At 73.8% G+C, this 56,520-nt stretch carries 51 protein-coding genes and 1 pseudogene (1 of these 52 only partly in view); 37 read left to right on the top strand and 15 right to left on the bottom strand.

From position 1 onward, the window contains the following. The 5 genes from ACWGKU_RS15080 to ACWGKU_RS15060 form a co-directional block, all read right to left on the bottom strand. Positions 1–39, bottom strand: partial view of a winged helix-turn-helix domain-containing protein gene (locus ACWGKU_RS15080; RefSeq protein ID WP_401053050.1) — the 5' portion only. The gene continues 312 nt to the left of window position 1, outside the view; the window shows 39 of its 351 coding nt (coding positions 1–39); it begins with the start codon at positions 37–39; the stop codon falls past the left edge of the window. Beyond that, the gene (locus tag ACWGKU_RS15075; RefSeq protein WP_452177287.1) at positions 36–830 is read right to left on the bottom strand and encodes a hypothetical protein; all 795 of its coding nucleotides are present in this window, start codon (positions 828–830) and stop codon (positions 36–38) included. The genes ACWGKU_RS15080 and ACWGKU_RS15075 overlap by 4 nt, the downstream gene beginning before the upstream one ends. Before the next feature lie 155 nt (positions 831–985). Beyond that, complete coding sequence (locus tag ACWGKU_RS15070) at positions 986–1,888, bottom strand: 5'-3' exonuclease (RefSeq protein WP_452177307.1); 903 nt, start codon at positions 1,886–1,888, stop codon at positions 986–988. A 59-nt stretch (positions 1,889–1,947) separates the two neighbouring features. Next, positions 1,948–3,060: a cation diffusion facilitator family transporter gene (locus tag ACWGKU_RS15065; protein WP_452177288.1), complete on the bottom strand. Its 1,113-nt coding sequence runs from the start codon at positions 3,058–3,060 to the stop codon at positions 1,948–1,950. A 194-nt stretch (positions 3,061–3,254) separates the two neighbouring features. Further along, on the bottom strand, positions 3,255–3,983 hold the full coding sequence (locus ACWGKU_RS15060; RefSeq protein ID WP_452177289.1) for a gamma-glutamyl-gamma-aminobutyrate hydrolase family protein: 729 nt from the start codon (positions 3,981–3,983) through the stop codon (positions 3,255–3,257). 165 nt (positions 3,984–4,148) lie between these two features. On the opposite strand from ACWGKU_RS15060, the gene ACWGKU_RS15055 reads away from it, so the two are divergent. The 4 genes from ACWGKU_RS15055 (at position 4,149) to ACWGKU_RS15040 (ending at position 8,993) form a co-directional block, all read left to right on the top strand. Continuing rightward, a complete protein-coding gene (locus ACWGKU_RS15055; protein WP_452177290.1) occupies positions 4,149–5,543 on the top strand; it encodes a glutamine synthetase family protein in 1,395 nt (464 codons plus the stop codon). 3 nt (positions 5,544–5,546) lie between these two features. Then, positions 5,547–6,926, top strand: a complete 1,380-nt coding sequence (locus ACWGKU_RS15050) for an aldehyde dehydrogenase family protein (RefSeq protein ID WP_452177291.1) — start codon at positions 5,547–5,549, stop codon at positions 6,924–6,926. A 7-nt stretch (positions 6,927–6,933) separates the two neighbouring features. After that, positions 6,934–7,734 (top strand): 3-oxoacyl-ACP reductase, encoded by an 801-nt coding sequence (locus tag ACWGKU_RS15045; RefSeq protein WP_380455629.1) that lies wholly within the window; start codon positions 6,934–6,936, stop codon positions 7,732–7,734. A gap of 131 nt (positions 7,735–7,865) precedes the next feature. Further along, the gene (locus tag ACWGKU_RS15040) at positions 7,866–8,993 is read left to right on the top strand and encodes a DUF2510 domain-containing protein (RefSeq protein WP_452177292.1); all 1,128 of its coding nucleotides are present in this window, start codon (positions 7,866–7,868) and stop codon (positions 8,991–8,993) included. Positions 8,994–9,128: 135 nt separating this feature from the next. Here ACWGKU_RS15040 and ACWGKU_RS15035 read toward each other — a convergent pair whose 3' ends face one another. The 3 genes from ACWGKU_RS15035 to ACWGKU_RS15025 form a co-directional block, all read right to left on the bottom strand. Then, positions 9,129–10,043 carry a lytic polysaccharide monooxygenase auxiliary activity family 9 protein gene (locus ACWGKU_RS15035; protein WP_452177293.1) on the bottom strand — a complete coding sequence of 305 codons (915 nt, stop codon included), beginning with the start codon at positions 10,041–10,043 and terminating at the stop codon, positions 9,129–9,131. 244 nt (positions 10,044–10,287) lie between these two features. Next, on the bottom strand, positions 10,288–10,695 hold the full coding sequence (locus ACWGKU_RS15030) for a hypothetical protein (RefSeq protein ID WP_452177294.1): 408 nt from the start codon (positions 10,693–10,695) through the stop codon (positions 10,288–10,290). A gap of 58 nt (positions 10,696–10,753) precedes the next feature. Next, positions 10,754–11,977, bottom strand: coding sequence for an amino acid deaminase/aldolase (locus ACWGKU_RS15025; protein ID WP_387736214.1), 1,224 nt, complete (start codon positions 11,975–11,977; stop codon positions 10,754–10,756). Positions 11,978–12,079: 102 nt separating this feature from the next. Between ACWGKU_RS15025 and ACWGKU_RS15020 the strand changes: the two genes are divergently transcribed. Continuing rightward, positions 12,080–12,853 (top strand): SseB family protein, encoded by a 774-nt coding sequence (locus tag ACWGKU_RS15020; protein WP_452177295.1) that lies wholly within the window; start codon positions 12,080–12,082, stop codon positions 12,851–12,853. A gap of 48 nt (positions 12,854–12,901) precedes the next feature. Here ACWGKU_RS15020 and ACWGKU_RS15015 read toward each other — a convergent pair whose 3' ends face one another. Then, positions 12,902–13,279 (bottom strand): DUF1844 domain-containing protein, encoded by a 378-nt coding sequence (locus ACWGKU_RS15015; protein WP_329928691.1) that lies wholly within the window; start codon positions 13,277–13,279, stop codon positions 12,902–12,904. Positions 13,280–13,794: 515 nt separating this feature from the next. On the opposite strand from ACWGKU_RS15015, the gene infC reads away from it, so the two are divergent. From infC to ACWGKU_RS14960, 11 genes are all read left to right on the top strand, one after another. Continuing rightward, on the top strand, positions 13,795–14,562 hold the full coding sequence (gene infC, locus ACWGKU_RS15010; protein WP_401043852.1) for a translation initiation factor IF-3: 768 nt from the start codon (positions 13,795–13,797) through the stop codon (positions 14,560–14,562). 142 nt (positions 14,563–14,704) lie between these two features. Then, the gene (gene rpmI / locus ACWGKU_RS15005; protein ID WP_030055648.1) at positions 14,705–14,899 is read left to right on the top strand and encodes a 50S ribosomal protein L35; all 195 of its coding nucleotides are present in this window, start codon (positions 14,705–14,707) and stop codon (positions 14,897–14,899) included. Between the two features lie 109 nt (positions 14,900–15,008). Beyond that, a complete protein-coding gene (gene rplT, locus ACWGKU_RS15000; protein WP_030055649.1) occupies positions 15,009–15,404 on the top strand; it encodes a 50S ribosomal protein L20 in 396 nt (131 codons plus the stop codon). A gap of 97 nt (positions 15,405–15,501) precedes the next feature. Then, positions 15,502–16,368 (top strand): TrmH family RNA methyltransferase, encoded by an 867-nt coding sequence (locus ACWGKU_RS14995; protein ID WP_359905921.1) that lies wholly within the window; start codon positions 15,502–15,504, stop codon positions 16,366–16,368. A gap of 115 nt (positions 16,369–16,483) precedes the next feature. Continuing rightward, entirely contained in the window at positions 16,484–17,587 is a 1,104-nt protein-coding gene (locus ACWGKU_RS14990; RefSeq protein ID WP_401043816.1) for a sensor histidine kinase, read from the top strand. Positions 17,588–17,791: 204 nt separating this feature from the next. After that, the gene (gene pheS / locus ACWGKU_RS14985; RefSeq protein ID WP_401043820.1) at positions 17,792–18,913 is read left to right on the top strand and encodes a phenylalanine--tRNA ligase subunit alpha; all 1,122 of its coding nucleotides are present in this window, start codon (positions 17,792–17,794) and stop codon (positions 18,911–18,913) included. Further along, positions 18,913–21,414 carry a phenylalanine--tRNA ligase subunit beta gene (pheT, locus tag ACWGKU_RS14980; RefSeq protein WP_452177296.1) on the top strand — a complete coding sequence of 834 codons (2,502 nt, stop codon included), beginning with the start codon at positions 18,913–18,915 and terminating at the stop codon, positions 21,412–21,414. Before pheS ends, pheT begins: the two co-directional genes overlap by 1 nt. A 126-nt stretch (positions 21,415–21,540) precedes the next feature. Then, positions 21,541–21,981 carry a GntR family transcriptional regulator gene (locus ACWGKU_RS14975; protein WP_359905930.1) on the top strand — a complete coding sequence of 147 codons (441 nt, stop codon included), beginning with the start codon at positions 21,541–21,543 and terminating at the stop codon, positions 21,979–21,981. Beyond that, complete coding sequence (locus ACWGKU_RS14970) at positions 21,981–22,907, top strand: ATP-binding cassette domain-containing protein (RefSeq protein ID WP_401043829.1); 927 nt, start codon at positions 21,981–21,983, stop codon at positions 22,905–22,907. Before ACWGKU_RS14975 ends, ACWGKU_RS14970 begins: the two co-directional genes overlap by 1 nt. After that, on the top strand, positions 22,904–23,869 hold the full coding sequence (locus tag ACWGKU_RS14965) for a hypothetical protein (RefSeq protein ID WP_452177297.1): 966 nt from the start codon (positions 22,904–22,906) through the stop codon (positions 23,867–23,869). Before ACWGKU_RS14970 ends, ACWGKU_RS14965 begins: the two co-directional genes overlap by 4 nt. 121 nt (positions 23,870–23,990) lie before the next feature. Next, entirely contained in the window at positions 23,991–24,833 is an 843-nt protein-coding gene (locus ACWGKU_RS14960) for a chitosanase (protein ID WP_359905939.1), read from the top strand. 73 nt (positions 24,834–24,906) lie between these two features. Here ACWGKU_RS14960 and ACWGKU_RS14955 read toward each other — a convergent pair whose 3' ends face one another. Continuing rightward, positions 24,907–25,776: a 3-hydroxybutyryl-CoA dehydrogenase gene (locus ACWGKU_RS14955; RefSeq protein ID WP_359905942.1), complete on the bottom strand. Its 870-nt coding sequence runs from the start codon at positions 25,774–25,776 to the stop codon at positions 24,907–24,909. 306 nt (positions 25,777–26,082) lie between these two features. Here ACWGKU_RS14955 and ACWGKU_RS14950 point away from each other — a divergent pair, with 306 nt between their 5' ends. Next, the gene (locus ACWGKU_RS14950; RefSeq protein ID WP_401043837.1) at positions 26,083–26,901 is read left to right on the top strand and encodes an SDR family NAD(P)-dependent oxidoreductase; all 819 of its coding nucleotides are present in this window, start codon (positions 26,083–26,085) and stop codon (positions 26,899–26,901) included. A 9-nt stretch (positions 26,902–26,910) separates the two neighbouring features. Here ACWGKU_RS14950 and ACWGKU_RS14945 read toward each other — a convergent pair whose 3' ends face one another. Then, complete coding sequence (locus ACWGKU_RS14945) at positions 26,911–27,825, bottom strand: polysaccharide deacetylase family protein (RefSeq protein WP_401043840.1); 915 nt, start codon at positions 27,823–27,825, stop codon at positions 26,911–26,913. Positions 27,826–28,037: 212 nt separating this feature from the next. On the opposite strand from ACWGKU_RS14945, the gene ACWGKU_RS14940 reads away from it, so the two are divergent. The 3 genes from ACWGKU_RS14940 (at position 28,038) to ACWGKU_RS14930 (ending at position 30,143) form a co-directional block, all read left to right on the top strand. Further along, positions 28,038–28,922 carry an SAM-dependent methyltransferase gene (locus ACWGKU_RS14940; RefSeq protein WP_452177298.1) on the top strand — a complete coding sequence of 295 codons (885 nt, stop codon included), beginning with the start codon at positions 28,038–28,040 and terminating at the stop codon, positions 28,920–28,922. A 114-nt stretch (positions 28,923–29,036) separates the two neighbouring features. Further along, positions 29,037–29,591: an HD domain-containing protein gene (locus ACWGKU_RS14935; protein ID WP_387693113.1), complete on the top strand. Its 555-nt coding sequence runs from the start codon at positions 29,037–29,039 to the stop codon at positions 29,589–29,591. 45 nt (positions 29,592–29,636) lie between these two features. Next, the gene (locus ACWGKU_RS14930; RefSeq protein WP_387736205.1) at positions 29,637–30,143 is read left to right on the top strand and encodes an FBP domain-containing protein; all 507 of its coding nucleotides are present in this window, start codon (positions 29,637–29,639) and stop codon (positions 30,141–30,143) included. Positions 30,144–30,237: 94 nt separating this feature from the next. On the opposite strand, the gene ACWGKU_RS14925 is transcribed toward ACWGKU_RS14930, so the two are convergent. Both ACWGKU_RS14925 and ACWGKU_RS14920 read right to left on the bottom strand, forming a co-directional pair. Beyond that, complete coding sequence (locus tag ACWGKU_RS14925; RefSeq protein ID WP_359905959.1) at positions 30,238–30,612, bottom strand: RNA-binding S4 domain-containing protein; 375 nt, start codon at positions 30,610–30,612, stop codon at positions 30,238–30,240. A gap of 30 nt (positions 30,613–30,642) precedes the next feature. Beyond that, positions 30,643–31,053, bottom strand: coding sequence for a VOC family protein (locus ACWGKU_RS14920; RefSeq protein ID WP_452177299.1), 411 nt, complete (start codon positions 31,051–31,053; stop codon positions 30,643–30,645). Positions 31,054–31,179: 126 nt separating this feature from the next. Here ACWGKU_RS14920 and ACWGKU_RS14915 point away from each other — a divergent pair, with 126 nt between their 5' ends. From ACWGKU_RS14915 to cobA, 16 genes are all read left to right on the top strand, one after another. Continuing rightward, entirely contained in the window at positions 31,180–32,346 is a 1,167-nt protein-coding gene (locus ACWGKU_RS14915) for a methyltransferase (RefSeq protein ID WP_359906020.1), read from the top strand. A 93-nt stretch (positions 32,347–32,439) separates the two neighbouring features. Beyond that, positions 32,440–33,468 carry an N-acetyl-gamma-glutamyl-phosphate reductase gene (gene argC, locus ACWGKU_RS14910; RefSeq protein WP_401049009.1) on the top strand — a complete coding sequence of 343 codons (1,029 nt, stop codon included), beginning with the start codon at positions 32,440–32,442 and terminating at the stop codon, positions 33,466–33,468. Next, entirely contained in the window at positions 33,465–34,637 is a 1,173-nt protein-coding gene (gene argJ, locus ACWGKU_RS14905) for a bifunctional glutamate N-acetyltransferase/amino-acid acetyltransferase ArgJ (protein WP_401049011.1), read from the top strand. The genes argC and argJ overlap by 4 nt, the downstream gene beginning before the upstream one ends. A 172-nt stretch (positions 34,638–34,809) precedes the next feature. Then, complete coding sequence (argB, locus tag ACWGKU_RS14900) at positions 34,810–35,685, top strand: acetylglutamate kinase (RefSeq protein ID WP_380549385.1); 876 nt, start codon at positions 34,810–34,812, stop codon at positions 35,683–35,685. A 14-nt stretch (positions 35,686–35,699) separates the two neighbouring features. Next, the gene (locus tag ACWGKU_RS14895) at positions 35,700–36,914 is read left to right on the top strand and encodes an acetylornithine transaminase (RefSeq protein WP_452177308.1); all 1,215 of its coding nucleotides are present in this window, start codon (positions 35,700–35,702) and stop codon (positions 36,912–36,914) included. Positions 36,915–36,937: 23 nt separating this feature from the next. Continuing rightward, positions 36,938–37,486, top strand: coding sequence for an arginine repressor (locus ACWGKU_RS14890; protein ID WP_359905973.1), 549 nt, complete (start codon positions 36,938–36,940; stop codon positions 37,484–37,486). A gap of 125 nt (positions 37,487–37,611) precedes the next feature. Beyond that, complete coding sequence (argH, locus tag ACWGKU_RS14885; RefSeq protein ID WP_401049014.1) at positions 37,612–39,036, top strand: argininosuccinate lyase; 1,425 nt, start codon at positions 37,612–37,614, stop codon at positions 39,034–39,036. Between the two features lie 167 nt (positions 39,037–39,203). Further along, positions 39,204–39,461: a sigma-70 RNA polymerase sigma factor region 4 domain-containing protein gene (locus ACWGKU_RS14880; protein ID WP_359905979.1), complete on the top strand. Its 258-nt coding sequence runs from the start codon at positions 39,204–39,206 to the stop codon at positions 39,459–39,461. A gap of 215 nt (positions 39,462–39,676) precedes the next feature. Then, positions 39,677–40,177 carry a GNAT family N-acetyltransferase gene (locus ACWGKU_RS14875; protein ID WP_359905982.1) on the top strand — a complete coding sequence of 167 codons (501 nt, stop codon included), beginning with the start codon at positions 39,677–39,679 and terminating at the stop codon, positions 40,175–40,177. A 552-nt stretch (positions 40,178–40,729) separates the two neighbouring features. Then, the gene (locus ACWGKU_RS14870; RefSeq protein ID WP_359905985.1) at positions 40,730–41,755 is read left to right on the top strand and encodes a methionine ABC transporter ATP-binding protein; all 1,026 of its coding nucleotides are present in this window, start codon (positions 40,730–40,732) and stop codon (positions 41,753–41,755) included. Further along, positions 41,752–42,480, top strand: a complete 729-nt coding sequence (locus tag ACWGKU_RS14865; protein WP_359905988.1) for a methionine ABC transporter permease — start codon at positions 41,752–41,754, stop codon at positions 42,478–42,480. Before ACWGKU_RS14870 ends, ACWGKU_RS14865 begins: the two co-directional genes overlap by 4 nt. Positions 42,481–42,537: 57 nt before the next feature. After that, positions 42,538–43,365 (top strand): MetQ/NlpA family ABC transporter substrate-binding protein, encoded by an 828-nt coding sequence (locus ACWGKU_RS14860; RefSeq protein WP_401050890.1) that lies wholly within the window; start codon positions 42,538–42,540, stop codon positions 43,363–43,365. Between the two features lie 198 nt (positions 43,366–43,563). Beyond that, positions 43,564–44,229, top strand: a complete 666-nt coding sequence (locus tag ACWGKU_RS14855; RefSeq protein ID WP_359905994.1) for a GNAT family N-acetyltransferase — start codon at positions 43,564–43,566, stop codon at positions 44,227–44,229. A gap of 136 nt (positions 44,230–44,365) precedes the next feature. After that, on the top strand, positions 44,366–45,622 hold the full coding sequence (gene cbiE / locus ACWGKU_RS14850) for a precorrin-6y C5,15-methyltransferase (decarboxylating) subunit CbiE (RefSeq protein WP_452177300.1): 1,257 nt from the start codon (positions 44,366–44,368) through the stop codon (positions 45,620–45,622). Positions 45,623–46,104: 482 nt separating this feature from the next. After that, entirely contained in the window at positions 46,105–50,061 is a 3,957-nt protein-coding gene (gene cobT, locus ACWGKU_RS14845; protein WP_452177301.1) for a nicotinate-nucleotide--dimethylbenzimidazole phosphoribosyltransferase, read from the top strand. Between the two features lie 102 nt (positions 50,062–50,163). Beyond that, positions 50,164–51,411, top strand: coding sequence for a uroporphyrinogen-III C-methyltransferase (cobA, locus tag ACWGKU_RS14840; protein ID WP_359906002.1), 1,248 nt, complete (start codon positions 50,164–50,166; stop codon positions 51,409–51,411). A 137-nt stretch (positions 51,412–51,548) separates the two neighbouring features. On the opposite strand, the gene ACWGKU_RS14835 is transcribed toward cobA, so the two are convergent. Further along, a complete protein-coding gene (locus ACWGKU_RS14835; protein WP_401053550.1) occupies positions 51,549–54,290 on the bottom strand; it encodes a SpoIIE family protein phosphatase in 2,742 nt (913 codons plus the stop codon). Positions 54,291–54,379: 89 nt separating this feature from the next. Between ACWGKU_RS14835 and ACWGKU_RS14830 the strand changes: the two genes are divergently transcribed. Continuing rightward, entirely contained in the window at positions 54,380–55,192 is an 813-nt protein-coding gene (locus tag ACWGKU_RS14830; protein ID WP_380549340.1) for a TrmH family RNA methyltransferase, read from the top strand. 407 nt (positions 55,193–55,599) lie between these two features. On the opposite strand, the pseudogene ACWGKU_RS14825 reads toward ACWGKU_RS14830, so the two are convergent. Next, positions 55,600–56,520, bottom strand: a pseudogene (locus tag ACWGKU_RS14825) (hypothetical protein); the annotation flags it as partial.

Genomic DNA, 56,520 nt, shown 5'->3' with positions numbered 1-56,520 from the left:
GGTCGGGTGCTGCTCCCCGGCTTCGTCGGCAACGCTCATGAGGTGACCGTACGGGATGCCCCCGGTGTGCGGCGGGCCGCCGTCCACTGCGCCAGCCCGGCGGCGAGCAGGACCGCCGCCAGGAGCAGGGCCTTCGGCTGCGGGCCGTCGGCCCAGCCGCCGTCGCCCCGGTCGAGCCACGGCAGCCAGCCGCTCTCCCACGGTGCCGCGAGGTAGGCGGTGAGCAGTGCCGTGTGGAGGAGTCCGGCGGAGGCCGCCAGGGGGCTGCGCTCGGCGAGCCCGAGGACGATCAGGCCGATGCCGGCCACGTACCAGGGCGAGGCGTAGGTGTTCGCGAGCAGGGACAGGGCGAACGGCACGCGGTTCACGAACAGCAGGGCGAGCAGCACGGTGGTGGCCAGGATGCCGAGGCCGACCGCGGTGCCGAGCCAGCCGACACGGCGCGGGACGATCCCGCGGGCCTCGCCGCGCCGCCGGTACCAGCGGGACAGCACCAGCCAGGCGAGCGGGAGCAGCGCGTACCAGACGCCCCAGGCCAGGAAGCGGAGGACGGCTCCGTCGAACTCGCCGGCGAGGCACGGGGCGTCCGGTGCGTGCGGGACGCAGAGGCCGATGAGCTCGGAGTACGCGAAGAGCGGATAGGACGTGACGGACCGCCCGTTGGCGCCGAAGTTGTAGGCCTGGCCGGAGATCGGCGCGGCGGCCAGGGCGAGCAGGCCGAACCCGAGCAGTGGCACCCCCGAGCCGCGCAGCCGTGTTCGGGTCCGGGCCCGGAGCCCTTCCGTCTCGGCGAGGAGTTCGGCCGGCCCGGCCCGGTGCTCTGTCGTCATGATCCACCCCTTGTCGCGCACAATCGCTTTGCTGTGCCATGAACTTTGCATCGCAAAGTGAGCTGCCGTCAAGGGCACTTGGGGACGGCAGGCCCCGGGAACGCCGAGGGCCCGCACGTTCGACGCGAACGTGCGGGCCCTGGGAGGATTCGGGCTCAGCGGGTGGCGAGGGCCTCCAGGACGCGGTCCAGGGAGGTGCCGAGGCCCCAGCGGGCGGAGAGCTCCTCCAGGGTCATCGGGTAGAGCGGCTCGCGGGGGAGGGCTGGGTCGAAGGCCGGCAGCGGGGCGTCGTCGGCGACGCGGACGACCTTGGGGGCGACGTCGAGGTAGCCGGCGCCCTCGACGATGTTGCGGCGGCGGGCCGGGGTGAGCCTGGAGCCGAGGTCGAGGGCGGCGGCGCGGATGGCCGCGAGGTCGCCGTACTCGTTGATCAGCTGGGCGGCGGTCTTCTCGCCGATGCCCTTGACGCCGGGCAGGCCGTCCGACGGGTCGCCGCGCAGGGCGGCCATGTCGGCGTACTGGGCGCCGCGCACGCCGTACTTCTCCAGCAGCAGCGCGTCGTCGGTGACCTGGAGGTTGCCCATGCCCTTGACCGGGTAGAGCACCGTGATCCCGCGGGCGTCGTCCACCAGCTGGAAGAGGTCGCGGTCGCCGGTGACGATCTGCACCGGCCCGGCGGCGCGGGCGGTGAGCGTGCCGATCACGTCGTCCGCCTCGTAGTCGGGGGAGCCGACCCGGGCGATGCCGAGCGCGTCCAGCACCTGCTCGATCACCGGGACCTGCGGGGCCAGCGTGTCGGGCACCTCCTCCTCGCCGTCCTCGGCCGCCTCGGCGACCCGGTGGGTCTTGTAGGAGGGGATGAGGTCCACCCGCCACTGGGGGCGCCAGTCGGCGTCCATGCAGGCCACCAACTGGTCGGGCCGGTGGTCGTGGACCAGCCTGGCGATGAAGTCCAGCAGCCCACGGACGGCGTTGACCGGCTCACCCTGCGGCGAGCGCAGGGTGTCCGGTACGCCGAAGTAGGCCCGGAAGTACAGGCTGGCGGAGTCGAGCAGCATCAGTCGCGGTGCGGTCACGACTCAGCATCATGCCGCACCGCGGTGACGGGCGGGTGTTGTCAGTGCTCGTGCGGTCCGGCGCGGTGGACCGGGCCGTGGGCGTCGGCGCAGTGCTCGACGGTGGAGTCGGCCGGGGTGGTGATCTGCAGCAGCGCGCCCGCCTCGTCCTCGCCGACGTGGTCGACCTGAAGGGTGGAGTGGGTGATGCCGTACTCCTCCGAGAGCCGGCGCTGCAGGGAGCGCCGCACCGCATGGCAGTCGCCGCCGGGGGTGACCAGGATGTGCGCGGACAGGGCCGGCTGACCGGAGGTGATCTCCCAGATGTGCAGGTCGTGGATCTCCTCGACCAGCGGCTCGGTGACCATCCGGTCGGCCACCGCGTCCGGGTCGATCCCCGCCGGGGCGGCCTCCAGGAAGATCCGCCCGGAGTCCCGGACCAGCGCGATGCCGGCCTTGAGCATCAGCGCGACGACGATCAGCGAGGCGATCGCGTCGGCCCGGGCGAAGCCGGTGATCAGTACGACCGCACCGGCGACGGCGGTGGCGATGAAGGCGTAGAGGTCGGTCAGCACGTGCTGGAAGGCGCCCTCGACGTTCAGCGAGCTGCGGTTGGCCTTGGACATGCACCAGGTGGCGGCCAGGTTGACCACGATCCCGACCAGTGCGGTGATCAGCACCAGTGAGCCGGTGACCTCCGGCGGTTCGAGCAGCCGGGTGATCGCCTCGTAGCCCAGCCAGGCCGACAGCACCAGCAGGGTGACCCCGTTGGCCTGCGCGGAGAGGATCTCGGCGCGCTTGAGGCCGTAGGTGTAGCCGCCGCGGGCCGGGCGGGCGGCGAGCCGCATGGCGATCAGCGCGAGCACGATCGAGGCGGCGTCGGTGAGCATGTGGGCCGCGTCCGAGATCAGCGCCAGGGACTGGGCGGCGAAGCCGACCACGACCTCGCCGGCCATGAAGACGACGATCAGGGCGAGGGCGCTGAGCAGCCAGCGGCGGTCCGCGTCGGCGGCTACGCCGTGCGAGTGGCCGCCGTGCCCGTGCCCTCCGGAGCCGTGCCCGTGCGAGTGGCCGCCGTGCCCGTGCCCTCCGGGGCCGTGGGAGTGTCCGCCGGAGCCGTGCGAGTGCTTCTGGTCATGCGCATGATCATCGTGCGAATGCTCGTGCCCGGCCATGGAGGTCCTCTCTGGGCGCACGGGTGGGAAAGGGGGCGTGGCGCGACCGCCCCGCAACCGAAGTGAACCGCAGAATCGACAAAGATCCAAAGGTTGTACTGGTGACCGTTGTCGTTCCCGTCCGGGCGGCCGGACCCGGCGCACTCCGCAGCCGCCCAGCGGGCCGAACTCCCGTTCCCTCATGCCCAGTTGTGCTACCCCAGTGCCAGCGGGTCGAGGACCGCCGCGGTGGCCGCCCGGGCCAGGGCCCGCATCAGCCGCAGGTCCTCCCCCTGCTCCGGATGCCACTGCACCCCGAGCGTGAACCCCGGACCCTCCACCGCCTCCACCGTCCCGTCCGGCGCGTGGGCGCTCACCCGCAGGCCGGCCCCCAGCCGGTCGACGGCCTGGTGGTGGAAGGTCGGCACCTCCAGCTCGCTCTCCGGCAGCAGCCCGCCCAGCAGCGTCCCCGGCACCGGCCGCACCGGGTGCGAGCCGTAGAGCCCGGGCGAGCCGCCGTGCACGTCCACCGGCACCACGTCCGGCAGGTGCTGCACCAGCGTCCCGCCGCACACCACGTTCAGGATCTGCATGCCCCGGCAGACCGCCAGCAGCGGCATCCCCGCCGCCAGCGCCGACCGCAGCAGCGCGACCTCCCAGGCGTCCCGCTCCGGCGACTCGATCTCGGTCGCCGGATGGGCCGGCTGCCCGTAGTACGCCGGGTCGATGTCCGGCCCGCCCGCGATCACCAGGCCGTCCAGCCGGGCCAGCACCTCCGGGGCGCGCTCCGGGACGTCCGGCGGCAGCAGGACCGCGATCCCGCCCGAGTCCCGGACCTGCGCGGTGTATCGCTCGGGCAGCAGGGCCACCCGGCGGCCCCGCCAATCGCTCCAACTCGCGTCCACCAGGTAGGTGCTGACGCCGATCAAAGGCCTGCGATCCATGGCGCGCATTCTCCCCCCGGAGCACCTGATCCACCGTCAGCCACGCGCGTCGGCGCGCCACGGGCACCCGACACCCACCCGCCCTCTTCCGCCCCGCGAGTCGCAGGCCGTACGGTTCGCTGTGACCGCTTGATCTCGAAGAGTGATCGAGGAGGAGGGTTCGGCATGTCCGAACTGCCCGAACAGGCCGCCGCCGGCTCGCCGGCCCGGCCGCCGCTGACCCTGGACGGGCTGCGCACCCTGGTGGACTCCGGCGAGGTGCACACCGTCGCGCTCGCCTTCACCGACATGCAGGGCCGCCTCCAGGGCAAGCGCTTCGCCGCCCGGTTCTTCCTCGACGAGGTCGCCGAGCACGGCGCCGAGGCCTGCGACTACCTGCTGGCCGTCGACGTCGACCTGAACACCGTGGACGGCTACGCCTTCTCCTCCTGGGCCACCGGCTACGGCGACTTCGCGATGCGCCCCGACCTCGGCACCCTGCGGCTGACCCCCTGGCAGCCCGGTACCGCCCAGGTCACCGCCGACCTCGCCCGGCACGGCGGCCACCCGGTGGACGCCGCCCCGCGCCAGCTGCTGCGCCGCCAGATCGCCCGGCTCGCCGAGCACGGCCTGGCCGCCGACATCGGCACCGAACTGGAGTTCCTGGTCTTCCGCGACACCTACGAGCAGGCCTGGCTGGGCGGCTACCGCGGCCTGACCCCGGCGAACCTCTACAACGTGGACTACTCGATGCTGGGCACCGCCCGGGTCGAGCCGCTGCTGTCCCGGATCCGCACCGAGATGGCCGGCGCCGGCCTGGTGGTGGAGTCCGCCAAGGGCGAGTGCAACCTCGGCCAGCACGAGATCGCCTTCCGCTACACCGACGCCCTCACCACCTGCGACCAGCACAGCGTCTACAAGACCGGCGCGAAGGAGATCGCCGCCCAGCTCGGCTGCGCGCTCACCTTCATGGCCAAGTACGACGAGCGCGAGGGCAACAGCTGCCACATCCACCTCTCGCTGCGCGACGCCGTCGGCGCCCCCGCCTTCGCCGACCGGGACGGCCGGATGACGGACACCATGCGGTACTTCCTGGCCGGCCAGCTGGTCGCGCTGCGCGAGTTCAGCCTGCTGTACGCGCCGAACATCAACTCCTACAAGCGCTACCGCCCCGGCTCCTTCGCCCCGACCGCCGTCGCCTGGGGCCGGGACAACCGCACCTGCGCCTACCGGGTGGTCGGCCACGGCCCCGGCCTGCGGATGGAGAACCGGGTGCCCGGCGGCGACGTCAACCCGTACCTCGCGGTGGCCGGGATGATCGCGGCCGGCCTGCACGGGCTGCAGCGCAAGCTGGACCTGCCCGCGCCCTGCCTCGGCAACGCCTACGCGGTCGAGGAGTACGTCCGGGTGCCCGGATCGCTGCGCGAGGCGGCCGAGCTGTGGGCGGGCAGCGCACTGGCCCGCGAGGCCTTCGGCGACGACGTGGTCGAGCACTACCTGAACATGGCCCGGGTCGAGCAGGCCGCCTACGACGGGGCGGTCACCGACTGGGAGCGCTACCGATCCTTCGAACGGATGTGACGCATGACCGAGCCCGACGCGAGCGCCGGGAGCAGCACCGTCCGCAATCCCGCCACCGGCGAGGTGCTCGCCACCGTCCCCGACACCGCCGCCGAACGGCTGGACGCGGCCGTCCGGCGGGCGGCTGGGGCCCAGACCGGCTGGGCGGCGCTCGCCCCCGGCGAACGCGCCCGGCTGCTGCGCCGGTTCGCCGACCAGGTCGAGGCGCACGTCCCCGAGCTGGCCGCCCTGGAGGTGGCGGAGGCCGGCCACCTGCCGGCCAACGCCCACTGGGAGGCCGGCAACGTCCGGGACCTGCTGGAGTACGCGGCCGGGGGAGTGGAGCGGCTGACCGGCCGGCAGATCCCGGTGGCCGGCGGCCTGGACGTGACCTTCCACGAGCCGGTCGGCGTGGTCGGGGTGATCGCACCGTGGAACTTTCCGATGCCGATCGCCGCCTGGGGCTTCGCCCCCGCTCTCGCGGCCGGCAACGCCGTCCTGCTCAAGCCCGCCGAGGCCACTCCGCTGACCGCTCTGCGGCTGGCCGAACTCGGCCTCGCGGCGGGCCTGCCCGAGGGCCTGTTCCAGGTCGTCCCCGGCACGGGCACCACCACCGGCCGGGCCCTGGTGGACCACCCGGCCGTCCGCAAGATCGTCTTCACCGGCTCGACCGTCGTCGGCAAGGAGGTCGCCGCCCGCTGCGCCGCCCGCGCCAAGCGGGTCACCCTGGAACTCGGCGGCAAGAGCCCCAGCATCGTCTTCGCCGACGCCGACCTGGCCCGCGCCGCCGACCCGATGTCCTTCGCCGACAACAGCGGCCAGGACTGCTGCGCCCGCAGCCGGATCCTGGTCCAGCGCGAGGTGTACGAGGACTTCCTCGCCCTGCTGCTGCCCGCCGTCGAGAGCCTGCGCACCGGCGACCCGACCGACCCGCAGACGGAGCTCGGCCCGCTGATCTCGGCCGCCCAGGTCCGCCGGGTGGCCTCCTACCTCACCCCCGACCTGCCGGTGCTGGCCCGCGGCAAGGTCCCGGACGGGCCCGGTTACTGGTACCCGCCGACGGTCGTCGGCCCCGAGGACCCGCAGGTCCCGGCCGTCACCGAGGAGATCTTCGGCCCGGTCGCCGCCGTCCTGCCGTTCACCGACGAGGCCGACGCGCTGCGCCTGGCCAACGCCACCCGCTACGGCCTGGCCGGCTCGATCTGGACCCGGGACGTCGGCCGGGCGCTGCGCCTGGCCCGCGGCGTACGGGCGGGCAACCTGTCGGTCAACTCGCACTCCTCGGTGCGCTACTGGACGCCCTTCGGCGGCTACGGCGAGTCCGGGGTCGGCCGCGAGCTGGGCCCGGACGCGCTGCGCCACTTCACCGAGACCAAGAACGTCTTCATCCACAGCGAGGAGTGACAGCCCGATGAGCGAGAAGCACGCCGCGCGGGACGAGGTCGTCTGCCGCCGGCTGGTCGGCCGCACCGCCGTGGTCACCGGCGCGGGCAGCGGGATCGGCCTGGCCGCCGCCCGCCGGCTCGCCTCGGAGGGGGCGAAGGTGGTCTGCGCCGACCTCGACGAGGAGACCGGGCGGGCCGCCGCCAAGGAGGTCGGCGGACTGTTCGTGCACACCGACGTCACCGACCCGTACATGGTGGAGGCGCTGTTCGACGAGGCGTACGAGACCTGCGGCAGCGTGGACGTCGCGTTCAACAACGCGGGCATCTCGCCGCCCGAGGACGACTCGATCCTGACCACCGGCCTGGACGCCTGGCGCAGGGTCCAGGAGGTCAACCTGACCTCGGTCTACCTGTGCTGCAAGGCCGCGCTGCCGTACATGCGCCGGCACGGGCGCGGCTCGATCATCAACACCGCCAGCTTCGTGGCCCGGATGGGCGCGGCCACCTCGCAGATCTCCTACACCGCCTCCAAGGGCGGGGTGCTGGCGATGTCCCGCGAGCTGGGCGTGCAGTTCGCCCGGGAGGGCATCCGGGTCAACGCGCTCTCGCCCGGACCGGTGGACACCCCGCTGCTGCGCGAGCTGTTCGCCGCGGACCCGGAGCGGGCCGCCCGCCGGCTGGTGCACATCCCGCTCGGCCGGTTCGCCCGGGCCGAGGAGATCGCCGCCGCGGTGGCCTTCCTGGCCAGCGACGACTCCTCCTTCATCACGGCGAGCGAGTTCCTGGTGGACGGCGGCATCTCCGGCGCGTACGTCACCCCGCTGTAGCCGCCGCCGGTGGGAATCCCGGCCGCGCCGGCCGCGCCGGACGGGGTTCTCACCGGAATCTCATCGAAAACGGCGGGAATTCCCGGCTGCGCTGATTTCGCGTTTATCCGGCTGCCTTTAGATTCTCTTCTGTGAGCGAGCAGATTCCCGCCGGGTGGTACCCGGATCCCAAGGACACCACGAGCGACCCGAGGCCGCAGCGGTGGTGGGACGGCAAGGGCTGGACGGCCGACACCCGGCCGGCACCCTCGGACGCCCCCGCCTCGGACGCCCCTGCGCCGGGAGCGGCCGAGCAGCCCACGGTGCTGGAGGGCGAGGTGCTGGAGAGCGGCCCGACCGTCCGCTACCCGGAGCCGCCGCCCTTCGGCGCCGCCTACGGCACGCCCGGCGGGCCGCCGCGCAAGGCCCGGCGCAAGCCCTCCAAGCTGGTGCTGGCGACCACCGTGGCCGCCCTGCTCGGCCTGGGTGTCGGCGCCGGGGTCACCTACCTCGCGACGGACGGCCACGGGGACCGCGCCCCGCGCAGCGCCCGCCCGGTCCCGCAGGGCGGCTACGGCCCGTGGGGCGGCGCCCCGGACTTCGGGGACCCCGGCAACGGCGGCAACGGCGGGAGCGGGAACGGCAAGGGCGGAAACGGCGGCAAGGGCGGGAACGGGGGCGGCAACGGCGGCGGCCGGACCAGCCCGAACGCCGACAAGGCGATCGACGTGGTCAACCGGCTCACCCTGCCGGTCCCGGACGGCTGGGAGGCCGGCACCACCCCGGACGGCTACGCCTCGCTCAGCGTCGGCTCGTACACCTGCGCGGACGGCAAGGGCAGCTGCTCCCTCGGCGGCGTGAACACCGGCCGGATCGACGGCGGCGGCACCGACGCCCAGGCGGCGGCCAAGGCCGACATCGCGACGGCCGCCAAGGCCGCGTACGGCGACGTCACCGGGCACCAGGAGCTCAAGTCCGAGGCCGTGAAGGTCAACGGCCAGGACGGCTACCTGGTCCGCTGGAAGGTGGACGCGCCCAAGGGCAACAACGGCTACGTGCAGACCGTGGTCTTCCCGTCCGCCGACGGGAAGACGCTGGTCTCGGTGCACTTCGGCTTCGACATCGCCGACAAGTCGCCCGACGTCGCGGTGATGGACACCGTCGTCCAGGGCATCTCCGCCTACAAGGGCAAGATCCCGAGCATCCCCGGGCTGCCCGGGACGGGCTCCGGCTCCGGCGGGTCCGGTGCGGACGGCGGCGTCGGGGGCACCACCACCTGAGCACCGCGCTCCTCACACGGCGGCGGCCCACCCGGGAGGGAACCCTCCGGGTGGGCCGCCGTTCGTCGTCGTACGGGTGGTGCCACGGGAGCCGGGCCGGACGGGGGTGCGCCGGCCCGGCTCCCGTGCCCGGCGTCAGGAGTCGCGTCGAACAGCCTCGACGCGACGGCGCCGGAGCACCATGCCGGCCCAGCCGACACCGATCGCGGCAGCGCCCGCGAGCAGCAGCGGACCGGTGGCCGAGGTGCCGCCCACGGCCGCGGAGGCGGTCGGGATCACCTGGCCGGCCGGGGAGTCCGGGTCCCCGCCGTGGCCGTGGTGGGCGACCGTGGACTTGGACGCGTCGGCCGCGATCTGGGCGTCGCTGGGAGCGGCCGGGGCCTGGGCGGCGAGCGCCGACACGGCCGTGGTGGAGGCGCCGAAGTCGACGTCGGAGCAGGAGTAGAAGGCCTCCGGGCTGTCGCTGCGCTGCCACACCGTGTAGAGGACCTGGCGGCCGGTGCGCTGCGGCAGGGTACCGGAGTAGGTGTAGGACCCGTTGACCGCGTTGCGGTCGACCTGCACCTTGGCCACCGGGGTCTGGTCGAGGTCCGACCACTTCAGCGGCTTGGTCGGGTCGTAGCCCGCCTTGGTGATGTAGACGGTCTGGGTGCCGACGTGCGGCGCGGTGGTGCGGAACTGGAAGGTGAAGGTCCCGGCCTTCACCGCGGTGGCCGGCCAGTCGGTGCGCGGCCAGTCCAGCGCCGCGTACTTGTCGCGGTTGGCCGAGCAGAGCTTGCCGTCCGGGATCAGCGCCTGGTGGTTGCCGTTGGCGTTGGCGATGTTGACCTCGTTCCAGTCGTACAGCGGCTGGGTGCCGCTCGCGGCGACGAGGTCCTTGCAGATCTGGGACACCGGGTGCTCGGGGCCCTCGGCGTAGCAGGCGGCGACCCGGCTGACGGGGTTGGTCATCGTGCCGTGGGCGCTGGCGGTGCCGGCGGTGGCACCGGCCACCGCGAGGAGCGCGGCGCCGATCACGCCGACGGACAGGGCATTGCGCTTGATGGACATGGGGTGGGGACTCCTTGACCGTCGTTCCGGGCACGTGTGGGGGAGGAGCGGGCACGCCTGCCCGTTCGGGGGCCGCCGGCCCGGCGCACGGCCCCCGGCCAGAGCGTAGGATTGGTCTGGACCAGATGGCAATAGCCGCGCGTACTGTGCTTGTTGACGGACTGTAGGCCCCCGAGCAGCGCAAAGGCCCGACGGACGGCCGTGGTTAGCCGTTCCATCGGGCCCCGTTAAGGCTCCGGAAAGGTCAGAGGTTCAGACTGTTGATCGTGTGAGCCTGGACGACCTTGCCGTGGATCTTGGCGTTTCCGCTGATCTCGTTGTGCACCGTGCCGGGCGCCCGATCGGGTCGATCCGGTGCGAACTCGTCGAGGATCGCCTGGAGTTCGGCCACCATGGTCCGGTCGTTGGCCAGCAGTCGGCGTAGCTTCGGCTCCCACTCGCCCTGTGCGCTCTGGGCGGCGACCTCGCGGCCGTCTTCCGGTGTCGCGATCAACTCGGCCTGGGTTTCGTCCAGTTCCTCGGAGGCCGACTCCGCCCTGCGACCGAACATCGCGGCAACGCGCGGCTTGACCCGTTCCCAGGCCGAGGTGACCATGAGGCCGGCCAGAACGGTCGCGCCCCTTGTGGCGATCTCCGTGATCTCGGGTTCCATACCGCCCCCTTGTTGTTCGTGGTGTCGGCACCACGGTAGGGCAGAGCCGGACGAAGCGTCAGAGGAACGTCCTGCCCTCGCCCCGGTACGTCGGCACGGTCCGTACGATCCGGTCGTCCTCGATCAGGTGCAGCTCGGCGAAGCGTTCGCACAGCTCACCCGCCTTGGCGTGCCGGAACCAGACCCGGTCGCCGATCAGCAGGTCGTCCGCCGCGGAGCCGAGCAGCGGGGTCTGCACCTCCCCGGCGCCCTCCATCGGGTCGTAGCGCAGCCCGGCCGGCAGGTACGGCACCGGCGAGCGGTCCGGGCCGGCCGCGCCGGAGGCCGGGTAGCCGCCGCCGAGGACGGTCACCACGCCGAGGCCGGGGCGGCGCACCACCGGCTGGCCGAAGAGCGCGGCCGGGCGGCCCCGGAACGTGCGGTAGTTGTCGAACAGCTGCGGCTGGTACAGCCCGGAGCCGGCCGCGACCTCGGTGACGGCGCGTTCGGCCACGGTGGACTCCACGCTGCCGGTGCCGCCGCCGTTGACGAACTCCAGGTCGGCCACCTGTCGCAGTCGCCGGACCGTCGCCGCGCGCCGCTCGGCCAGCTCGGCCCGGGCCTTGGCCTGCATCAGCCGGATCAGCCCGGAGCGCACCGGCCGGCCGGGCACCCGGTCGCCCACCCCGGCGACGTGCCCCTCGTACGCCATCAGGCCGACCACCCGGAAGCCCCGGCGGCGCTGGACGAGCTCGGCGAAGGCGCCGAGGTCCTCGGGGGTGCGCAGCGGTGAGCGCCGGGCGCCCACCCGGACCCGGCCGCCGAGCAGGTGCAGCGAGGTGTCCAGTTCCAGGCAGACCCGCACCTCGGCGTCGCCGCCGCGGGCCCGGTCGATCAGGTCCAGTTGGGCCGGGTCGTCCAGCACCACGGTGATCTCGCGGGCGGCCCCGGGGTCGGCGGTCAGCTCGGCGAAGCCGGCCCGGTCGGCGGAGGGGTAGGCGAGCAGGATGTCGCGGACGCCGGTGCGGGCCAGCCAGAGCGACTCGTCCAGGGTGAAGCTCATCACCCCGAGGAAGCCGTCCACGGCCAGCGCCCGCTCCAGCAGCGCCCGGCAGCGGATCGACTTGCTGGCCAGCCGGATCGGCTTGCCGCCCGCCCGGCGGACCAGGTCGGCCGCGTTCGCGTCGAACGCGGCGAGGTCCACGACGGCCACCGGCCCGTCCAGGTGGGCGGTGGCGCGGTCGTACCGGAGGCGGTCGGAGACCGGGGCGGGCGCGGTCGCGGGTGCGTCGAGGATCACCATGGGCGCAGGGTGCCACACCGCGCTACCGGTGGGTAGGCCCCGCGTACGGGGAACGTGCGGGGAAATGGGGCCGCTCGCGCGCGGTGGCATAGGGTCGGGCGGGTGGACCGCAAAGACTTCTCCAACCCGGCGTTCGTCGGCAAGAGCATCCCGAACCCCGGCTTCTCCGACGACGACGGCACCGCCGACCCGGCGCTCACCGAGGCCCTCGCGCGCTGGTCGCAGGACGGCGCGGCCGAGTCGGAGGTGCTGGCGGCGCTGACCCCCACCCGGCTGATGGTCCCGATCGTCGCGATCCTCGGCGAGGTCGAGGTGGACGCGCACGGGCACCGGCACGAGAAGACCAGCGACATGGCCGTCCCGGTGCTGGAGGCCCCGGACGGGCGCCGCGCGCTGCCGGCCTTCACGTCGCTGGAGGCGCTGGCCCGCTGGCGCGCCGACGCCCGTCCGGCGCCGACGGCGGCCCCGCAGGCCGCGATGGTCGCCTTCTCGGAGCGGGCCGACACGCTGCTGATCGACCCGGCCGGGCCGGTGCCGTTCCGGCTGAGCGGCGCCCGGCTGCGGGCGCTGGCGGAGAACCGGCCGTTCCTGCCGCCGGCCCTGGACCCGGAGGTGCGCGAGGCGGTCCGCGGGCTGCTGGCGGCGGAGCCGCAGGTGGTTACCGGGCTGCTGGCGGGCTCGGAGGGCTCCGACGGGGTGCTCGCGGTGGTGTTCGACCCGGCGCTGGACCAGGCGGGGCTGCAGGCGGCCGCGCAGCGGGTCGGGCGGGCGGTGGCCGCGGACCCGCTGCTGCGGGTGCGGCTGGACCGGGGGCTGGACCTCGCGGTGCTGCCGGCGAGTGCGGAGCTGCCGGGGGAGCCGCTCTACAGGCGTTGACGGAGCGGGAGGTCCGGCACGCGGGTGCCGGACCTCCCGCGAGCGGTCTCAGGAGTAGACCGGCCCGGTGAACTTCTCGCCCGGGCCCGCGCCCGGGGCGTCCGGGACGATCGAGGCCTCGCGGAAGGCGAGCTGGAGCGAGCGCAGCCCGTCGCGCAGCGGCGCGGCGTGGAAGTTGCTGATCTCCGGGGCACCGGCGGTGACCAGCCCGGCCAGTGCGGTGATCAGCTTGCGGGCCTCGTCCAGGTCCTTGTCCTTGTCGCCGCCCTCGGCGAGACCGCACTTGACGGCGGCGGCGCTCATCAGGTGCACCGCGACGGTGGTGATCACCTCGACGGCCGGGACCTCGGCGATGTCGCGGGTGAGGTCGTCGAAGCCGATCGCGTCGTCGTCCGCGCCGGGGTTCTGGGTGGGCTCGCTGCTCAAGGTGGGCTCGTTCCATCGTGTTCGGTCTGTCCGTACCCATGGAGCGTACAAGGGCCCCTTCGGTACCAGGACGCGGCCGTATCCGCGCCGGGAGGCGGCCGTTCCCCGCGCCGGGAGGCGGCCGCGCGAAGGGGCGGAATGGCGTTCGCCCCCCCGACGCTGTAAGCTTCGAGACTGACCGGCCGGGATCCCGTATGGGCACTCGGCCAGCAAGTGGAGGCTCCACTGAGGAGGCCCGAGAGGGCAACCGCGAAAGTCTCCCACCTGGTCGGCCTCAGGGTCGACGGGTCCCGGTCCGCGACGGGCGCCCCTGGCGCCGAGTCGCCGCAGCGCCCCTCACCGGGCGTCGCCCCCGGTTGTGTGGAGCCCCGCTTGTACCGAGCGGGGCTTTTTTCGTGTGGCGGTGTACGTACCGGACAGCGCAGCACGAATGAAGCCCCGCCCAGTGGTCGAGTCCACTACGTGCGACCGCCGTCCGACGGCCGCATCGCAGAAGGTGCAACCGAGGAGGCCCCATCAGCACCGAGCCCCGCATCAACGACCGGATTCGCGTCCCCGAGGTGCGACTCGTCGGTCCCAGCGGCGAGCAGGTCGGCATCGTGCCGCTTGCCAAGGCGCTGGAGCTCGCGCAGGAGTACGACCTCGACCTGGTCGAGGTCGCGGCGACCGCCCGGCCGCCGGTGTGCAAGCTCATGGACTACGGCAAGTTCAAGTACGAGTCGGCCATGAAGGCCCGTGAGGCGCGCAAGAACCAGGCGCACACGGTCATCAAGGAGATGAAGCTCCGGCCGAAGATCGACCCGCACGACTATGACACCAAGAAGGGTCACGTCGTCCGGTTCCTCAAGCAGGGCGACAAGGTCAAGATCACGATCATGTTCCGCGGTCGTGAGCAGTCCCGCCCCGAGCTGGGCTTCCGTCTGCTTCAGCGGCTTGCCGACGACGTCCAGGACCTGGGCTTCGTGGAGTCCTCGCCCAAGCAGGACGGCCGTAACATGATCATGGTCCTTGGCCCGCACAAGAAGAAGACCGAGGCGATGGCCGAGGCCCGCGCCCTCGCGGACGCCCGCAAGGCCGAGCGTCAGGGCCGCACCGCCGGCTCCGACGCCGCTGCGGACACCGAGGACGAGGACGTTGTGACCGAGGTCGAGGACGTCGAGGTCGAGGACGTCGTGACCGAGGACGAGGACGTCGCGACCGAGGCGCAGGACGCCCCGGCCGAGGCGCCGGCCGTCGAGGCCGACGCTCCGGTCGAGCAGCCGGCCGCCTCCCAGGGCGCCTGAGCCCTCACCGGCCAGGAGGCCCGGGAGACCGGCCCCCAGGGTGACGGGGCGGCCCGCCCGGTCACCGCAGATCCATCCAGTTCACGCCCGCGCGGCGCACGTCGCGCGGGCGCGGACGGGACTGACGAGGAGATACGGCGAAATGCCGAAGCAGAAGACGCACAGTGGCGCCAGCAAGCGCTTCAAGATCAGTGGCTCTGGCAAGGTGCTGCGCGAGCGCGCCGGCCGCCGCCACCTCCTGGAGCACAAGCCCTCGACGCTGACCCGCAAGCTGGCCGGGACCGTCGAGCTGGCCCCCGCTGACGCCAAGAAGATCAAGAAGCTTCTCGGCAAGTGATCGCCCTCCCGCCCGGCGCGAGCCGCGAGCGGGGCAGCTGATCCTTCCCGACCCATTCGAATGACGGACCACGTGAAGTAGTCCGTGGTCCAACCCAAGGAGTAATCAAGTGGCACGCGTCAAGCGGGCAGTCAACGCCCACAAGAAGCGCCGGGTCATCCTGGAGCGCGCCAGCGGCTACCGTGGCCAGCGTTCGCGCCTGTACCGCAAGGCCAAGGAGCAGGTCACCCACTCGCTGGTCTACAACTTCAACGACCGCAAGAAGCGCAAGGGCGACTTCCGTCAGCTGTGGATCCAGCGCATCAACGCTGCGGCCCGTGCCAACGGCATCACCTACAACCGCTTCGTGCAGGGCCTGAAGGCCGCCAGCGTCGAGATCGACCGCAAGATGCTGGCCGACCTGGCCGTCAACGACCCGGGTGCGTTCGCCTCCCTGGTCGAGGTCGCCCAGAAGGCGCTGCCGGCCGACGTGAACGCCCCGAAGGCCGCCGCCGACGCCGCCTGATCTTCCGAGATCGGTTGAGCTCTGACCGGACCCGCAGGCTCGCCTGCGGGTCCGGTCCTGCTTTCCCCCTCCTTCAGCGCCTCCGGAGAACGAGACCATGCCGAGCACCGACACCCCCCTGCTGACCTCCCTGCGCTCGCCGCGCGTCGTGGCCGCCCGCCGGCTGGCCAAGCGCAACCAGCGCACCAAGGAGCGCCGCTTCCTGGCCGAGGGCCCGCAGGCCGTCCGGGAGGCCATCGCCTTCGGCAGGCTGCCGGGCAGCGGCGAGCACGCCGTGGTCGAGGTCTACGCGACCCCGGAGGCCGCCGAGCGGCACGCCGGCATCGTCGAGGCCGCCCTGGTCGAGGGACTGCCGGTGCTGACCGCCACCGACGAGGTGATCGCCGAGATCTGCGACACGGTGACGCCGCAGGGCATCGTGGCGCTCTGCCGCTTCATCGACACCCCGTTCGCCGAGGTGCTCAAGGCCCGTCCGAAGCTGGTCGCGATCCTCGCCCACGTGCGCGACCCCGGGAACGCCGGCACGGTGCTGCGCACCGCCGACGCGGCCGGTGCGGACGCCGTGGTGCTCACCGACGCCTCGGTGGACCTCTACAACCCGAAGGCCGTCCGGGCCTCCGTGGGCAGCCTGTTCCACCTGCCGGTGGCGGTCGGGGTACCGGTCGAGGAGGCCGTCGGCAGGCTGCGCGAGGCCGGCGTCCGGGTGCTCGCCGCGGACGGCGCGGGGGAGCGCGACCTGGACCAGGAGCTCGACGAGGGCACCCTGGGGGCGCCCGGCGCATGGGTGTTCGGCAACGAGGCCTGGGGGCTTCCGGAGGAGACCCGCGCGCTCACCGACGAGGTCGTGCGCGTCCCGATCCACGGCCACGCCGAGAGCCTCAACCTGGCCACCGCGGCGGCGGTCTGCCTGTACGCCTCCGCCCGCGCCCAGCGCTCGCCCGGCGGCTGCCGCTCGAACGCCTGACGCACCCGGGGGCGCGTCAGGATCCACGCGGCAAGCCCTACTGCGCGGGCCTGGGAGGCGCTAGGGTCTGCCTCGGTGGGGGGAACGGCACGGTGGGTAATCGGGGAGGCAACCCATGGTCGGCAGCGGACCCGAGCTCGACCCGGACGACCTGCCGGACGGCCTGGTGGTCGCCGACGCGCTGGGCCGGGTGGTCTGCTTCAACCGGGCCGCGGCCCGGCTCACCGGCGTGCTCCCGCAGGCCGCGCTCGGCAGCGGGCTGGAGGACGTCCTCCCGCTGGAGGACCTGGACGGCCGCCGCTGGTGGCCGCTGACCGACCCGTACGGCGGCCTGGCCACCCGCACCCGCCAGCCGGAGCGCAACCTGCTGCTGCCCGGGGGGCGCGAGGTGCTGGTCTCCGCCCGGTACGTACGCAGCGCGCCGGGCGGGCCGCTGGAGCGCCTGGTGATCGCCCTGCGCGGCACCGAGGCCCGGCGCCGCACCGAGCGCAGCCACGCCGAGCTGATCGCCACCGTGGCGCACGAGCTGCGCTCCCCGCTGACCAGCGTCAAGGGCTTCACGGCGACGCTGCTGGCCAAGTGGGAGCGGTTCACCGACGGGCAGAAGCGGCTGATGCTGGAGACCGTGGACGCGGACGCCGACCGGGTCACCCGGCTGATCGCCGAGCTGCTGGACATCTCCCGGATCGACTCCGGCCGGCTGGAGCTGCGCAAGCAGGTGGTCGACCTGGCCGCGGCGGTGCGCCGGCACGTCGAGCGCAAGGTCGCCACCGGCATCCCCGAGGACCGCTTCGACATCCGGATCGGCGAACAGCTGACCGTCCTGTGGGCCGACCCGGACAAGGTCGACCAGGTGCTGGCCAACCTGCTGGAAAACGCGGTGCGGCACGGCGAGGGAACTGTCACCATCGAGGTGGCACCGGCCAAGGAGGTCGTCGAGGCGCCCGTCTGGGAGCGCAGCGGCACCCCGCCCCGCATCGTGGAAGGCACAGCGGTCACCGTGAGCGACGAAGGCAGCGGCATCCCCGAGGAGTCGATGCCCCGCGTCTTCACCCGCTTCTGGCGCGGCTCCAAGCGCGGCGGCACGGGCCTGGGCCTCTACATCGTCAAGGGCATCGTGGAGGCCCACGGCGGCTCGATCCGCGTCGACCGCGCGCCCGGCGGCGGCGCCCGGTTCCGATTTATCCTGCCCGCCGGGGTGCCCGACTTCATGCTCTGAAGGAGCATGAACGACAAGCACGGCATGCTCTGAAGGAGCATGCACGGCAAGCGCACCGCGTGCTCGGAGTTCCCGAGCAGGTCGGGCGTCGTCTCCCCGGACGGGCTTCGCGGCAGCGGTGATACCCGCTGCGACTACACTCGACCTTTGGCGTTGGCCCAAAGACCTTGAGCACGGACGAGCAGGAGCACGGGAAAGATAGAGATGTCGGCACCCAACAAGTCGTACGACCCGGTCGAGGTCGAGGCCCTCAAGCCCGAGGTGGTGGAGCAGGCGCGGGACGAGGCGATCGCCGCGTTCGCCGCCGCCGGCTCCCTGGACGAACTGAAGCAGGCCAAGGTCGCCCACACCGGCGACCGCTCCGCGCTCTCGCTCGCCAATCGCGAGATCGGCGCTCTGCCCCCGCACGCGAAGGCGGCGGCCGGAAAGCTGATCGGCCAGGCCCGCGGGGCGGTCAACCAGGCCCTCGCCAAGCGGCAGGCCGAGCTGGAGGCGGAGCGCGACGCCCGCGTGCTGGTCGAGGAGGCGGTGGACGTCACGCTGCCGTACGACCGCGCCCCGCGCGGCGCCCGGCACCCGCTGACCACGATGGCCGAGCTCATCGAGGACACCTTCGTCGCGATGGGCTACCAGGTCGCGGAGGGCCCCGAGGTCGAGGCCGAGTGGCTCAACTTCGACGCCCTCAACCTGGGCCCGGACCACCCGGCCCGCTCGATGCAGGACACCTTCTTCGTCCAGGCCCCGGACGGTTCCGCCGACTCCGGCGTGGTGCTGCGCACCCAGACCTCCCCGGTCCAGGCCCGCACCATGCTCGACCGCGAGCCCCCCGTCTACGTGGTCTGCCCGGGCCGGGTCTACCGGACCGACGAGCTGGACGCCACCCACACCCCGGTCTTCCGGCAGGTCGAGGGCCTCGCGGTGGACGAGGGCATCACCTTCGCCGACCTCAAGGGCACCATCGAGGTGCTGGTCGAGAAGCTGATCGGTGGCGGCCTGGAGCTGCGCTGGCGCCCGTCCTACTTCCCGTTCACCGAGCCGAGCGCGGAGATCGACCTCCAGTGCTTCGTGTGCCGCGGTGCGAGCGTCGGCAACCCGGACCGGCCGTGCCGGACCTGTTCCTCCGAGGGCTGGATCGAGCTCGGCGGCTGCGGCGTGGTCAACCCGCGGGTGCTGGTCGCCTGCGGCGTCGACCCCAACCGCTACAGCGGCTTCGCCTTCGGCCTGGGCCTGGAGCGGATCCTGATGAATCGTCACAACGTCGCCGACATGCGCGACATGGTCGAGGGTGACGTCCGCTTCACCCTCCCGTTCGGGATGGAGATCTGATGCGCGTCCCGCTTTCCTGGCTGCGCGAGTACGTCGACCTGCCGGCCGGCGAGACCGGCCGTGACGTCGCGGAGCGCCTGGTCCGGGCCGGCCTGGAGGTCGAGACCGTCGAGCGGATCGGCACGGACCTCAAGGGTCCGCTGGTGGTCGGCGAGGTGCTCTCCATCGAGGAGCTGTCCGGCTTCAAGAAGCCGATCCGGCACTGCTTCGTGAACGTCGGCGACGCCAACGGCACCGGCGAGCCGCAGGAGATCGTCTGCGGCGCGACCAACTTCGCCGTCGGCGACAAGGTCGTGGTCGTGCTCCCGGGCGCCGTGCTGCCCGGCCCGTTCCCGATCGCGGCCCGCAAGACCTACGGCCACACCTCGGCCGGCATGATCTGCTCCGCCCGCGAGCTGGGCATGGGCGACGACCACGACGGCATCATCGTGCTCCCGCCGGAGTTCGAGCCCGGCACCGACGCCATCGAGCTGCTCCAGCTCGTCGACGAGGTGCTCGACATCGCCGTCACCCCGGACCGCGGCTACTGCCTGTCCATGCGCGGCGTGGCCCGTGAGGCCGCCGCCGCGTACGGGCTGCCGCTGGCCGACCCGGCGCTGCTCGACGTGCCGCCGGCGAACTCCTTCGGCTACCTGGTGAAGGTCAACGACCAGGCCGGCTGCGACCGCTTCGTGGCCCGTACGGTCGTCGGCGTCGACCCGAACGCCAAGTCCCCGATCTGGCTGCAGCGCCGGCTCCAGAAGTCGGGCATCCGCCCGATCTCGCTGACCGTCGACATCACCAACTACGTGATGCTGGAGGTCGGCCAGCCGCTGCACGCCTACGACAAGCAGCGCGTGTCGGGCCCGATCACGGTCCGCCGGGCGGAGCAGGGCGAGAGCCTCACCACCCTCGACGGGGTCGAGCGCAAGCTCTCCGCCGAGGACCTGCTGATCTGCGACAACAGTGGCCCGATCGGCCTGGCCGGTGTGATGGGCGGCGCCTCCACCGAGATCCTCGACCCGGCCGCGGGCCCGGGCACCACCGAGGTGATCATCGAGGCGGCGCACTTCGACGCGGTCGCCATCGCCCGCAGTGCCAAGCGGCACAAGCTGCCCTCCGAGGCGTCCAAGCGCTTCGAGCGCGGCGTCGACCCGGAGGCCGCCCGCGCCGCCGCGCAGCGCGCCGTCGACCTGCTGGTCCTGATCGCCGGCGGCACCGCCGAGGCCGGGGTCACCGACATCGCGGCCCCGCACCCGGTGCGCACCATCACCATCGCCGCCGACCTGCCCGACCGGGTGGCCGGCACCGGGTACGGCCGCGAGACCGTCACCCGGCGCCTGCAGGAGATCGGCTGCTCGGTCTCCGGCGCCGACGTCCTGGAGGTCACCCCGCCGACCTGGCGCCCGGACCTCACCGACCCGTACGACCTCGCGGAGGAGGTCATCCGGCTGGAGGGCTACGACAACGTCCCCGCCCGGATGCCCGACGTTCCCCCGGGCAAGGGCCTGACCGAGGCCCAGCGGGTGCACCGCCGGATCGGCGTCGCGCTGGCCGGGGCCGGCTACGTCGAGGTCAACAACTACCCGTTCCTCGGCGAGACCGCCTTCGAGGCGCTCGGCCTGGAGGCGGACGACCGGCGCCGCCGCACGGTGAAGCTGGTCAACCCGCTGAACGACGAGGAGCCGGCGCTGCGCACCACGCTGCTGCCGGGCCTGCTCGGCGCGCTGCGGCGCAACGTCGGCCGGGGCAACACCGACCTGGCGATCTTCGAGACCGGCACCGTCTTCCTGCCCAAGGACGAGCTGAGCGTGGCCCCGCGTCCGGCGGTCGACCACCGGCCCAGCGACGAGGAGCTGGCCGCGCTGGACGCCGCGCTGCCGGACCAGCCGCGCCGGATCGCGGTCGCCCTCGCGGGCGAGCGGCTGCCGTCGGGCTGGTGGGGCAAGGGTGCCCAGGCCTCCTGGGCGGACGCCGTCGAGGCGGCCCGCACGGTGGCCCGGGCGGCCGGCATCGAGCTGACCGTCCGGCAGGGCCAGCTGGCCCCGTGGCACCCGGGCCGTTGCGCCGAGCTGCTGGTGGCCGGCACCGACCGGGTGGTCGGCCACGCCGGTGAGCTGCACCCGCGGGTGGTCAAGGCGCTCGGGCTGCCGGCCCGCACCGCCGCGATGGAGATCGACATCGACCTGCTCACCGCCGACGGCGCCGAGCGGGTCGGCGGCCCGACCGTCTCCGGTTTCCCGGTGGCGACCCAGGACGTCGCGCTGATCGTCGACACCGCTGTCCCGGCCGCCGAGGTCGAGGCCGCGCTGCGCTCCGGCGCGGGCGAACTGCTGGAGGCCATCCGGCTGTTCGACGTGTTCACCGGTGAGCAGGTCGGCGAGGGCAAGAAGTCGCTGGCGTACGCGCTGCGCTTCCGCGCGACCGACCGCACCCTGACCGCCGACGAGGCGACCGCCGCCCGCGAGGCGGCCGTCGCCGAGGCTGTCGCCCGCACCGGCGCGGTGCTGCGCGGCGTCTGACGCGGCCGTAGTACCCAGGAGGGCCCCGCCCCGGACCACGCGTCCGGGGCGGGGCCCTTTCCACTTCCCCGGGTTGACACTGCCCCGGGTTGACGGTGCGTCGGTCCATCGTTTATCTCTTTACCTATGGAAGTAGATAAAGACGATGCCGACCAGCCCTCCCCGATCGAGTTCCGCCTGGACCCGGCCTCCGGCGTCCCGACCTACCTGCAGCTCGTGCAGCAGGTCGAACAGGCGCTGCGGATGGGCTGGTTGACCGAGGGGGACCGGCTGCCCCGGGTGCGCGAGGTGGTGGCCGGGCTGGCGATCAACCCGAACACCGTGCTCAAGGCGTACCGCGAACTGGAGCACCGCGGCCTCGCGGCCGGCCGCCGGGGCCAGGGCACCTTCGTGCGGGGCCTGCCCGCCGGGGTGGTGCCGCTGCGCGAGCGGGCCGCGCTGCGCCGCGGGCTGCTGGACTGGATGCGCTCGGCGCGGACCGCCGGGCTGGACGAGGAGGGGATGGCCGCGGTGTTCGAGGACGCGCTGCGCGACCTGCGCGAGGACCGGGACGGGGTGGTGGCCTGATGGCCGTGGACACGGTGATCGACTGCGCCGGGCTCGGCAAGCGCTACCGGCGCTCCTGGGCGCTGCGGGACTGCCGGCTCGCCCTCCCCGCCGGGCACGTGGTGGCCCTGGTCGGCCCCAACGGCGCCGGCAAGACCACGCTGCTCAGCCTGGCCGCCGGACTGACCCTGCCGAGCGAGGGCGCGCTGACCGTCCTCGGCGACCAGCTGCCCGGCTCCCCGCGCGCGTTGGACCGGATCGGCTTCGTCGCCCAGAACGCCGCGCTCTACCCCGGCGTGCCCGTGCGCGACCTGCTGGCGATGGGCCGTCACCTCAACCGCCGCTGGGACGACGCCCGGGCCCGTACCCACCTGGACGGCCTGGGCATCCCGCTGGACCGCAAGTACGGCCGCCTCTCCGGCGGTCAGCAGGCCCAGGTCTCGCTCGCGCTGGCACTCGCCAAGCGCCCCGAACTCCTGCTGCTGGACGAGCCCCTGGCCGCTCTCGACCCGCTCGCGCGGCACGACTTCATGGCCGTGCTGCTGACCGCGGTGGCCGAGGACGGGATGTCGGTGGTGTTCTCCTCGCACGCCGTCAACGAACTGGAGCAGAGCTGCGACTACCTGGTGGTGCTCGGCGCCGGCCGGGTCCAGGTCGCGGGGGAGGTGGACGACCTGCTGGCCGGCCACCGGATGCTCACCGGCCCGACCGCCGAGGCCGACCGGGTGGCCGGACAGCTTCCGGTGGTCCGCGACCGCCGGGCCGGCGCCCAGTCCCACCTGCTGGTCCGCACCGGCGGCGTGGACGCCCCGGTCTCCGGCTCCTGGCACCAGCAGCGCGTCGGGCTGACGGAGTTGGTGCTCGCCTACCTGCGCGAGCCGGCCGCCTCCGCCCTCCCCGGCCCGCGCGGGGCCGTCCACCCGAACGAGAAGGTGCTGCTGCCGTGAGCTCCCTGTCCCTCGCCCCGCCCCGCTCCGCCGTCCTGCGGGCGGCCGGGCTGCGGCACCGGCCCGCGCTGCTGACCCTGCTGACGGTGATGGCCGCGATCTCCCTCGGGCTGCTGGTCCACGGCTGGTACCTGCACGACGGCCTGGCCCGCACCGGCGCGGCCTCCTGCGACCCGGCCACCGACGCCTGCATGGCCATGTACAAGCAGTTCCTGCGCGAGTACGGCGACGGCCTGCTGGCGCTCGACTCCGTGTTCTACGTCCTCGGCGGGGCCTTCGGGGCCTTCCTCGGAGGCCCGCTGCTGGCACGGGAGTTCGAGCACGGCACGGTGCGTTTCGCCTGGACCCAGGGCGCCGGGCGGACCCGCTGGACGGTGGGCGGCCTGGTCATGGGCGGCGCGGTGCTGGCCGTCGTGGCGGCGCTGTTCGGGCTGCTGCTGCGCTGGTGGAGCGGGCCGCTGACGCTCCGGGTCGGGGGGTTCAGCCCGGAGGTCTTCGTGCAGACTCCGCCGGTGCTGGTCGGACGGGTGCTGGTGGCCTTCGGGGTCGCGGTGCTGGCCGGTGCGGTGCTCCGCCGTACGGTGGTCGCGGTGGGGGCCGGCCTGCTGGCCTCGGTCGCGCTGCCGTTCCTCGCCCACTCCGTGCGCGCGCACTACCTGCCTCCGCTGGAGGACGCGGTGCACTCCATGAAGCCCATGGCGCTGGACGACCGCTGGGTGCTGAACGTCTGGTTCTCCGACCCGGCCGGGAAGCGGATCCCGACCGGCGCCTTCTACGACATCGGCGGGGACTTCGCCCACCTCCAGGAGCTGGTGCGCGACGGCGGCTACACCGCGCACGAGGTGTACCAGCCGGCGAGCAGGTTCTGGCCGTTCCAGTTCATCGAGTTCGGCTGGACGCTCCTGCTCGCGGTGGCGCTGTGCGCGGCGGCGGTCTGGTGGGTGCGGCGCCGGGCGTTCTGAGCCCCGGCCGCCAAGATCTCTTGAAGAGGTTCCGTCAAAACCCTTGCGGGAGTGCGGCGTCAGGGCTTTTCCTTTTTCTCGTTAGGAAAGTTTCCTAACCCACGAGGAATCGGAGCGTCCCATGCGCCCTCAGCCCCGTCGTGCCCTCCGCATCGCCCTCGCCGCCGCCCTGGTGGCCGCGCCGCTGACCGTCGCGGCCACCTCGGCGGCCCAGGCCGCCCCGTCGCCGGCCGCCGCCGTCCAGTTCAAGGGGGTCGGGCTGGACGACCCGCACAAGAAGGACATCGCCATGCAGCTGGTGTCCAGCGCGGAGAACTCGTCGCTGGACTGGAAGGCCCAGTACAAGTACATCGAGGACATCAAGGACGGCCGCGGCTACACCGCCGGCATCATCGGCTTCTGCTCCGGCACCGGTGACATGCTGGACCTGGTCCAGCACTACACCGACCTCAAGCCCGGCAACATCCTGGCCAAGTACCTGCCGGCCCTGAAGAAGGTCAACGGCAGCGAATCGCACGCCGGCCTCGGCTCCGCCTTCGAGAAGGACTGGGCCACCGCCGCCAAGGACACCGTCTTCCAGCAGGCCCAGAACGACGAGCGCGACCGGGTGTACTTCAACCCCGCCGTCAACCAGGCGAAGAGTGACGGCCTGCGCGCGCTCGGCCAGTTCGCCTACTACGACGCCATCGTCATGCACGGCCCGGGCAACAGCTCGGACAGCTTCGGCGGCATCCGCGCCGCCGCCATGAAGAAGGCCAGGACGCCCGCCCAGGGCGGCGACGAGGCCACCTACCTCAAGGCCTTCCTGGACGCCCGCAAGGTGGTCATGAAGAAGGAGGAGGCGCACTCGGACACCAGCCGGGTCGACACCGAGCAGCTGGTCTTCCTCAACGCCAAGAACTTCGACCTCAACCCGCCGCTGAAGTGGAAGGTCTACGGCGACAGCTACGCCATCAACAGCTGACGCCCCGACAGGCGAAAGGGCCCGGCGGCCGTGAACCGGCCGCCGGGCCCCGCCGTCCGTCCCGCCGCGGGTGTCAGGCGCTCGCGGTGTAGTCGTAGAAGCCCCGGCCGGACTTGCGGCCCAGCAGGCCGGCGTCGACCATCCGGGAGAGCAGCGGGGGAGCGGCGTACAGCGGCTCCTTGTACTCGTCGTACATCGACTCGGCGATCGAGACGATGGTGTCCAGGCCGATCAGGTCGCACAGCCGCAGCGGGCCCATCGGGTGGGCGCAGCCGGCCTCCATGCCCTTGTCGATGTCCGAGGCGGTGGCCACGCCCGTCTCGAACATCCGCACCGCGGACAGCAGGTACGGCACCAGCAGCGCGTTGACCACGAAGCCGGCCCGGTCACGGGCGCGGATCGGCTCCTTGCCGAGCACCTGGGAGGCGAAGGCCTCGACCCGCTCGGTGGTGGTCGCCGAGGTGGTCAGGGTCGGGATGACCTCGACCAGCTTCTGCACCGGCGCCGGGTTGAAGAAGTGCAGGCCGATCACCTGCTCCGGGCGGCTGGTGGCGGCGGCCAGCTTCACGATCGGGATCGAGGAGGTGTTGGAGGCGAGGATCGCGTCGCGGCGCTCGACCACCCGGTCCAGGGTCTCGAAGATCCGGACCTTGATGTCCTCGCGCTCGGCGACGGCCTCGACCACCAGGTCGCGGTCGGCGAAGTCGGACAGCTCGACGGTGAAGGACAGCCGGGCCAGCGCCTCGTCCCGCTCCTCGGGCGTCAGCTTGCCCCGCTTGACGGCCGTCTCCAGGGAGTTGGTCAGCCGGGTGCGGCCGAACTCCAGCGCCTCACCGCTGGCCTCCGACACCAGGACGTCCAGCCCGGCCCGGGCGAAGACCTCGGCGATTCCCGACCCCATCAGGCCGCAGCCGATCACTCCGACGCGCGCGATGTCACTCACTCAGTTGCCCTTCGACGGTGCTGGGGGTCGCCCAGCCAGCGGGTGGCCCAGCGAGCTGCTGGACAACGGGCCGGTGCGCCGGAATGGGTGCACCGGTCACCGCCCCGACGACGTTACTACTCCGTACCGGCCAGTAGGTCACCCCCTCCCCGGCAGGGTGCCACGGCCGGGAGTCCCCCGAACGAGTGAGGCGGCGACCCCGGACCCGTGTGCCCGGGCCCGGCTCCGCCCGGCGCCCGACAGAATGCCGCAGACGGGGGCCGGGGGCGGAAGAGGACAGGGCCGGACACGCGAAGGGAGTACGGGGTGTCGACGGGATCGCTCGCAGGACAGGTTGCCCTGATCACCGGGGCCGGCCGGGGCATCGGCCGGGAACTCGCCATCGGCCTGGCCGCCGAGGGGATGTCCGTCGGCCTGGTCGGCCGCACCCACGAGACACTGACCGACACCCTCAAGGAGTGCGTCAGGCGCGGCTCCCGGGGTGTCGCCGTGACCGCCGACGTGACCCGCCCCGGCTCGGTGCGCGAGGCGGTCCGGCTGGTCGAGCGCGACCTCGGGCCGATCGACCTGCTGGTCAACAACGCCGGCCTGGTCGACCGCGCCGAGGTGCCGCTCTGGGAGACCGACGCCAACCAGTGGTGGCAGGTGATCGAGACCAACCTGCGCGGCCCCTACAACCTGCTGCGCTGCGTGCTCCCCGGCATGGTCGCCCGCCGGCGCGGCCGGGTGATCAACCTCAACTCCGGCTTCGCCCTGCGCCCGGACGGCGACTACACCGCGTACGCCACCTCCAAGGGCGCGCTGCTCCAGCTCTCCGACAACATGGCGGACTCGCTGGCCCGCAACGGCATCGTCGTCCTCGACATCAGCCCGGGCGCGGTGGCCACCGACATGACCGCCGGGATGCCGATGTTCAAGGGCACCACGGACTGGGGCTCCATCCCGTACATGGTCGCGGTCACCGTGGACGCGGCCCGCGGCCGCTTCGACGGGCTGCACGGGCGCTTCATCCACGCCGGCCGGGACGACCTGGAGGAACTGGTCAACCGGGCCGACGCGATCTGCGCCGCGGACGCCCGCACGCTGCGGCTGCGCCCGTACAAGGACGACGACCCGATGGTCTGACCAGGGCTTTCAGGCGCAGAGCCGGCTGGCGGTCACCGGCGTGAGTCCCGCCTTGGCCAGGCCGTCCAGGATGCCGGGCAGCGCGTCCACCGTGCACTGGTGCCCCATGTGCAGCGCCACCACCGAGCCGCCGCGCACCGAGTTCAGCACCCGGCGCTGCAGCTCGGCGGCCGAGGGGTCGTTGTAGTCGCGCGGGTCGACGTCGAAGGACAGCACGTGCTCGTACCCGACCGCCCTGGCCTGCTCGCGCACCATCGGGGTGGCGTACTGCGCGGCGGAGGGGCGGAACCAGCGGCCGATCGAGCCGGTGAGCCGCTGCAGGCGCTCGGCGCACTGGGCGATCTCGGCGCGCGCCTGGTCGGGCGCCATGGCCGAGATGTTGAGGTGGTTCTGGGTGTGGTTGCCCAGCTCGTGGCCGCCGTCCAGGATCCGCCGGGCCATCTGCGGCTGCTGGTCGAACCAGCTGCCGACGACCATCACGGTCACCTTGGCACCGCGCTGCTCGGCGGCCTCCAGCAGGGCGGTGGCCAGCTTCGGGTCGCCGCTGCCGTGGAAGGTGAGCGCCACGTTCCTCCCGGTGCGCGGCCCGTACGCGACCTCGGCCGGGGTGCCGGGCGCGAGCGGCGGCAGCACGGGCGGGGCCGGCGGGGCGGAGGGCTGGGCGGCGGCCGCGGCGGCGGTCGGCCCACCGTCGGGCCCGGGTTCCGCCGGGGCGGTGGGCGCGGGGGAGGCCGGGCCCTCCGCGCCGTTCCAGGCCGGGTCGGTGGTGTGCTGCGGGTCCACGGTCCCGGGGTGCGCGGCGAGTGCCCCCGGGTCGGCCCGGCGGAGCGTTCCGGTGCCGCACGCGGTGAGCAGGCCGCCGGTGGCGGCGAGGGCGGCGATCCGGGCGGTGGCGCGCAGTACGGTGCGGCGGTCGGCAGTCATCGGCAGCCAGCATAGAGAGGACGGCTCCGGCGGGCGATCCGACCCGACCGGGCCCGCACCGGCTTTGACGTGCACACACCCTGCGACCGGGTGTTGCGTAAACCTGAACTCCCGCTGTTTCCGCGGTGTGTCCTTGGATACGATCACCGCGCACCGTGAGTTGACCGGCGGTGGCCAAACTCTTCCGGCATTGCGCATTGGGGGCGGACAGGATGTACGAGGACGGCGCGGCGACCGGCCGGAGCACGGACACCGAGTGGGACTGGGCCAGAGCCGAGGACTGGCAGCCCCCGAGCGAGCTGGACACCGGTGTCCCGCACACCGCCCGGATGTACGACTACTACCTCGGCGGCAAGGACAACTTCGAGGCCGACCGCAAGGCCGCCCAGGCCGCGATATCCGCCTACCCCGCGCTGCCGCTGCTGGCCCGCACCAACCGGCAGTTCCTCGGCCGCGCCGTGGAGTTCGTCGCGAGCCGGGGCGTGCGCCAGTTCGTCGACATCGGCACCGGCATCCCGGCGGTCGGCTCCACCAACGAGGTCGCCCAGCGGGTCGCCCCGGACGCCCGGGTGGTGTACGTGGACAACGACCCGATCGTCGCCACCCACGCCCGCGCCCTGCTGGCCGGCCACCCCACCGGGCACACCTCGGTGATCGAGGCCGACCTGCGCGACCCGGCCGCCATCCTCGGCCACCCCGCGCTGGCCGACGCCGTCGACCTCTCCCGGCCGGTCGCGCTGATGCTGGTCGCCGTGCTGCATTTCATCCGCGACGAGGAGGGTGCGCAGCAGATCGTCCGCACCCTGCGCGACGCGCTCGCCCCGGGCAGCGCGCTGATCCTCTCCCACGGCAGCCCCGACTTCGCCTCCCGCGAGAGCGCCTCCGAGGGCACCCGCATCTACCGCAGCGCCAGCGCCCCGCTCGTGCTGCGCCCGCGGTCCGGCGTCGAACCCTTCTTCGGCGACTTCGAGTTCGCCGGCCCCGGGCTCGTCCAGCTCCCGCTCTGGCGCCCCGTCGCGGGCCACGTGCCCACCTCCGAACTCCCCGAGGGCTGGCAGGACGTCTCGGCGTACGCCGGTGTCGCCTTCAAGAAGTAGCCCCGAGCGTCCCTCGGGGTCCGGTCCCGGTGCCTCCCTCCTGCGCCGGGACCGGACCGTCGAAGCCTAGGGACCGCCACTGACAGTCCCTCACCGTCGTGGGTACCCTGCGACGTGACCACCACCGACCTGCCTCCGCTGCCCCCCGGCGTCGCCGAACTGCTGCGGGCCGTCGACGCCCCGCCCCGCCTGGTCGCCCACCTCGCCCTGGTGCACGAGGTGGCCGGGGAGATCGTCGGCTTCTGCGCCCGCGCGGGCCTGGCCTTCGACCACGAGGCCGTCCTGTACGGCGCCGCCACCCACGACATCGGCAAGACCGTCCACCCCGAGGAGCTCTCCGCCCCCGGCTCCCTGCACGAGCCCGCCGGATACGCCCTGCTGCTCGCCCGGGGCGTCCCCGAGCACCTCGCCCGCTTCGCCCGCGGCCACGCGAGCTGGGACGGACCCGGCGTCACCGTCGAGTCACTGCTGGTCAGCCTGGCCGACAAGGCCTGGAAGAACAAGCGGGTCCCGGACCTGGAGGACCTGGTGGTCGAGCGCCTCGCCGCCGCCGGCGGGCAGGAACGCTGGGAAGCCTTCCTCGCCCTGGACGACCTGCTCACCCGGATCGGCGAGGACGCCCCGCGGCGGCTCGCCGTCCAGGCCGCCCACCCGGTGCGGACCGGGTGAAAATCGGCGCGACACGACGGGCGGGCCGGTGTTAGCTTCCGCGACATGGAACCCCTGAGCGAGAACGAGATCCGCGCGTCCTTCGTCAACTGCTCCAAGGGCGAGGCCCGCCGGCTCAACCTGCCCCGGGGCCTGGCGGAGCTGCCCTGGGAGCACCTGGACTTCCTCGGCTGGCGGGACCAGGGCGCGCCCGACCGGGCGTACCTGGTGGCGCCGTACCAGGGCGAGCCGGTCGGCCTGACGCTGCGCTCGCCGGTGATCCGGCGCAGCCTGACCAAGACCAACGTGTGCTCGCTGTGCATCACCGCGCACGCCGGGTCCGGGGTCGCGCTGCTCGCCGCCCGCCGGGCCGGGGCGGCCGGGCGCGAGGGCAACACGGTCGGCACCTACATCTGCGCCGACCTCGCCTGCTCCCTCTACGTGCGCGGGCTGAAGAAGTCCACCCTGGTCACCCGGCCCGACGAATCGCTGCCGCTGGAGCTGCAGATCGACCGGACGGTGGGCAACCTCGGCGGCTTCCTCGCCAAGGTGCTCGCCACCGCTGCCGTGTAACGGCTCCGGGCCTGTCCGTGCCCGGGCCTGTCCGTGCCCGGGCCTGTCCGTGCCCGCGCGGCCCGGCGCCCGTACGGTTCGGTGCCCGCGCGGCTCAGGTCCGGCGCAGCTGGTCCAGCTCGCGGCGCTCCCGCTTGGTCGGCCGCCCGGCCCCCCGGTCCCGCGTCCCGGCCGCCGCGACGAACTCGCGCGGCGGCCGCGGCGGGCTGTTGTCGACCAGGCACTGCGCCGCGACCTCGGCGCCGACCCGCTTGCGGATCAGCTTCTGCACCACCACGACCCGTTCGTGGCCCTCCTCGCGGACCCGCACCTCGTCCCCGGGCTTCAGCGCCTGGGCCGGCTTGGCCCGCTCGCCGTTCACCTTGACGTGCCCGGCCCGGCAGGCGGCCGCCGCCAGCGCCCGCGTCTTGACCAGCCGGACCGACCAGATCCAGCTGTCCACCCGCACGCTTCCCTCGTGTTCAGCCATCCCCGGAGCCTACCCAAGGCCGGCCGCCGGTCAGCCCTGGGCGGCGCGCGGCGCCTCCTGGACCGCCCAGCCGTTCCCGTCCGGGTCGTTGAAGAACACGAAGTTGTTCCACGCCTCGCCGTGCCCGTCCGCCCGGCCCCCCGCCACGAAGTGCTGGACCGGGCTGACCGCCACGCCCCGCGCCGCCAGTTCGGCGTGCGCCCTCTCGATGTCCGGCACCACCAGCTGGAGCCCCTTGACCGATCCGGGCGGAGAGTCGATCACCCCCTTGCCCACCACGATGGAGCAGGACGAGCCGGGGGGCGTCAGCTGGACCACCCGGATCCCGTCCCGCAGCAGGGTGTCGTGGTCGACGGTGAACCCGGCCTGCTCCTCGTAGAAGAGCTTCGAGCGGTCCACGTCCGACACCGGGACCACCACGACTTCGAGTTTCCACTCCATCGCCCTCACCCCTCTCGGTCGGGCTCTTCCAGTATCCGTCCGTCATCGCTCCCGGGGGCCGTCGGATAGCCTGAGAACACGATGAATCCCCAGACCACGCCCGCCGCGACCCCGCCGGACACCGCCTTGGCCACCCCGTGGGGCGCCTTCGAGCTCACCCGTTTCCCCGTGGACCCGCGCGAGCGGCTGCGGGCCTGGGACGCCGCCGACGAGTACCTGCTGCGCCACCTGGCGGGCGAGGCCGACAGCGCGGCCGGCGCCGCGACGGAGCTGGCCGGCCGTACGGTCGCCGTCCTCGGCGACCGCTGGGGCGCGCTGACCACCGCGCTGGCCGAGTACCGGCCGGTCCAGATCACCGACTCCCACCTCGGCCGGCAGGCCACCCTGGCCAATCTGGCCCGGGCCGGCGCCGCCGTCGACGAGACCCGGCTGCTCACCACCCGGGACGCCCCGCCGGAGCGGATCGACGTGCTGCTGGTGCGCGTCCCCAAGAGCCTGGCCCTGCTGGAGGACCAGCTGCACCGGCTCGCCCCCGCGCTCCACGAGGGCACCGTGGTGATCGGCTCCGGCATGGTCACCGAGATCCACACCTCCACGCTCCAGCTCTTCGAGCGGATCCTCGGGCCGACCCGCACCTCACTGGCCGTGCGCAAGGCCCGGCTGATCCTCTGCACCCCGGACCGGGCGCTCGACGCCGGTCCCAACCCGTGGCCGCACCGCTACGCGCTGCCGTCGGACATCGGCGCCGCCTCCGGCCGTACGGTCGTCAACCACGCGGGCACCTTCTGCGCCGACCGGCTGGACATCGGCACCCGCTTCTTCCTGGCCCACCTGCCCGTGCCCGCCCCCGGCGCCCGGGTGGTGGACCTCGGCTGCGGCAACGGGGTGGTCGGTACGGCCGCCGCGCTGGCCGGGCCCGGCGCGGAGCTGGTCTTCGTGGACGAGTCGCACCAGGCGGTGGCCTCCGCCGAGGAGACCTTCCGCACCAACCTGGGCCCGGACGCCCCGGCCGGGTTCCTGACCGCCGACGCCCTGGCGCCGGACGTGGTCGCCGCCGGCTCGGTGGACCTGGTGCTCAACAACCCGCCGTTCCACTCCCACCAGGCCACCACCGACGCCACCGCCTGGAGGATGTTCACCGGCGCCAAGCGGGCGCTGCGGCCCGGCGGGGAACTCTGGGTGGTCGGCAATCGCCACCTCGGTTACCACGTCAAGCTGCGCCGCCTCTTCGGCAACTGCCAACTCGTCGCCGGTAACCCCAAGTTCGTGGTGCTGCGGGCCGTCAAGCGCTGACCGGGCCGCCTCGCCCCGACGGGGTCCGGCACGCACTCCTTGCATGAATTTTCCGCCACGCGTATATTCATGCCACGACTAAGGAGGAACGCCATGGCATTGCGAGTCGCCGTCGCCGGCGCGAGCGGTTACGCGGGCGGCGAGGTGCTGCGCCTGCTGCTCGGCCATCCGGAGGTGGAGATCGGGGCGCTTACCGGCGGCTCGAACGCGGGCACCGGACTGGGCGCGCTCCAGCCGCACCTCCTCCCGCTCGCCGACCGCGTCCTGGAGGCCACCACCCCCGAGGTGCTGGCCGACCACGACGTGGTGTTCCTGGCGCTGCCGCACGGCCGGTCCGCCGCCGTCGCCGAGGAGCTCGGCCCGAACGTCCTGGTGATCGACTGCGGCGCCGACTTCCGGCTCAGGGCCGCCGCCGACTGGGAGCAGTTCTACGGCTCCGCGCACGCCGGCACCTGGCCCTACGGCCTGCCCGAACTCCCCGGCCACCGCGCCGCGTTGAAGGGCAGCAACCGGATCGCCGTGCCCGGCTGCTACCCGACGGCCGTCTCCCTGGCGCTGTTCCCCGCCTACGCCGCGCAGCTCGCCGAGCCGGAGGCCGTGGTGGTCGCCGCCTCCGGCACCTCCGGCGCAGGCAAGGCCGCCAAGCCGCACCTGCTGGGCAGTGAGGTGATGGGCAGCGTCAGCCCGTACGGCGTCGGCGGCGTCCACCGGCACACCCCGGAGATGGCGCAGAACCTCACCCCGCTCGCGGGCGAGCCGGTCTCCGTCTCCTTCACCCCCACCCTCGTCCCGATGCCGCGCGGCATCCTCGCCACCTGCTCGGCCAAGGCCCGGCCGGGGGTGACGGCGCAGAGCCTGCGCGCCGCCTACACCGAGGCGTTCGCGGACGAGCCCTTCGTCCACCTGCTGCCCGAGGGCCAGTGGCCGCAGACCAGCAGCGTCTACGGCGCCAACACCGCCCTGGTCCAGGTCGCCCTGGACGCCGCCGCCGGGCGGATCATCGCGATCAGCGCGATCGACAACCTGGTCAAGGGCACCGCCGGCGGCGCGGTGCAGAGCATGAACATCGCCCTCGGCCTGCCCGAGGAGCTCGGCCTTCCCGTGAACGGAGTCGCACCGTGAGCACGACCACCAACGTCGGAGTGACCGCAGCCAAGGGCTTCCGCGCCGCCGGTGTGACCGCCGGCATCAAGGCCTCCGGCACTCCCGACCTCGCCCTGGTGGTCAACGACGGCCCCTCGCTCGCGGCCGCCGGCGTCTTCACCGCCAACCGGGTCAAGGCCGCGCCGGTGCTCTGGTCCGAGCAGGTCCTCAAGGGCGGCCGGGTCTCCGCGGTCGTCCTCAACTCCGGTGGCGCCAACGCCTGCACCGGCCCGCTCGGCTTCCAGGACACCCACGCCACCGCGGAGAAGGTCGCCGCGGAGCTGGGCCTCGGCGCGGGCGAGGTCGCCGTCGCCTCCACCGGCCTGATCGGGGTGCGGCTGCCGATGGACATCCTGCTCCCCGGGGTCGCCCTGGCCGCCGGCGAGCTCGGCGAGGACGGCGGCGAGGCCGCCGCGATCGCCATCAAGACCACCGACACGGTGCACAAGACCGCCCAGTACACCAGCCCGGCCGGCTGGACGGTCGGCGGCATGGCCAAGGGCGCGGGCATGCTCGCCCCGAGCCTCGCCACCATGCTGGTCGTCCTCACCACCGACGCCGACCTGGACAGCGCCGCCCTGGACGCCGCGCTGCGCGGCGCCACCCGCACCACCTTCGACCGGATCGACTCCGACGGCTGCATGTCGACCAACGACACCGTGCTGCTGCTGGCCTCCGCCGCCTCCGGCACCACCCCGGAGCAGGCCGAGTTCGCCGAGGCCGTCCGCACGGTCAGCGCCGACCTGGCCCGCCAGCTGATCGGCGACGCGGAGGGCGCGAGCAAGGAGATCCGGATCGACGTCACCGGCGCCGCCACCGAGGACGAGGCGGTCGAGGTCGCCCGGACGATCAGCCGCAACAACCTGCTCAAGTGCGCCATCCACGGCGAGGACCCCAACTGGGGCCGGGTGCTGGCCGCGATCGGCACCACCTCCGCCGCCTTCGACCCGAACGAGCTGGACGTCGCCATCAACGGCGTCTGGGTCTGCAGGGCCGGCGGCGTGGGCGAGGACCGCGACCTGGTGGACATGAAGGGCCGCGAGGTCGTCATCACCGCGAACCTCAACGCCGGTACGGCGGGCGCCACGCTGTGGACCAACGACCTGACGGCCGACTACGTTCACGAGAACAGCGCCTACTCGACCTGATCCGCGTCACTTCGTCCGCGACACCCTGAGCCACGACACCCCGAGCCGCGACACCTGATCCGCGACATCCTCCCCCAGCCTGCGGCCGGGGGAGCCCCATCGACGAGGGAATCCCGTGCAGATCGCACCCAAGGGCGAACAGGCCCGCAACAACACCGCGTTGCCCAAGGCCATGACGCTGATCGAGGCGCTGCCGTGGCTGGAGCGCTTCCACGGCAAGACCGTCGTGATCAAGTTCGGTGGCAACGCGATGGTGGACGAGAGCCTCAAGGCCGCCTTCGCCCAGGACGTCGTCTTCCTGCGCTACGCCGGTCTGCACCCCGTCGTGGTGCACGGTGGCGGCCCCCAGATCAGCGCCCAACTCGACCGGCTGGGCCTGGAGTCGAGCTTCACCAACGGCCTGCGGGTCACCACCCCGGAGACCATGGACGTGGTCCGGATGGTGCTCGCCGGCCAGGTGCAGCGCGAGCTGGTCGGCCTGCTCAACGGGCACGGCCCGTTCGCGGTCGGCATGACCGGCGAGGACGCCCACACCATGACGGCGGTCAAGCGCTACGCGGTGGTGGACGGCGAGCAGGTCGACATCGGCCTGGTCGGCGACATCGTCAACATCGAGGCCGGCGCGGTGAAGGCGATGATCGCCGACGGCCGCATCCCGGTCATCTCCTCGATCGCCCGCGGTACCGACGGCCACGTCTACAACATCAACGCCGACACCGCCGCCTCCGCCCTCGCGGTCGCGCTGGGCGCCGAGATGCTCGTCGTCCTCACCGACGTCGAGGGCCTCTACAAGGACTGGCCGAACTCGGACGACGTGATCAGCCAGCTCACCGCGAGCGAGCTGGAGGAGCTGCTGCCCGACCTGGCCAGCGGCATGCTCCCCAAGATGGAGGGCTGCCTGCGCGCCGTCCGCTCCGGCGTGGGCACCGCCCGCGTGCTGGACGGCCGGGTCCAGCACAGCCTGCTGCTGGAGATCTTCACCGACGAGGGCATCGGCACGATGGTCGTGCCGGACGACGAGGCGACCGTGACCGGGGGACTGGCATGACCGGCGGGACCGACATGACCGACGTGACGCACAACGAGCAGCTCGCCCAGCGCTGGCAGCACTCCTTCACCGACAACTACGGCACCCCCCGCATCCCGCTGGTGCGCGGCGAGGGCAGCAAGCTCTGGGACGCCGACGGCAAGGAGTACACCGACCTGCTCGGCGGCATCGCCGTCAACGCCCTCGGCACCGCCCACCCGGCCGTCGTCGAGGCCGTGAGCCGGCAGATCGCCACCCTCGGCCACGTCTCCAACCTCTTCATGGCCGAGCCCACCATCGCCCTCGCCGAGCGGCTGCTGGAGCTGGACGGCCGCCCGGGCGGGCGGGTGTTCTTCTGCAACTCCGGCGCCGAGGCCAACGAGGCCGCCTTCAAGATCAGCCGGCGGACCGGCCGCACCCACCTGGTCGCCCTCCAGGGCGCATTCCACGGCCGCACCATGGGCGCCCTCGCGCTCACCGGCCAGCCCGCCAAGCAGGACCCGTTCCGGCCGCTGCCCGGCGACGTCACCCACGTCCCGTTCGGCGACGTCGAGGCGCTGCGCGCGGCCGTCACCACCGGGACCGCCGCCGTCTTCCTGGAGCCGATCCAGGGCGAGAACGGCGCCGTCCCGCTGCCCGAGGGCTATCTGCGGGCGGCGCGCGAGATCACCCGGGCCACCGGCACCCTGCTGGTCCTGGACGAGATCCAGACCGGTGTCGGCCGCACCGGCCACTGGTTCGCCCACCAGGCGTACGAGGGCGTGGAGCCGGACGTGGTCACCCTGGCCAAGGCGCTCGGCGGCGGTCTGCCGATGGGCGCGGTGCTCGCCTTCGGGCCGGCCGCCGAACTGCTCACCCCGGGCCAGCACGGCACTACTTTCGGCGGCAACCCGGTGGCCGCCGCGGCCGGGCTCGCGGTGCTGGACACCATCGAGTCCGAGGGCCTGCTGGAGCACACCCGCAAGCTGGGCGAGCGGCTGTGCTCCGGAATCGAGGCGCTCGGCGACCCGCTGGTCTCGCACGTGCGCGGGGCGGGCCTGCTGCTCGGCATCGTGCTCACCGAGCCGGTCTCGGCGCGGGTCCAGGCCGCCGCCCAGGAGGCGGGTTACCTGGTCAACGCGGCCGTCCCGGACGCCGTCCGGCTGGCCCCGCCGCTGGTGCTGACCGAGCAGGAGGCGGACGCCTTCCTGGCCGCGCTGCCGGGCATCCTCCGGACGGTGCGCGAGAGTGCCCCGGCCGATGCGAGTTGACCGTCGTCCGGGAGAATAATCACATGACCGCTTCCCGCTCCGGCTCGTCCGCCGCCGGCCCGACGCCGCAGGTCCCGCAGACCCGCACCGCGCGCCACCGGCGGATCGTGGACCTGCTCACCCGCCAGCCCGTGCGTTCGCAGAGCCAGCTCGCCAAGCTGCTCGCCGACGATGGACTCGTGGTGACCCAGGCCACCCTCTCCCGGGACCTGGACGAGCTGGGCGCGGTCAAGATCCGCAACCGGGACGGCGCGCTGATCTACGCCGTCCCGGCCGAGGGCGGCGACCGCACGCCGCGCGCGCCGATGGGGGAGTCGGCCAGTGAGGGCCGGATGGCCCGGCTGGCCGGCGAACTCATGGTCTCCGCGACGGCCTCCGGCAATCTGGTGGTGCTGCGCACCCCGCCGGGCGCCGCCCAGTTCCTGGCCTCGGCGATCGACCAGGCCGAGGTCTTCGAGATCATCGGCACCATCGCCGGCGACGACACCGTGCTGCTGATCAGCCGCGACCCGGCCGGCGGCCAGGCGCTCGCCGACCACCTCATGCAACTCGCCCAGGCGAAGGCCCAGTAGCGCCGCGCAGCGCCTGACCCCGACGAACCCCGGCCGATGGAGAACCCTCCGGCCGGGGTTTTGTGTTTCATACGGCGTCGTGCATACTTATGCCGTCCACTGCACATGCATGAAGGAGTCACGCGATGACCGCCGAGCAGCCCTCCGACGTCCGCCTCTGGGGCGCGCGCTTCGCCGACGGCCCGTCCGAGGCGCTCGCCCGGCTCTCGGCCTCGGTCCACTTCGACTGGCGCCTCGCGCCGTACGACATCGCCGGCTCCAAGGCCCACGCCCGGGTCCTGCACAAGGCCGGTCTGCTCTCCGACGAGGAGCTGGCCGGCATGCTGGGCGGCCTGGACCGGCTGCTGGCCGACGTCCGGGCGGGCACCTTCACCGGCACCGTCGCCGACGAGGACGTGCACACCGCCCTGGAGCGCGGCCTGCTGGAGCGCCTCGGCCCCGACCTCGGCGGCAAGCTGCGGGCCGGACGCTCGCGCAACGACCAGATCGCCACCCTGTTCCGGATGTACCTGCGGGACCACGCGAAGACCATCGGCAGCCTGCTGCTCGACCTCCAGCAGGCCCTCGTCGGCCTCGCCGAGGCGCACCCGGACACCGCGATGCCGGGCCGCACCCACCTCCAGCACGCCCAGCCGGTGCTCTTCGCCCACCACGTCCTCGCGCACGTGCAGGCCCTCGGCCGGGACGCCGAGCGGCTGCGCCAGTGGGACGCCCGCACCGCCGTCTCGCCGTACGGCTCCGGCGCGCTGGCCGGCTCCTCGCTCGGCCTCGACCCGCAGGCCGTCGCAGCCGAGCTCGGCTTCGAGGGCGGCTCGGTCGGCAACTCCATCGACGGCACCGCCTCGCGCGACTTCGTCGCCGAGTTCGCCTTCGTGACCGCGATGGTCGGCGTCAACCTCTCCCGGATCGCGGAGGAGGTGATCATCTGGAACACCAAGGAGTTCGGCTTCATCACGCTGCACGACGCCTTCTCCACCGGCTCCTCGATCATGCCGCAGAAGAAGAACCCGGACATCGCCGAGCTCGCCCGCGGCAAGTCCGGCCGGCTGATCGGCAACCTGACCGGCCTGCTGGCCACCCTCAAGGCGCTGCCGCTCGCCTACAACCGGGACCTCCAGGAGGACAAGGAGCCGGTCTTCGACTCCTGCGACACGCTGGAGGTGCTGCTGCCCGCGTTCACCGGGATGATGGCCACCCTCACCGTGCACCGGGAGCGGCTGGAGGAGCTGGCCCCGGCCGGCTTCTCGCTCGCCACCGACATCGCCGAGTGGCTGGTCAAGCAGGGCGTGCCGTTCCGGGTCGCGCACGAGGTGGCCGGCGCCTGCGTCAAGGTCTGCGAGGCCGAGGGCATCGAACTGTCCGACCTGACGGACGGGCAGTTCGCCGCGATCTCGGAGCACCTGACGCCCGAGGTGCGCTCGGTGCTCAGCGTCCACGGCGCCATCGCCGCCCGCAACGGGCGCGGCGGAACGGCCCCCTCGGCGGTCGCGGTCCAGCTCGCCGAGGTGAAGGCGGACCTGGCGCGGCAGCAGGAGTGGGTCCAGGGCTGACCCCTCGCCGGCGGCCGGTCCGCCGACGAGGGGTCGACCCCCGGCACGGTCGGGATCGACCCCCGGTGCGACGGGGGAGGGGCGCGGCGGTCCGACCGGCGCGCCCCTCCCGTGTCCGCGCCCCGGCCCGGGCGTAACCGGCCCCGCCCCGGGCCGTCATGCACGGTGTGTGCACCCCCCTCCCGCCCGCCCCCTCCGCCGAGGACGTCTACCTCGCCGAAGCCCGCCGCCGCGCGGTCCGCGAGACCGTCGCCGCCCTGCCCGGCCGCTGTCCGCAGCTGATCGCCGCGCTCGCCGAGGACCCGCCGCCCACGTACCGTGAGCTCTCCGAGCGGCTCGGCATGCCGCGCGGCTCGATCGGCCCCACCCGCTCGCGCTGCCTGGCCTGCCTGCGGATGCTGCTCCACGCGGAGCGCTACCCCTGAGCGCCACCCCTGAGCAGCCCGTGCGACCGGGCGGAACCCGTGCGGCACGGGAGGTGACCCTGCTCACGTCCGCCCCCGCGAAGGTTGAGCGGAGCTGACACCCGGGTAGAGCGCTGGCGAACGCAGCTCTTGACGGTGGTGCGATCACTCGGATACTGAGCGTGAGCGCGCCACCCTCTGCGCGCCGGGCACGACGACTGGGGAGGCCCCTCCACATGGGCATGAGCGTGATCATCTCGGCTGCGGAGGCCGAGGACGCGGAGCAGATCCTCAAGCTCCAGTACCTCGGCTACCAGCCCGAGGCCGAGCTGTACGGCGACTGGGCGATCGAGCCCCTGACGCAGAGCCTGGAGAGCCTGCGCGCCGAACTGTCCGAGGACCACTTCCTGGTCGCCCGGCTGGGCGACGAGGTGGTCGGCACCGTCCGTGGCCGCGTCGGCGACGACGGCGTCGCCCGGATAGGGCGCCTGGTCGTCCACCCGCGGATGCAGCGCCACGGCCTCGGCGGCCGCCTGCTGGACGCGCTGGAGCGCCGCATGGCCCAGGAGGGCCCGGTGAGCGCCTACCGGCTGTCCACCGGCCACCGCAGCCTCGGCAACCTGCGGCTGTACGCTCGACAGGGGTACCGCCAGACCGGGGTCGAGCAGATCACCAGCCGGCTGAGCTACGTCCACCTGGAGAAGCCCGCCGCGACGCCGCTCGCGGCGACGGCCTGAGCCCGCCGCCCCGCGCACGTTTCCCGGCGCCGCCACCATCCGGACCACCGGTGGCGGCGCCGAGCCGTATCCATGCAGGTCACAGGGGTATGTGTCCGCATTGCGGACAGCTCCGCCAAACAATTGGGCGGAATTCGACCCATCTGTTTTACTGGCTCACATGACTGCGACGACGAACTGGACCCCCACCGGCACCCTGCCGGCAGGTGAGCGTGCCATGTGTCGTCGAATGTGTCACTGCTGAGGGCCACCGCCCCCGGCGCCCCGCTGAGGGCGCCTCCCCCTCGCGCCCCGAAGCGAGACTCCGGCAGCGCTCCCGCCCGTGCGAGCGCGCCCCTCCTCCCGGACCCCTTCCCCGGTCGTGCCCGCATCCGCGCGGGTGCGTTGACCCGTTAGGGCCACGCCGTCGCGCGGCCCCGGCGTCCAACGGCCACGATCGAGGGACGCCAGGTCCGGACCCTCCTGGCGCAGCGCCGTGAGGTCGCCCCGCCGACCGCAAGCAGGTCGGGCGGTCGACCCGCGCCGCCCGCCCCCGACCCACGGAAAGCCGCTGTGATCACCACCACGGACCTGACGAAGGTCTACCGTTCCCGAGGCCGCGAGGTGACCGCCCTCGCCGGTGTCGACCTGCACGTCCGCCCGGGCGAGGTCTACGGAGTCGTCGGCACCAGCGGTGCCGGCAAGTCCACCCTCATCCGCTGCGTGAACATGCTGGAGCGCCCGTCCTCCGGCACGGTCACCGTGGACGGGGTCGAGCTGACCGCGCTGGCCGGCGGCGAGAACCGGGCCGGCAAGGAGCTGCGCGAGGCCCGCCGCCGGATCGGCATGGTCTTCCAGCACTTCAACCTGCTCTCCTCCCGGACGGTGCAGCAGAACGTCGAGCTCCCGCTGGAGATCATCGGCCTGGACCGCACCGAGCGCCGCCGCAAGGCCGCCGAACTGCTCGACCTGGTCGGCCTGGGCGACAAGGCCCGCAGCTACCCCAACCAGCTCTCCGGCGGCCAGAAGCAGCGCGTCGGCATCGCCCGGGCGCTGGCCGGCGACCCCAAGGTGCTGCTCTCCGACGAGGCCACCTCGGCGCTCGACCCGGAGACCACCCGCTCGATCCTCAAGCTGCTGCGCGAGCTCAACCAGCAGCTGGGCCTCACCGTCCTGCTGATCACCCACGAGATGGACGTCATCAAGTCCGTCTGCGACTCCGCCGCCCTGATGCGCGGCGGCCGGGTGGTCGAGTCCGGCGAGCTCACCGACCTGCTCGCCAGGCCCGGCTCCGAGCTGGCCCGCGAGCTGTTCCCGCTCAGCGAGTTCGGCACCGGCCACCCCGGCTCCACCGTGCTGGAGATCACCTTCCAGGGCGACAGCTCGGCCCAGCCCTTCGTCTCCCAGCTCGCCCGCACCTACCAGATCGACATCAACATCCTCGGCGCCGCGGTGGAGACCATCGCCGGCCGGATGGTCGGCCGGATGCGGGTCGAGCTGTCCGGCGGCCACCAGGACAACGTGGTGCCGATCGGCTACCTGCGCGAGCAGGGCCTGCAGGTGGACGTGATCGGTGCGACGGACGGAGCGGTGGCATGACCTGGGACGAGATGTGGGCCCTGATGGGGCCCGCCACGCAGGAGACCTTCCAGATGGTCGGGGTGTCCGCGGTCGTCACCGTCCTGCTCGGCCTGCCGCTGGGCGTGCTGCTGGTGCTCACCGACAAGGGCGGCCTGCTGGCCAACCGGGCCGTCAACAAGAGCATCGGCTTCGTCGTGAACCTCGCCCGGTCGGTGCCGTTCATCATCCTGATGATCGCGCTGATCTCCTTCACCCGCTGGCTGGTCGGCACCTCCATCGGCTGGCAGGCGGCGACCGTGCCGCTGACCATCGGCGCCATCCCGTTCTTCGCCCGCCTGGTCGAGACCTCCGTCCGTGAGGTCGACCGGGGCCTGGTCGAGGCGGTCCAGTCGATGGGCGGCAGCACCTGGACGATCGTCCGCAAGACCCTGCTGCCCGAGGCCCTGCCCGGCATCGTGGCCTCGGTCACCACCACGGTCATCACCCTGATCAGCTACTCCGCGATGGCCGGCACGGTCGGCGGCGGCGGCCTCGGCACCCTCGCCGTCAACTACGGCTACCAGCGCTTCGAGACCACCTTCATGTGGGTCATCGTGGCCGAGCTGGTGATCATCGTCACCGCCGTCCAGCTGATCGGCGACTTCGTCGTCCAGCGGCTCTCCCACCGCGGGCGCACCGGCGGCCGGACCCGGCTGCTCGGCCGCTCCCGGACGACTCCCGACGAGGACCTCGTCGCCTCCTAGACCTCCCCCGTCCGACCCCGGGCGCGGCTCCCCGTTCCACGCAGAAAGGCACTTTTCGTGCGCAACGTTCTGAAGTTCACCAGCATCCTCGCCACCGCCGGCGTCGCCCTCTCGCTCGCCGCCTGCGGCAGCTCCGGGTCCTCCTCCTCGTCGGACGCGAACGCGCCGCTCAAGGTCGTGGCCAGCCCCACCCCGCACGGTCAGATCCTGAAGTTCGTCAAGGACAACCTCGCGGAGAAGGCGGGCCTCAAGCTCGACATCAAGGAGGTCACCGACTACGTGACCCCCAACACGGCGGTGCAGGACGGTTCGGCCGACGCCAACTACTTCCAGCACGTCCCGTACCTGGAGGACTTCAACAAGAAGCGCGGCACCGACATCGTGTCGGTCGAGCCCGTGCACCTGGAGCCGCTGGGCGTCTACTCCAAGAAGGTCAAGGCGATCGCCGACCTGCCGGACGGCGCCACCATCGGTCTGCCGAACGACGCCACCAACGAGGGCCGCGCGCTCAAGCTGCTCGCCGACAACAAGCTGATCACCCTCAAGGACGGCGTCACCACCGCCGCCACCCCGGCGGACGTGACCGGCAACCCGAAGAACTTCAAGTGGAAGGAGCTGGAGGCCGCCCAGCTGCCCCGCTCCGTCGCCGACCTCGACGCCGCCGTCATCAACGGCAACTACGCGATCGACTCCGGTCTGAAGCCGGCCACCGACGCCCTGGTGCTGGAGAAGGCCGAGGGCAACCCGTACGCCAACATCCTGGCCGTCAAGAAGGGCAAGGAGAACGACCCGCGGGTCAAGAAGCTGGCCGAGCTGCTGCACTCCGACGAGGTCAAGAAGTACATCAACGACACCTTCCAGGGTTCGGTCGTCCCGGCCTTCTGAGCCGCGGTCCGCTCGACACCCTGATCCCGACCGGGCCCCCGCCGCACCTCGGCGGGGGCCCGGTCGGGCAGTATGCGGCAGGGACACTCCGGCCGACCGCGTTCTGACGTACCGTCGTGCGGGCAGCGCACCGCGTGGCACCCGGGGCACGACGGAGGCGTACGGTGTTGTGTTCACGACCCGGCGAGGAGAGACGGCATGGCAGCGAGCTTCCCCGAGACCGCCATCAGCACCGAACGGCTGCTGCTTCGGCCCCTGGCGGAGGACGACGCCCCCGGGCTGGCCACCATGATGGCCGACGACCTCGTCCTCGCCTGGACGGACCTGCCGCACCCCTTCACCGAGGAGTACGCGGCCGAGCTCGCCCGCACCCTCGCCCCCGCCCACCGGGCCGCCGGGCGCGGCATCGTCTTCGCCGTCACCGAGAACCTGACCCAGCGCCTGGTCGGCCTGGTCGAGCTGCGCAACACCGACTGGCGGCTGCGCAGCACCGAGATCTCCTACGTCACCGCCGTCTGGGCGCGCGGCGAGGGCTACGCCCCGGAGGCCGTCCTCGGCGTCGCCCAGTGGCTGTTCGAGGACCGCGGCTTCCTGCGCCTGGAGCTGCGCACCGCCGCCGGGAACACCGCCGCCCAGCAGGTCGCCCAGAAGATCGGCGGCATCAGCGAGGGCGTGCTGCGCAGCGCCTGGATAGTCCGGGGAGAGTCCGGCGAGGCGGTGCCGGAGGCATCTCCCGGCGGCCGGACCGGGGGAGAGAGCCGCAGCGACCTCATTCTGTGGAGCCTGCTCCCGGAGGACCTGGAGTCGCCCGAGCCGCTCCGCGGGGGCTGGCACGGCGACCAGCGCTACGTGCTCCGCGACTGAGCGCCGAAGCCCCTGACCCGGCGTGGACATGTGTGCGAGATGTCGGGGTCCGGGGTACCGCACCCGGTAGCCTCTGGACCGGCACCGCACGACGGCGGATCGAGTGGCGCACCGAGGCGAGGGAGAACGGCCGCAGATGGCTGACCGGATCACGGTCATCGGGTGGGACGGCACACCGCTGACCGAGGCCGCCGGCGCGGCCCTGGCCGCGGCGACCCTGGTGGCGGGAGCCCCCTACCAACTGAACGCCCTCCCGGTGCCGGAGGCCGCCGAGCGGATCACCCTCGGCAACGTCCGGCAGGCCGCCCGCCGGATCGCCGAGCACCGCGGCGCCGCCGTCGTGGTCGCCGAGGGCGACCCGGGCTTCTTCGGGGTGGTGCGCACCCTGCGCCGCCCCGAGTACGGCCTCGAACTGGAGGTGCTGCCCGCCGTCTCCTCGGTGGCCGCCGCCTTCGCCCGGGCCGGCATGCCCTGGGAGGACGCCCAGGTGGTCAGCGTCCACGGCGGACGGCTGCGCCGTGCGGCCAACATCTGCCGGGCCCACCCCAAGGTCGCGGTGCTCACCGCGCCCGGCGCCGGGCCCGCCGAACTCGCCCTGATGCTGCGCGGGGTGCACCGGACCTTCGTGGTCTGCGAGGCCCTCGGCACCCCGGACGAGGACGTCACCGTCCTCACCTCCGACCGGATCGCCGACCACGTGTGGCGCGACCCCAACGTGGTGCTGGTGATCGGCGGCGGCGCCCAGGCCTCCGCCGTGGACGAGGCGGCCGGCTGGCTCGCGGGGCGCCCGGTCGGCTACCCCGGCGCGGAACGCGGCTGGGCGCTCCCCGGTGACGCCTATGCGGGCGCCGGGCGCACGGAGGGTGAGCCGGGCGCACCGGAGGCGCTCCCCGCCCACGTGCGCGCCCTGGTACTGGCCCGTCTGGGCGCACGCCCCGGGGACCTGGTCTGGTCGGTCGGCGCCGGCAGCGGCGCCCTCGCGGTGGAGGCGGCCCGGTTCGGCGCCGCCGTCGTCGCGGTCGAGGATTCCCGCTCGGCCTGCGCCCGGCTGACCGTCAACGCCCGCCGCTACGGCGTCGAGGTGGAGACGGTGTACGGGAGCGGCCCCGAGGTGCTGGGCGGCCTGCCGGAGCCGGACGCGGCGGTGGTGGAGTCCGGCGGACTCGACGTGGTGCGCGCCGTCCTGGCCCGCCGGCCCGAGCGGTTCGTCGCGCTGCCCCGGACCCTCGCCGAGGCGCAGGAGGTCCACCGGGCGATCGCCGGGGCCGGTTACCGGGCGGACGGCTCGCTGCTCCAGGCGACCCCGTTGCGGCCGGTGGGGGAGGGCGACGGTCTGGCGCTGGGGACCGGCGGAACCGGCGCGCTGGTGCTCTGGGGTGAGCAGATCGTGTGAAGGCCGTGGGCGCGTGCCGGGCCGTCCGGTGGCGCCGACGGTGATCCAGGTCGCATCCGGACACCGATTCGAGAGGTGACCGCGCCGTGCCGGTAGTGTGACGTCCTGGACGGCCGTATCGGTCGGCGACCCACCCGATTCGGTCGGTTTGTCACCTTTTTGACGCGGTGCAATCCGATTCCGCTCGGAGTGTGGGCAATTCGACGGGCCGCGTGCCGGACCTGGAGAATGCCGTAGGGTCCGGTGCGGTCGTGCCGGTTGCTCCGGGTTGTCGTTGTTTCAGACGATGTGCCGCCCCGTACGGGCGGCGCGCCGGGCCGGGGTGCCGCAGTGCGCCGGATGGACTTGGGCCGCAGCGCCACGGCGCGGCGGCCGCGTGTGGTTAGGGGCGGGCCGGTGCTGGTGCGGCCCGTGCGGATGGGCGCTGCGATCGGTGATCGTGTCGCCGAGGGCGCGGCAGCGGCCTGGAAGGAGCTTTGACAATGACCGATGGCGGCCACGTCCCGGGCGAGGGACTGCCGGAGCACCTGCACGCCGGGCATGACCCGCTCGGCGGACCGGAGGGCGTCGCGGGCGTTGCACCCCTCCAGGGCGTCGCGACGGACGGCGGTGCGATCCCGAACCCGGCTCCGGTCGGCGGCGTCCCCGGCGCGATGCCCCCGGGTGCGGGCGTCATCCCGCCGCAGGGCCAGCACGGCTACGGCGTTCCCGGCGTGCCCCAGCCCGGCCACCCCGGCGACGGCTGGGCCGTCGACCAGGGCGCCCCGCGGCCGGCCTTCCACTTCCTCGACCAGCCCGACACGCCGGACGGCCTGGACGACGATGACGACGTGCTGCTGATGCCCGGCCCGCAGGGCTCCTGGGGCGAGCCGGCCGTGCCGGCCGAGCAGATGCCGCTCGCGCCGCAGCAGGACGGCACGCCGGTCGAGCCGTCCTGGCCGCCGGTGGACCCGCCGGTGCTCGGCGCCGAGCACGCCGTTCCGCAGCAGCCAGTCCAGACGCAGCCGCAGCAGCCGATGACGCAGGCTCAGCAGCCGCGCCGGCCGCTGCACGCCGGCCCGCCGATCCCGGACCCGTCGCTGATGACCGGCCAGGTGCCGGTCCGCTCGCTGGCCGACCGCGGCCCCTCGCAGGGCGGAACGCCCGCGCACGGCATCCCGGTGGTCGGCCGCCCGCCGATGGCCGAGGCCGTCGCCCCGGCGCACGCCGCCGCCCCGCAGGCCGTCCCGACAGCGCCGGTCGTCCCGGCGGCTGCCGGGGTTCCGGTCGTGGACGGGCAGCAGCTGCCGCAGGCGCAGGACTTCCAGCAGGTCCAGCAGGTCCAGCACGCCCAGCAGGTGCCGCTGGCCGGGCCGCCGGTCGAGGCCGTGCTGGCCGTGGAGACGGTCGGGGCGATCGAGGTGATCGAGGTCGTCGAGACGCCGGAGGCCGTCCACGCCGACCCGGTCCAGCCCGCGCAGGACGTGACGGCCCAGGCCACCCAGGCCACCGCGCCCGCCGTGGAGGCCGTCGCCGTGGCGGCGCAGGCCGCCCCGGCCGAGTCCGCCCAGCCGGTGGCCGGGACGGCCGACGCTCCCGTCGCTGTCGAGCCCGTTGCCGCCGAGGCCGTCGCCGCCGAGGGTGCTGCCGCCGAGGGCGCCGCCGTGCCCGTCGAGCAGACCGAGGCCGCGGCCCCGGCCGGCCAGCCGCGCCGGATCTCCGCCTTCCTGGCCGCTCCCACCCCGCACGGCCTGCCCAAGGTCGAGAAGGCCGGGCAGGCCCAGGTCGTCGAGGAGACGGCTCCGCAGCAGCCCGCGCCGATAGCGGCCGCCGACGCGCCGCAGCCCGCGGCCGAGGCCGTCGAAGCCGTCGAAGCCGTCGAGCCCGTCGAAGCCGTTGAGGCTGTTGGTTCCGCGCAGCCCGCCGAGGCCGTCGCGGGCGCCGAGTCCGGCCCGGTCGCCGTGGTGGCCGAGGCCGCCGAGCAGGCCCACCCGGCGGAGACCGCGCCGGAGGCCGTCGCCGAGCCGGTCGCGGAGACCGCCGCGGGCACCGGTGAGATGCCCTCCGGCCAGGCCGTCGTCGAGGCCGCGGCGGAGGCCGAGCAGCCGCAGCAGCAGGCCGAGGTCCAGGCCGAGGCACCCGCAGGGCAGGCCGTGGAGCAGGCCGTGGAGGCGCCCGCGGAGGCTGAGGCCGCCGAGGCCGTCGAAGCCGTCGAGCCGGCCCCCGAGTCGGCCCCCGAGGCTCCGGCCGAGGCCGCTCCGGCGGCGCAGCCCGCCGAAGCCGCCGAGCAGCCCGTGGCCGAGGCCGTCGCGCCCGTCGAGGCCGTCGAGCCGGCCGGAGAGGCCGAGGAGGCCGAGGAGGCCGTCCCTGCCGAGGGCGCCGCCGAGCAGCCCGTCGCCGCCGTCGCGGAGGCCGAGACCCCCGCGGAGCCGGCCGCCGAGCCGGCGCAGGTCCCGGCCGAGGCCGAAGCCGCCGCCGTCGCGCAGGCCGCCGCCGTCGCGGAGACCGCCGTCGCTCCGGAGGCGGAGCCCGCCCGGGAGCAGGCCGGCGAGGCGACCGCCCAAGCCGTCGAGCAGCCGCAGACCGAGCAGCCCGCCGCCGAGGCCGCTGAGGTCACCGAGGCCGCGGAGGCCCCTGAGGGCACCGCAGCCGAGGAGGCTCAGGAGCAGCCCGAGCAGCAGCCCGAGGAGCCCGCGGAGCCGCGCGGCCCGGCCGCCCCCGGATACGACGAGGCCGGCCGCGAGGCCGTCCACCAGGTGATCCGCGAGCGACGCGACGTGCGCAACGGCTTCCGCCCGGACCCGATCCCGCACGAGGTGCTGATCCGCGTCCTGGAGGCCGCCCACACCGCGCCCAGCGTCGGCTACTCGCAGCCCTGGGACTTCGTGGTGATCCGCTCGGCGAAGACCCGCAAGCGGATGCACGCCCTGGCCGAGCGCCAGCGCGAGGCGTACGCGGACTCGCTGCCCAAGGGCCGGGCCAAGCAGTTCAAGGAAATCAAGATCGAGGCCATCCTCGACACCCCGGTCAACATCGTGGTGACCTCCGACCGCACCCGCGGCGGCCGGCACACCCTGGGCCGGCACACCCAGCCGCAGATGGCCCCGTACTCGGCCGCCCTGGCCGTCGAGAACCTCTGGCTGGCCGCCCGCGCCGAGGGCCTGGGCGTCGGCTGGGTGAGCTTCTTCGACGACGAGCAGCTGGTCCGCGAACTCGGCCTGCCCGAGCACCTGGAGGTCGTCGCCTACCTGTGCGTCGGCTTCGTCGACGAGTTCCCGGACGAGCCCGAGCTGGAGCAGCAGGGCTGGGCCAAGAAGCGCCCGCTGTCCTGGGTCGTCCACGAGGAGCAGTACGGCAACCGCGCGCTGCCCGGCGAGGAGCCGCAGAGCCTGCTCGCCGAGACCCTGCGCGGCATCCGGCCGCTGGACGCCAAGGCGCTCGGCGAGGCCTGGGACCGTCAGAAGCGGATGACCAAGCCGGCCGGCTCGCTCGGCATGCTGGAGATCATCTCCGCCCAGCTGTGCGGGCTGTCCCGCAAGTGCCCGCCGCCGATCCCGGAGCCCGCCTGCGTGGCGATCTTCGCCGGCGACCACGGTGTGCACGCCCAGGGCGTCAGCCCCTGGCCGCAGGAGGTGACCGCCCAGATGGTCGCCAACTTCCTGGCCGGGGGAGCGGTGATCAACTCCTTCGCCAAGCAGATCGGCACCGAGGTCTGCGTGGTCGACGTCGGCGTCGCCGCCGAGCTGCCGGACGCCGTCCAGCAGGGCCGCGCCACCGGCCTGCTGCCGCGCAAGGTCCGCCCCGGCACCGCCGACATGACCCAGGGCCCGGCGATGACCCGCGAGGAGGCCCTCAAGGCCATCGAGGTCGGCATCGAGACCGCCCGCGACCTGGTCGCGGCGGGCAACAAGGCACTGGTCACCGGTGACATGGGGATCGCCAACACCACCGCCTCGGCCACCCTGATCTCGGTGTTCACCGGCCTCGACCCGGCCGAGGTCACCGGCCGCGGCACCGGCATCGACGACGAGACCCACGCCCGCAAGATCGAGGTCATCCGCGCCGCGCTGGCCCTGCACCGGCCCGACCCGAGCGACCCGGTCGGCGTCCTCGCCGCCGTCGGCGGCCTGGAGCACGCCGCCCTGGCCGGCTTCCTGCTGGGCGCCGCCTCGCTGCGCACCCCGGTGGTCCTGGACGGCGTCATCGCCGGCTCAGCCGCGCTGGCCGCCAAGGCGATCGCCCCCGAGGTGCTGGCCGCCTGCATCGCCGGCCACCGCTCCGCCGAGCCCGGCCACCAGGCCGCGCTGGCGAAGCTCGGCCTTCGCCCGCTGATCGACCTGGACCTGCGGCTCGGCGAGGGCACCGGTGCCCTGCTGGCCCTGCCGCTGGTGCAGAGCGCGGCCCGGGCGATGCACGATGTAGCCACCTTCGACTCCGCCGGGGTCACCGAGAAGGCCTGACGCATCCCGTCACCGCTCCGCGGACCGGCCCGAGGGCGCGCCGGACCGCGGAGCGGTGCCGTACCGTCCTCACACCCTCACCCCCGATCAGGAGCACCGCCGATGAGCGCGCCCACCCCGCACCCGAGCACCGAGGGCCGTACCCCCTACCCGGTGGGCCTGCTGCTGGCCGGCCGCCGCGTCGTCGTGGTCGGCGGCGGCCAGGTCGCCCAGCGGCGGCTGCCGGCCCTGATCGCCTCCGGTGCCGACCTGCACCTGATATCGCCGGCCACCACCCCGGCCGTCCAGGCGATGGCCGACGCCGGTGAGCTCACCTGGCACGCCCGCCCGTACCGGGACGGCGACCTGGCCGGCACCTGGTACGCCCTGGTCGCCACCGACGACCCGGCCGTCAACGCGGCGGTCAGCGCCGAGGCCGAGCGCGAGCGGGTGTTCTGCTCCCGCAGCGACGACGCCGCCGCGGCCACCGCCTGGACCCCGGCCAGCGGCCGCGACGCGGGCGCCACCGTCGCCGTCCTCACCGGCGACCCGCGCCACTCCGCCGCCCTGCGCGACGCCATCGTCGACGGCCTGCGGGACGGCTCGCTGGCCGCCCGCCAGTACCGCGCGCACGGCGCCGGCGTGGCCCTGGTCGGCGGCGGCCCCGGCGACCCGGACCTGATCACCGTGCGTGGCCGCCGGCTGCTCGCCGACGCCGACGTGGTGGTCACCGACCGCCTCGCCCCGCGCGAGCTGCTCGCCGAACTGCCCGAGCACGTCGAGGTGATCGACGCCTCCAAGATCCCGTACGGCCGCTTCATGGCCCAGGAGGCGATCAACCGCACCCTGGTCGAGCACGCCAAGGCCGGCAAGTTCGTGGTCCGGCTCAAGGGTGGCGACCCGTACGTCTTCGGCCGCGGCGGCGAGGAGCTGCTGGCCTGCGCGGAGGCCGGGCTTCCGGTCACCGTGGTGCCCGGGATCTCCAGCTCGATCAGCGTCCCCGCGGCGGCCGGTGTCCCGGTCACCCACCGCGGCATGACCCACGAGTTCACCGTGATCTCCGGCCACGTCGGCCCGGACGACGAGCGCTCGCTCACCAACTGGGAGGCCGCCGCGAGGATGAGCGGCACCCTGGTGCTGCTGATGGCCGTGGACAAGATCGGTGCGATCGCCGCCCGGCTGGTCGAGTACGGCCGGCCGGCGGACACCCCGGTCGCCGTCGTCCAGGAGGGCACCACCGCCGCCCAGCGCCGGGTGGACGCCACCCTCGGCACCGTCGCCGCGGTGGTCGAGGCCGAGGGCGTCAAGCCCCCGGCGGTCATCGTCATCGGCGACGTCGTCAACGTGCTGGCCGCGGCCTTCCAGCCGTAGGCCGGGGCGGACCCGCCGGGGCGAACGCGCCGGAGCGGACGCGCCGCAGCCAACGCGCCGGAGCGGACGCGCCGCAGCCAACGCGCCAGAGCGGGAAGTCGGCCGGTCCGACCTCCCACTCCGCGGCCGTTCCGCGGCTACTCCAGCGGCTGCTCCGTCCAGATGACCTTCCCGGTCGCCGTGTAGCGCGTCCCCCAGCGGTCCGCGAACTGCGCGACCAGGAACAGCCCGCGCCCGCCCTCGTCCTCGGTCGCCGCGTACCGCAGGTGCGGCGAGGTGCTGCTGCCGTCCGACACCTCGCAGATCAGCGAACGGTCCCGCAGCAGCCGCACCCGGATCGGCCCGGAGCCGTACCGGATCGCGTTGGTCACCAGCTCGCTCAGGATCAGCTCGGTGACGAACGCGGCCTCCTCCAGCCCCCACGCCGTCAGCCGCTCCGCCACCGCGGCCCGGACCTCGCGCACCGCCGCCGGGTCGGTGGGCACCTCCCACTGCGCCACGTGGTCCGGGGCCAGCACCCTGGTCCGGGCCACCAGCAGGGCGATGTCGTCCTGCGGGTGCACCGGCAGCATCGCCCCGAGCACGTCCGCGCAGGTCTGCTCGGGCGTGCGCGGCGGCCCGGTCAGCGCCGCCCGCAGCAGCTCCAGCCCCTCGTCGATGTCCCGCTCCCGGTCCTCCACCAGCCCGTCCGTGTACAGCACCAGCCGACTGCCCTCGGCGAGTTCCAGCTCGGCGGTCTCGAACGGCAGCACCGCCAGCCCCAGCGGCGGCCCGGTCGGCAGCTCCGGGAACACCACCCGGCCCTGCGGGTCCACCACGGCCGGCGGCGGATGACCGGCGGTGGCCAGCGTGCAGCGCCGCGACACCGGGTCGTAGATCGCGTACAGACAGGTCGCCCCGGCCAGCTCCGCGCGCTCGCCGCCCGTCGCCTCGTCCTGGTCGATCCGGTTCACCAGCTCGTCCAGGTGCCCCAGCAGCTCGTCCGGCGGCAGGTCCAGGGTCGAGAAGTTGTGGATCGCCGTGCGCAGCCGGCCCATCGTCGCCGCCGCGTGCAGCCCGTGCCCCACCACGTCCCCGACCACCAGCGCCACCCGCGCACCCGGCAGCGGGATCACGTCGAACCAGTCCCCGCCCACCCCGGCCTGCGCCGGCAGGTAGCGGTGCGCCACGTCCAGCGCCGTCTGCTCCGGCAGGTTGCGCGGCAGCAGGCTGTGCTGGAGCGTCACCGCCATGGTGTGCTCCCGGGTGTAGCGGCGGGCGTTGTCGATGCACACCGCCGCGTGCGCGACCAGCTCCTCCGCCAGCGCCAGGTCGTCCGCCTCGAACGGCTCGGCCCGCTGCGCCCGCCAGAACCGGGCCACCCCCAGCAGCACCCCGCGCGCCCGCAGCGGCACCCGCACCAGCGAGTGCACCCCGTACGCCAGAACCTGCGCCGACCGCTCCGGGTCCTGGTCCCGCCACTCGTCCACCTCCGCCAGATGCGGTTCGATGCCCGGCTCACCACTGTGCAGCGCCCCGGCCAGCGGGGTCTCGGGCACCACGTCCAGCACCGTGCCGACCGGGTAGAACGGCCCGTCGTCCCGTACGCCCGCCACCGCGGCGCGGCGCATCCGCCCCAGCGACGGGCCCGGCGGCGGCTCCTCGCCGGTCAGCACCTGGTCCGCCAGGTCCACCGTGACGAAGTCCGCGAACCGCGGCACCGTGACCTGCGCCAGCTCCTCCGCCGTCCGCGTCACGTCCAGCGTGCTGCCCACCGTCACCCCGGCGTCGTACAGCAGCCGCAGCCGCCGCTGCGCGCGCTCGGCCCGGCCGGACAGCGCCGCCAGTTCGGTGGAGTCGCGCAGCGTGGCGACGCATCCGGGCAGGCCGCCCGGCCGGTCGATCAGCCGGACGTTCACCGCCAGCAGCCGCTCCCCGGCCAGCACCACCTCGTCGGTCACCTGGCGCTCGGCGGTCAGCAGCTCCAGCGGCGCCTGCTCCAGGCCCAGCCCGGTCACGGGGCGGCCCTCGGCGTCCGGCGGCAGGTCCAGCAGTCGGCGCGCCTCGTCGTTGCAGAGCAGCAGCCGCCCGTCCCCGCCGATGATCATCACGCCCTCGCGCACCGCGTGCAGCACCGCCGCGTGGTGCTCGTACATCCTGGTCATCTCGACCGGGCCCAGCCCGTGCGTCTGGCGCCGCAGCCGCCGGCTGATCAGGGCCGTCCCCAGCGTGGCGAGCCCCACCGCGGCCGCCGCCGCGCCCAGTACCACCGGCAGCTGCCGCTGGCTGGCGCTGCTGATGTTCTTCAGCGTGACGCCCGCCGAGACCGCCCCGACCACCGAGCCGTCCGGCGCGTACACCGGGACCACCGCCTGCACCAGGCGGCCGAGCGTGCCCGAGACCTGCTGCGTCACCACCTGACCGTGCAGGGCGGGCTCGTAGACGCCGACGAACTTCTGGCCGATCCGGGCCGGGTTCGGGTGGGTGTAGCGGATGCCCTGGTCGTTCAGCACGACGATGAAGTCCACGCCCGAGGCGACCCGTGCGGCTTCCGCGCTCGGCTGCAGGAGGGCCGTCGGATCGGGGGAGCGCAGCGCGGCGACGATGCCCGGGGAGTTGGCGAAGGTCTGCGCCACCGCCACCGAACGGTTGCGGGCCTCGTGCGTGGCGTCGTTGCGTGACTGCACCACCAGTGCCACCGCGGCCGCCACCACGAGCAGCAGCACGACCAGCACCTGGAGTGCGAAGACCTGCCCCGCCACCGACCGGTGCCACACCGGCCACCGCCGCTTCGCGTGCGGCAGCTGTGGCCGACCGTGTGGGCGCCCACCGGGGGAGCCGGCGGAGCCAGTGGCGCCAGAGGCCGACGGAGCCCAGGATCGGCCCGGATTTCGGGCCATACGGTCATATTTGCACTACGACCAGCCGGGGACCACCCCGCTCCCTCCGCCGTTTGGCCTTCCCCGCCCGGGCTTGGCAAGATCGCAGGGTGTCCGAACCCCGCACCATCACCGACCCGGCCGACCCCCGCCTCGCCGACTACACCGGCCTGACCGACGTCGAACTGCGCCGCCGCCGCGAACCCGCCGAGGGCCTCTTCATCGCCGAGGGGGAGAAGGTCATCCGCCGCGCCCTGGCCGCCGGCTACCGGATGCGGTCGATGCTGCTCACCCCCAAGTGGCTGGAGGTGATGGGCGACGTCATCGCCGAGGCCGACGCCCCCGTCCACGTGGTCGAGCCCGCGCTCGCCGAAGCCGTCACCGGCTACCACGTGCACCGCGGCGCCCTCGCCTCGATGGAGCGCAAGCCCCTCCCCGACGCCGCCGAGGTGCTCGCCGGGGCCCGCCGGGTCGCCGTGCTGGAGGGCCTCGTCGACCACACCAACCTCGGCGCCATCTTCCGCAGCGCCGCCGCCCTCGGCATGGACGCCGTCCTGCTCTCGCCCGACTGCGCCGACCCGCTCTACCGGCGCGCGGTCAAGGTCTCCATGGGCGCCGTCTTCGCGGTCCCGTACGCGCGCCTGGACCCCTGGCCCGCCGCCCTCGACACCGTCCGCGAGGCAGGCTTCACCCTGCTCGCCCTCACCCCCGCCGAGGCCGCGGTCGACCTCCATACCCTCACCCCGCACGGCCTGCCCAAGGCCGCCCTGATGCTCGGCGCCGAGGGCGACGGCCTCACCCCCCGCGCCATCGCCGCCGCCCACCACCCCGTCCGCATCCCCATGGCCCACGGCATCGACTCCCTCAACGTCGGCGCCGCCGCAGCCGTGGCCTTCTACGCCGTCACCACCCCCACCCCCTGACCGCCCGACTCCTCACGCACGCCCGGTTCACCGGAGCCCCACCGACCCCCCGGGCCGCAGCGACCTCCGGAGCCGCGCCAGAAGTCGGCCGATCCGACTTCTCGTGCAGCGCCGCGCTGCTCCTGCAACGGTTGTCCGGTCTTGAGTCAACACCGCTCTCTCCAGCCACGCGACCGTGCTGATCCAGAACTGACGCCCGACCTGCACCGGATCGCCCCAGCCACCGCAACCGGGGCGATCCGGACCCTCGCAGGATCAGTGCGGCGCTGCACCAGAGTTCGCCGGCGTTGCCGAGACCGCCTTCCAGGCGCTCGGCCGCAGTGGGCTCCGGGACCGCCCTGCGCCGGAAGTCGGCCCGCCCGACTTCTCGCGTCGGCCGTCGTGGTGCGGACGGGGCCCGGGTGGCTTCAGCCGGTGGGGGAGGTGGGTGGGGCCGGGGCGGCGGCGGGGGGCGGGGTGGTGGCGCCGGGCCAGGATTCGTCGAGGGTGCCGTCGGGGCGGACGGTGTAGCGGGTGGAGGCGACGGCGCCGGTGACGGCCGAGCGTTCCTCGCGGACGACCGTGCTGCCGTCCAGTCGCCAGGTGGCCGCCGCCTGCGGGTCCGCCACCGAGGTGCGGGAGGTGGTGGCGACCGGGGTGTCCCCGGTGAAGGTGTAGAGCTGGACGAGGTCGACCTGGGTCGAACCCTCCGCCCGCCGCAGGACGACCACCGCGGCCGGCAGGCCCTTGTACCGGGCCGGCAGCACCGCGCTGAGCGTGATCTGCGGCCCGGCTCCGACCGAGTGCCCGTTCTGCAGGGCGACGGCCGGCCCGCCGGCCCCGTCGGGGTAGCTGCGGTTGGGCCAGTCCACCGGTGGCACGGGCGCCTGCGGGGCTGTCAGCCCGCTGTCCGCGCCACTGCGCGCCGCCGCCGGGAGCGGCGCGGTCGAGGCCTGTGGCGCGGTCGAGGACTGCGGCACGACGTCCGCCGAGGTCCCCGGCACCGCCTGTTCGCCGCCGGAGCCCGTATTCACCACCACCGCGCTCGGTGGCCGCACGCTCCGGTTGTCCCGGTTCTCGCAGCCCTGCGCCGCCGCGATGGCCAGCGCCACCCCGATGGTCACGGTGACGAAGACCACCAGCCGCTGCCGGAGCAGCCGCTGCCGGGCGGTGCCGGGTCGCCCGCCGGGGGCGGGGGTGTGCTGGCGGTCCCGGGGGCGTGCCCGGTCGTGGGGGCCGGGGCGGCCCGGGGGCGGGGTCTGCGGACGGTCCGGACGCGCCCGCAGCGGGCGGGTCACCGGCGTGGCTTCGGGCCGCGGCGCGGGCGCGGCCGGTCCCTGGGGTCGCCG

The organism is Kitasatospora sp. NPDC054768 (assembly GCF_053612025.1).
This window is presented reverse-complemented; position numbering and strand designations above follow the sequence as displayed.

What these genes read in the sequence shown, in the direction of transcription:
- ACWGKU_RS14865 (WP_359905988.1), top strand. Translation starts at nt 41,752, where the DNA reads ATGACCTGGGACGAGATGTGGGCCCTGATGGGGCCCGCCACGCAGGAG.
- ACWGKU_RS14895 (WP_452177308.1), top strand. Translation starts at nt 35,700, where the DNA reads ATGACCGACGTGACGCACAACGAGCAGCTCGCCCAGCGCTGGCAGCAC.
- pheS (WP_401043820.1), top strand. Translation starts at nt 17,792, where the DNA reads ATGTCGGCACCCAACAAGTCGTACGACCCGGTCGAGGTCGAGGCCCTC.
- ACWGKU_RS14940 (WP_452177298.1), top strand. Translation starts at nt 28,038, where the DNA reads ATGTACGAGGACGGCGCGGCGACCGGCCGGAGCACGGACACCGAGTGG.
- cobT (WP_452177301.1), top strand. Translation starts at nt 46,105, where the DNA reads ATGACCGATGGCGGCCACGTCCCGGGCGAGGGACTGCCGGAGCACCTG.
- ACWGKU_RS14875 (WP_359905982.1), top strand. Translation starts at nt 39,677, where the DNA reads ATGGGCATGAGCGTGATCATCTCGGCTGCGGAGGCCGAGGACGCGGAG.
- ACWGKU_RS15035 (WP_452177293.1), bottom strand. Translation starts at nt 10,043, where the DNA reads ATGTCCATCAAGCGCAATGCCCTGTCCGTCGGCGTGATCGGCGCCGCG.
- ACWGKU_RS14945 (WP_401043840.1), bottom strand. Translation starts at nt 27,825, where the DNA reads ATGACTGCCGACCGCCGCACCGTACTGCGCGCCACCGCCCGGATCGCC.
- ACWGKU_RS14990 (WP_401043816.1), top strand. Translation starts at nt 16,484, where the DNA reads ATGGTCGGCAGCGGACCCGAGCTCGACCCGGACGACCTGCCGGACGGC.
- ACWGKU_RS14835 (WP_401053550.1), bottom strand. Translation starts at nt 54,290, where the DNA reads ATGGCCCGAAATCCGGGCCGATCCTGGGCTCCGTCGGCCTCTGGCGCC.
- rpmI (WP_030055648.1), top strand. Translation starts at nt 14,705, where the DNA reads ATGCCGAAGCAGAAGACGCACAGTGGCGCCAGCAAGCGCTTCAAGATC.
- ACWGKU_RS14890 (WP_359905973.1), top strand. Translation starts at nt 36,938, where the DNA reads ATGACCGCTTCCCGCTCCGGCTCGTCCGCCGCCGGCCCGACGCCGCAG.
- ACWGKU_RS15055 (WP_452177290.1), top strand. Translation starts at nt 4,149, where the DNA reads ATGTCCGAACTGCCCGAACAGGCCGCCGCCGGCTCGCCGGCCCGGCCG.
- ACWGKU_RS14995 (WP_359905921.1), top strand. Translation starts at nt 15,502, where the DNA reads ATGCCGAGCACCGACACCCCCCTGCTGACCTCCCTGCGCTCGCCGCGC.
- cbiE (WP_452177300.1), top strand. Translation starts at nt 44,366, where the DNA reads ATGGCTGACCGGATCACGGTCATCGGGTGGGACGGCACACCGCTGACC.
- ACWGKU_RS14970 (WP_401043829.1), top strand. Translation starts at nt 21,981, where the DNA reads ATGGCCGTGGACACGGTGATCGACTGCGCCGGGCTCGGCAAGCGCTAC.
- ACWGKU_RS14975 (WP_359905930.1), top strand. Translation starts at nt 21,541, where the DNA reads ATGGAAGTAGATAAAGACGATGCCGACCAGCCCTCCCCGATCGAGTTC.
- ACWGKU_RS15050 (WP_452177291.1), top strand. Translation starts at nt 5,547, where the DNA reads ATGACCGAGCCCGACGCGAGCGCCGGGAGCAGCACCGTCCGCAATCCC.
- cobA (WP_359906002.1), top strand. Translation starts at nt 50,164, where the DNA reads ATGAGCGCGCCCACCCCGCACCCGAGCACCGAGGGCCGTACCCCCTAC.
- ACWGKU_RS14960 (WP_359905939.1), top strand. Translation starts at nt 23,991, where the DNA reads ATGCGCCCTCAGCCCCGTCGTGCCCTCCGCATCGCCCTCGCCGCCGCC.
- ACWGKU_RS15030 (WP_452177294.1), bottom strand. Translation starts at nt 10,695, where the DNA reads ATGGAACCCGAGATCACGGAGATCGCCACAAGGGGCGCGACCGTTCTG.
- ACWGKU_RS15060 (WP_452177289.1), bottom strand. Translation starts at nt 3,983, where the DNA reads ATGGATCGCAGGCCTTTGATCGGCGTCAGCACCTACCTGGTGGACGCG.
- ACWGKU_RS15045 (WP_380455629.1), top strand. Translation starts at nt 6,934, where the DNA reads ATGAGCGAGAAGCACGCCGCGCGGGACGAGGTCGTCTGCCGCCGGCTG.
- ACWGKU_RS15065 (WP_452177288.1), bottom strand. Translation starts at nt 3,060, where the DNA reads ATGGCCGGGCACGAGCATTCGCACGATGATCATGCGCATGACCAGAAG.
- ACWGKU_RS15075 (WP_452177287.1), bottom strand. Translation starts at nt 830, where the DNA reads ATGACGACAGAGCACCGGGCCGGGCCGGCCGAACTCCTCGCCGAGACG.
- ACWGKU_RS15070 (WP_452177307.1), bottom strand. Translation starts at nt 1,888, where the DNA reads ATGCTGCTCGACTCCGCCAGCCTGTACTTCCGGGCCTACTTCGGCGTA.
- pheT (WP_452177296.1), top strand. Translation starts at nt 18,913, where the DNA reads ATGCGCGTCCCGCTTTCCTGGCTGCGCGAGTACGTCGACCTGCCGGCC.
- ACWGKU_RS14920 (WP_452177299.1), bottom strand. Translation starts at nt 31,053, where the DNA reads ATGGAGTGGAAACTCGAAGTCGTGGTGGTCCCGGTGTCGGACGTGGAC.
- argC (WP_401049009.1), top strand. Translation starts at nt 32,440, where the DNA reads ATGGCATTGCGAGTCGCCGTCGCCGGCGCGAGCGGTTACGCGGGCGGC.
- ACWGKU_RS14855 (WP_359905994.1), top strand. Translation starts at nt 43,564, where the DNA reads ATGGCAGCGAGCTTCCCCGAGACCGCCATCAGCACCGAACGGCTGCTG.
- argB (WP_380549385.1), top strand. Translation starts at nt 34,810, where the DNA reads ATGACGCTGATCGAGGCGCTGCCGTGGCTGGAGCGCTTCCACGGCAAG.
- ACWGKU_RS14930 (WP_387736205.1), top strand. Translation starts at nt 29,637, where the DNA reads ATGGAACCCCTGAGCGAGAACGAGATCCGCGCGTCCTTCGTCAACTGC.
- argH (WP_401049014.1), top strand. Translation starts at nt 37,612, where the DNA reads ATGACCGCCGAGCAGCCCTCCGACGTCCGCCTCTGGGGCGCGCGCTTC.
- ACWGKU_RS15025 (WP_387736214.1), bottom strand. Translation starts at nt 11,977, where the DNA reads ATGGTGATCCTCGACGCACCCGCGACCGCGCCCGCCCCGGTCTCCGAC.
- ACWGKU_RS14925 (WP_359905959.1), bottom strand. Translation starts at nt 30,612, where the DNA reads ATGGCTGAACACGAGGGAAGCGTGCGGGTGGACAGCTGGATCTGGTCG.